The organism is Streptomyces sp. ISL-1 (genome assembly GCF_018614585.1).
In the GTDB taxonomy this organism is placed as follows: Bacteria; Actinomycetota; Actinomycetes; order Streptomycetales; family Streptomycetaceae; genus Streptomyces; species Streptomyces maoxianensis.
Genome location: NZ_JAGGOI010000060.1, coordinates 1 through 55,444, shown reverse-complemented (window position 1 = coordinate 55,444; position 55,444 = coordinate 1). Strand labels below are relative to the sequence as shown.

Here is a 55,444-nt window from a genome sequence, read left to right as displayed (position 1 = left end):
CGTCGCGCCGCTGTGGCGTACGGCATTGGTCACCGCCTCCCTGACCACCCAGCCCAGCAGGGCAGCCGTCTGCGGCTCCGGCGGGGGGCCCGACCGGCGGACGACGGGCTCGATTTCGGCGGCGGTGAGCGCCGAGCGCGCCCGGTCGAGTTCCGTGGCGAGGCTGCCATCGCGGTAGCCCGTCACCGCTTCCCGGATCTCGGTCAGGGCCTGGCGGCCCACCGACTCGATATCGGTGATCTGGGCCAGCGCGGCGTCCATGTCGCGCGGGGCGAGGCGGCGCGCCGCCTCCGACTTGACCACGATGACCGAGAGGGTGTGGCCGAGCAGATCGTGCAGATCACGGGAGAAGCGCAGCCGCTCCTGCTCCACCGCTGAGCGGGCCAACTCCTCGCGAGTCTCGCGGAGTTCCTTGACGGTCTCCGACAGGGCGAGGATCGCGGCGGTCACCATGCAGGAGATGAAGGTCCCGTACGCGACATTGACGGCACCCCAGCCGTCCCGCAGCCCTGCGACGACACCCGCGAGGGCGCCCAGGCCGAGCGCGATCGGGCCGAGCCACCTGCCCCGCACGATCGATCCGGTGGCCAGGCCGAGCAGCATGAAGAAGAGCAGCCAGCTGCCCCCGTACGTGATGGCCAGTCCGCAGGTGATCACGGCCAGCGCGAGAAGCGCCCGGCGGGTGGAGGGGGCCTGGCGCGCCTTCTTGTCGAAGGCGCGGAACACCACATGGATGTAGAGGGAGTTGAAGGCCAGCAGACCTATCCCGCCGATCCAGGGATTGGGGGTCTTGCCCTGGAGGAGGTTGGAGAAGGCGCCCATGCCCATCAGCAGCCAGGGCAGCAGGGCGAAGCCGTTGGGCGGGCCCATCTGCTCGGGACCGGTCCTCCCGGGTCTCTTCCGCTCCCGCCACTTGGCCTTTTGTGCCTGCCAGTCGCCCTTCCACGCGCAGCCGCCCTTCCACGCGCAGTGGCCCTTCCTCGCGCCCATCGGCCTGATGTGGCGTTCGAACTTCCAGCGCATGGTCGCTCGCCCCCGTTACGCGGTCCGCCCGGCGCGGCGGTACGAGACCACAGCGTACGAGCCGAATATTCCCAGCCAGCCCAGCACCACAGCGACGGTGGTGAGCCCGGGCGCCGCGCCATGCGTGACCGACCAGCCGAGGTCGGCGAACCGGTTGGCCGGCGTGAACCGGGAGACCGAGCGCAGCCAGTCGGGGAAGGCGTCGATGGGGAACCACAGCCCGCCGACCACCGCGAGACCCATCAACGTAGCCACATTCACCACGCCCGTGGCCTGGGCGGTGAGCCGGTAGCCATTGCCGATGCCGAGCAGGGTGAAGGGGGTTGCGCCGGCCCAGAGCAGCAGGGTGAGCGCCGCCCACTGCCAGAGGTCCAGCCGCACGCCGTTGACCAGCCCGCCCGCTACGAGCACGGACAGGATCGCGGGGAGCACGGTCACCGAGCCGGTCAGCGCGCGGCCCACCACCACCTGGCGAGGGCTCATCGGGGTGATCCGCAACTGTCGCAGCCAGCCCAGCGTCCTGTCCTCGGCGATCCCGGTGCCCACGCTCATCGCCGCGCCGAGCGCGCCGTACGCGGCCATGCCGACCATGGACATGGCCTTCCAGCCGTCCACCTGGCCGGCTCCGCCGAGGTTGGTGAACAACAAATACATCAGTACGGGCATCCCGGCGCTGAAGATGACGAAGCCGGGGTCGCGCAAGGTCCGGCGCGTTTCGAGCTTGACGTACTCGGCGATCTTCGGCATCACATGGTCTCCTTGGCGCGGTCACGACTGTCGGTCAGGGCGAGGAACGCGTCCTCGAGCGTCGCTGGGGTGACTTCGAGGCCGCGGATCGCACCGAGTCCGGCGAGTGCGACGACCGTGGCGTCGGAGTCGGCCGTACGCAGCCGGGCCCGGTCCCCGCGGATCTCGACCGAGACGACGCCCGGAAGCAGGCCGAGACCCTCCCCGTCCCCTCCCGCCAGGTCGAAGGCGACGAGGCTGCTGCCGACCGACCGCTTGATCCGCTCGCCGCTGCCGTCGGCCACGATCCGGCCGTGGTCGACGACGACGATCCGGTCGGCGTTGCTGTCGGCCTCCTCCAGGTAGTGGGTGGAGAACAGGACCGTGTTGCCGCGCGAGGCGTACGCCCGCATCGACTTCCAGAAGGCGTGCCGCGCCTCGACGTCCAGCGCGGCGGTCGGCTCGTCGAGGACGATCAGCTCCGGGTTGCCGGCCAGCGCGACGGCGAAGCGGAGGCGCTGCACCTGGCCGCCGGAGAGCCTGTCGCCGCGGCGGTCCGCCGGCTCGGTGAGCCCGGCCAGCTCCAGAGCCTCGGCGACCGGCAGCGGTCGCGGGTAGGTGCGGGCCACGAAGGTGACCAGTTCGCGCACGGTCACCCGGGGGATCGGACGGCCGTCCTGGAGCATCGCGCCGACCAGACCGGCGGCGACGGCCTGCCCGGGGGCACGGCCGAAGATCCGGACCCGTCCGGCGTCGGGGTCGTTCAGGCCGAGCATCAGGCTGATGGCGGTGGACTTGCCCGCGCCGTTGCGGCCGAGCAGAGCGACCGTCTCGCCGCGCCGGATGCCGAGGTCTATGCCGTCGACGGCACGTACCGCGCCGAAGGCCTTGGCCGCCCCGGCGAAGCTCACCGCCGCCGACTCGCTCCCAGTTGTCTGCGTCTGCGTCATACGGATCACGCTATGGAGCGGGCGCAGGGCTCCGGCAGATGCGCACGTACGCACTCGGCGGTGACAAATGTCCCGGTGGCGCATGCCGTCGGCGGCCAGTGCTGACATGGAGTCAGCAGTCTTCACAAGTAATGGGGGCTGCGTTATACATAGGGGCCACCGACTCCTAGAACGCGTTCTAGAACTGGCCTGGGGCCGGTCCCGTACGACCTCGGTGCGGCCGACGGTGCGGACGGCCGCGCCGAGGTCTTCCACTCATCAAGGAGCAGCATCCTCATGCCCATCGATGCCGCCAAGGCCGTCGCCGCCGAGTCCCGCAGCGCCAGGATCAGCTGGGGCCACAAGGACGTCCAGCTCTACCACCTCGGCCTCGGCGCGGGCGTCCCCGCCACCGACCCCGACGAGCTCCGCTACACCCTCGAGTCGAAGCTCCATGTGCTGCCGAGCTTCGCCACCGTCGCGGGCTCGGGCCTGGGCGTCGTCAGCGGGCTCTTCGGACCCGGCCTCGACGTCGACCTGGCAGCCGTGCTGCACGGCGGGCAGAGCATTCGGCTGCACCGGCCGATCCCGGTCGAGGGCAGCGCCGTATCGACCTCCAAGGTCGCGGCCGTCTACGACAAGGGCAAGGCCGCGGTCCTCGTCCTGCGTACCGAAGCGGCCGACGACGAAGGCCCGTTGTGGACGAGCGACGCCCAGCTCTTCGTACGCGGAGAAGGCGGCTTCGGCGGCGACCGCGGGCCCTCGCCGCGCATCGAACTCCCCTCCCGCGAACCGGACAAGACCGTGGAGAAGACCGTCCGGGAGGACCAGGCACTCCTCTACCGGCTCTCCGGCGACTGGAACCCGCTGCACGCCGACCCCGAGTTCGCCGCGCTCGCCGGCTTCGACCGGCCCATCCTGCACGGGCTGTGCTCGTACGGCATGACGCTCAAGGCGGTCGTCGACACGCTGCTCGGCGGGAACGTCGGCCGTGTCCGTTCGTACACGACGCGCTTCGCCGGGGTCGCCTTCCCCGGCGAGAGCCTGCGTATCCGGATGTGGGCCGGCTCGCCGGAGTCCGACCGCGTCCAGGTGGCGGTGACCGCCGTCGAGAGGGACGACGCGCCGGTCCTCGCCGACACCATCGTTGAACACGCCTAGCCATCCGTACGAGAGGAGCCGCGCCGTGCGCGCAGCCGTACTGCACGAGACAGGGCAGGACAAGCTCGAGATCCTCGACGACGTCGAGGCGGTGGGCTTCGGCCCCGGCAAGGTCAGGATCCGGGTCCGGGCCACCGGACTGTGCCACTCCGACGTATCCGCGATGAACGGCGTGCTGCCGCAGCCCGCGCCCTTCGTCCCCGGGCACGAGGGCGCCGGCGAGATCATCGACGTCGGCGACGGCGTGAGTGGTCTCCAGCAGGGCGACCGGGTACTGCTGTGCTGGCTGCCCGCGTGCCGCGCCTGCCCGGCCTGCAAGCGCGGCCAGACCCAGCTGTGTCTGGCCGGCTTCATGAACGCCGGCACCCCCAACTTCAGGCGGCACGGCGCCGGCCCCTCTGATGTATTCGGCTTCGCAGGCACCGGCACCTTCACCGAGGAGGTCGTCGTCGACGCCGGGTGCGCCGTGCCGATCCCCGACGACGTGCCGTTCGACATCGCCGCGCTCATCGGCTGCGGAGTGACCACGGGTCTCGGCGCGGCCATCAACACCGCCGACGTGGCGGCCGGTTCGTCGGTCGCCGTCATAGGCTGCGGCGGCGTCGGGATCTCCGCGATCCAGGGCGCGCGGCTCAAGGGCGCGGCCCAGATCGTCGCCGTCGACCCGGTCGTCACCCGGCGCGAAGCCGCGCTCAGGTTCGGAGCCACCGAAGCCGTCTCGCCCGACGAACTGGCCGACGCCAAACAGCGCGTCACCGCGGGTGAGGGATTCGACTACGTCTTCGAGGTCGTCGGCAAGTCAGCCACCGCGCGCACGGCGTACGAGACGACCCGGCGCGGCGGCACCCTGTGCATCGTCGGCGCGGGCGCCATGGACGACTTCCTCCAGCTCAACATGTTCGAGCTGTTCTTCGACGAGAAGCGGATCCTGCCGTCGATGTACGGGGGCGGCGACGTGCTCACCTCGTACGAACGGGCCATCGCCCTGTGGCGGGCGGGCCGTATCGACCTCGAAGGGCTGATCACCCACCGGGTCCGGCTCGCGGAGGTCAACGACGCCCTGGCCCAGATGCGTACGGGCGAGGCGCTGCGCACCTGCATCGAGATCTGAAAGGGCCTTTGATGTCACTGCCACTTGAGGGCCTGTCCGCGATCGTCACCGGGGCGGGCCGTGGCCTCGGGCGCGCCGAAGCACTCGAACTCGCCCGTCTCGGCGCGGGCGTCGTCGTCAACGACTACGGCCTGCCCGGCCGGGACGGCTCGGGCGAGGCGTCCGCGACCCCGGCGGAGGAGGTCGCCGAGGAGATCCGCTCGACGGGCGGCTCCGCCACCGCCCACCACGGCGACGTCTCCGACTTCGCCCAGGCCCGCGACCTGGTCGAGCTGGCCGTCTCCACATACGGAAAGCTGGACATCCTGGTCAACAACGCGGGCATCCTGCGCGACCGGATGGTCTTCTCGATGAGCGAGAGCGAGTGGGACTCGGTGATCCGCGTCCACCTCAAGGGGCACTTCAACACCACCCACTTCGCGTCGGTGCACTGGCGCGAGCGCTCCAAGGCATCCGGAGCACCGGTCTACGGCCGGATCGTCAACACCTCCTCGGAGGCGTTCCTCGCGGGCTCGGCGGGCCAGCCGAACTACGCGGCGGCCAAGGGCGGCATCGTCGGCCTGACCACCTCCACGGCGCTGGCACTCGCCAAGTACGGGGTCACGGCCAATGTGATCTGCCCGCGCGCCAGGACGCGGATGACGCAGGATGTGTTCGCCGGCTTCGGGGAGCCGGCGGACGGCGGGCTGGACCCGTTGGCGCCGGAGCATGTCTCCCCGCTGGTGGGCTATCTGGCCTCGCCCGCGGCGGCGAAGGTCAACGGGCAGTTGCTGGTCGTGCACGGCGGGATGGTGGCGATCGTCGAACGCCCGAGGGTGGCCGCGAAGTTCGACACCTCGAAGGAGGCGTTCTCGTACGACGAACTGGATGCGGTGCTGACCCCGCACTACGCGGCCCGCCCGGCGAACGAGACGTTCGCGGCGGCGGAGGTACTGGGCCTGAAGCGGGGCTGACCGGGGCCGTCCGGCAGCCGGTCTGTTCTCGATCGCCGGACGGGCTGGAAGGTGACGCCCGGCGGGCTTGAGGATGAACGCTGGGCGGGCTTGGAAGTCAGCACCGGGGCAGGCTCGAGGGGCGCCGGGCCCTTGGAAGTGAGCGCCTGGGCGATTGAGGGAGAGCGCCGGACGGGCTTGAGGATGACCGTCCGGCGGGCGGGAAACCCCAGCCTCTTGGGGGTCCCCCGCCCGAAGTCCGGGGGTTTGAGGAGCCGGGGGTCCGGGGCGGGGCCGCAGCCCCCCGCGTCGGGCGCCCCAGCCCCCCGCGTCAGGCGCCGCGAACCCCATGCGGCCGCCGGTGGCGGCCGTGCGCCGGCGTCGCGGAGTCCTCCGTGGTCGCCGGACCGCCCCGGTGCTTTCCGACGCCGCCGGCTGCGCCCCGGTCCGCGGCCGCAGGATGCGGACGCTGCTGGGTCGTGTCGGTTCGGGCTTCAGGCATGTGGGAAGTCACCCCGTGGTTGATCGCTGATTACGTGTCGCAGGGCACCCCGGCACACCTGCGAACCCCGTCACCGTCGGTGTCCGGTCGGTGTGGTCGCGGGGCCCCGGCCCGAGAGTTCAACCAGTGGCCCCGCCGCCGGTGAGAGGCGCCTGCTGCAAAGGAACCGGCTTGTACACGACATGAGTTCCGGTACCCCAGCACGCTTCCCCACCAGGCCATTTCGATGGTGCCGGTTCTGTGATCACCTTCGCATCCGTGATCACATCCGGTACGAGCGAGTCCGCCGGCCCGTCGATCCGCGCCACCCCGCACGGCACGGCCCTTGTCGCGTACGGGAGTTGCAGCACGCCCTCCCGGCTCCACAGGCCGGCCCCCGCCAACCACCCGTCCGGAGCCGCCAGTTGATGCAGCTGCCGGCCCGAAGGCCGCCACACCCCGAGCCAGCTCCCCGCCGCGCCGTCGATCCGCAGCGCCACCGCGCAGCTCTCCGGCATCAGCACCTGCCCCGGCTGTACGGCGAACGGCGTCACCGCGCAGTCCGCCAGCCGTAGGCACTCGGGAAAGCGGACCGGCCGCAGGCTCCCGAGCACGCCCCAGCCGAGCCGGTCGTGGCCCGGCGCGTTCGAGCGGATCAGCAGCAGACCGCTGTCCAGGTCGGCCAGCAGCAGCCGGTCGTCGCTGTCATCCGTGATCTGCAGCAGCGGCGTCGCCTCGCCGCCCCGCCCCAGATCGACCGCCACGGCCTTCACCGGGCCGCCGCCCAGCTGTCGGTCGAGGGCCAGTATCTGCCCGGCACGGTCCAGCCAGACCCCGCCGGAGCAGTGGCCCGGCACCTCGGCGACAACCTCGGGGCCGAACGCCCCGCCCGCCACCAGCCAGACCGCGGTCGACTGCGCGCCGGGCGCCAGGGCGTACGCGCTCCTGCCGTCCGGCGCGGGCGGAAGCAGCCGCAGCTCCGCCGACTCGACGGCGCCGAGCGGCAGTTCACCCGTCCCCGGTCCGGTCGGATACAGCAGCGACAGTGCGTGCAGTCCCGCCACCCGCCGCCGGATCAGCACCCGCCCGTCTGCCAGCGGCAGCACCTCGGTCTCGCGCTCCTCGGGCTGATCCAGCGGCAGCGGCACGGCGTAGGGCTCGGGCCCGAGCGTCCACCGCTCCGGAAACAGGGCATCACGACCTCCCGCAAGCCGGGCCGCGTATGCGCCGTCCGCGGTGATCGTGATTCCCGTACGCCCCACCGCCCCGTCCTCCGCTGCGGTCTCGATGGCACAGGCTGTCATCGGATCCTCACCTCCGGCCACCGAAGCTAGGTATCGCACTTCCTGCCGAACAACATGTGACTCACCACTTCACACATATGGGTGGCCATGCCCGGATTCTCCTGATGGGGAGGGGGCGGCTGTGCTCAGCGAGAAGCCGGTGGATAAAGTTAGGTCTCCCTAAGTACCGGATCAGGAGCACGCCATGTCCCTATGCCGCCGCGGCACCGCCGCCGCGCTCGCCCTCACCGCCGCACTGGCCCTCACCGCCTGCGGCAGCCAGGACGGCGGGGACAAGAACTCCGGCAGCAAGGCCGACGACGGCGGCAAGAAGGCCGTCGCGCAGGGCGGCAAGGGCTTCGGCGACGCGGCCGCGAAGACCGCGGCGATGGGCACCGACGCCAAGCCCGGCCGGTTCCCGCGCACCGTCACCCACGCGCTGGGCAAGACCGAGATCAAGACCGCGCCCAAGCGGGTCGTGGTCCTCGACGTCGGTGAGCTGGACAACGTCGCATCGCTGGGCGTCAAGCCCGTCGGCTACGCCCCCACCGAGGGGGATGAGGGCATCCCCGGCTATCTGCGGAAGGAAGCCGGCAATCCCAAGAACGTCGGCACGATCAACAACCTCAACCTCGAGGCGATCGCCGCCCTCAAGCCCGACCTGATCCTCGGCAGCCAACTGCGTGCCGCCGACAAGTACAAGGAGCTGTCCACGATCGCTCCGACCGTCTTCTCCATCCGGCCGGGCTTCACCTGGAAGGAGAACTACCTCCTCAACGCCGCGGCCCTGGACAAGACCGCCGAGGCGAAGGCGAAGCTCGACGCGTACAAGAAGAAGGCCGGGCAGCTCGGCACGGACATCGGCGCCAGGAACGCCAAGAAGCCGACCGTCTCGATGGTCCGCTACATGCCGGGCAAGATCCGTCTCTACGCCCAGGCCTCCTTCATCGGCACCATCCTCAAGGACTCCGGCCTGCCGCGGCCCGCGAACCAGCAGGTCGAGGACCTCGCAGTGGAGATCAGCCCCGAGAAGATCGACTCCGCGGACGCCGACTGGATCTTCACCGGCGTCTACGGCGACCCCGGGGCCACCAAGCGGGACAGCGCGCGGTCCAACCCGCTGTGGAAGAACCTCAAGGCGGTCCAGGCCGGTCAGGCCGAAGACGTCCCGGACGAGACCTGGTACCTCGGCCTCGGCGTCACCGCGGCGGACAAGGTCCTCGACGACCTCCGGGGCTTCCTGACCAAGTGACCGGCGCAGGCCGCGGGGGCACGCAGGACAGGTAGCCTTTCCCTCGTGCCCCGTCTGTCTGAAGTCCTCACCGCGCTCGACGTCCTCTGGCCCGCCGAGCGGGCCGAGGAGTGGGACGCGGTCGGCACGGTCTGCGGCGACCCGGACGCCGGGATCAGCCGTGTGCTGTTCGCCGTCGACCCCGTCCAGGAGATCGCCGACGAGGCGATCGAACTGGGCGCCCAGCTGATCGTCACGCACCACCCGCTCTATCTGCGCGGTACGACGACGGTCGCGGCCTCCACCTTCAAGGGCCGCGTCGTGCACACCCTGATCAAGCACGACATCGCCCTGCATGTCGCGCACACCAACGCCGACACCGCCGACCCCGGAGTCTCCGACGCCCTCGCGGGCGCGCTCGACCTGCGGGTCGTACGCCCCCTGGTGCCGGATGCGACGGACCCGCACGGCCGCCGCGGCCTGGGCCGCGTCTGTGAGCTGGACCACCCCGAGACGCTCGGCGAGTTCGCCGCACGCGCCGCCAAGCGCCTGCCCCCCACCGCGCAGGGCGTCCGCATCGCGGGCGACCCGGACGCCCTGGTGCGTACGGTCGCGCTCAGCGGCGGCTCCGGCGACAGCCTTCTCGACGTCGTACGGGCCGCCGGCGTGGACGCGTACCTCACCGCCGATCTGCGCCACCACCCGGCGTCCGAGGCGGTGCAGCAGTCACCACTGGGGCTGGTCGACGCCGCCCACTGGGCCACCGAGTGGCCCTGGTGCGAGCAGGCCGCGGCCCAGCTCGACGAGATTTCCGACCGGCACGGCTGGGGCCTTCGGGTCCACGTCTCGCCCACGGTCACCGACCCCTGGTCCTCCCACCACACTTCTGGAGCCCCCAACTGAACGCCGATCCCGCCGACCAGATCCGACTTCTCGACGTGCAGGCCCTCGACGTACGTCTGTCGCAGCTCGCCCACAAGCGGAATTCGCTGCCCGAGCACGCCGAGATCGATTCGCTCACCAAGGACCTCACGCAGCTGCGCGACCTGCTGGTCGCCGCGCAGACCGAGGAGAGCGACACCGCCCGCGAACAGACCAAGGCGGAGCAGGACGTCGACCAGGTGCGCCAGCGCTCCGTCCGGGACCAGCAGCGTCTCGACTCCGGCGCGGTCACCTCGCCCAAGGACCTGGAGAACCTGCAGCACGAGATCGTCTCGCTCGCCAAGCGCCAGGGCGACCTGGAGGACGTCGTCCTCGAGGTCATGGAGCGCCGTGAGTCCGTGCAGGAACGTGCCGCCGAGCTGACCGGACGGGTCTCCTCGGTCCAGGCCAAGCTCGACGACGCCACCGCGCGCCGGGACGCCACGCAGGAGGAGATCGAGGGCCAGGTCGCCTCGGTCACCAAGGAGCGCGAGCTCGTGTCCGGCTCCGTGCCGGCGGATCTGCTCAAGCTGTACGAGAAGCTGCGCGTCCAGCAGGGCGGGGTGGGCGCGGCCCGCCTCTTCCAGCGCCGCTGTGAGGGCTGCCAGCTGGAGCTGAACATCACCGAGGTGAACGAGGTCAAGGCGGCGTCCCCGGACACGGTGCTGCGCTGCGAGAACTGCCGCCGGATCCTGGTCCGTACGTCCGAGTCGGGGCTGTAATGCGGGAGTTCGTCGTCGAGGCGGACGGCGGCTCCCGGGGTAATCCGGGCCCCGCCGGATACGGTGCGGTCGTGCTCGACGCGAAGACGGGGGAGCCGCTCGCCGAGGTCGCGGAGTACATCGGCGTCGCTACGAACAACGTCGCCGAGTACAAGGGCCTGGTGGCGGGGCTGAAGGCGGCGAAGGCCCTCGACCCCGAGGCGCGGGTCCGGGTCCGGATGGACTCCAAGCTGGTCGTCGAGCAGATGTCGGGCCGCTGGAAGATCAAGCACCCGGACATGAAGCCGCTGGCGGCACAGGCGGCGAGCATCCTTCCCGCTTCTCAGGTCACCTACGAGTGGATCCCGCGCGAGAAGAACAAGCACGCGGACCGGCTGGCCAACGAGGCGATGGACGCGGCCAAGAAGGGCAAGCAGTGGGAGGCCTCGCGCTCCACGGCGGAGCTCGACGCACGCGACGCGAAGGCGGCGAGAGTGGTCGGCGACGCGACGGCGGGCGCGGCGAGGGCGAGGGCGGCGCTGAGCGGCGCGACGGACGACACGGGCGGCGCGGGCACGGTCCGCGCCGAGCCCCTGGCCGAAGGGGCCGGCGAAGCAGCGCCGAGCGCGCCTTCCGTCGGGTGGGGCCCCGCCGACCTCGGCCCACCCGCCACCTTTGTGCTGCTCCGACACGGCGAGACGGCCCTGACCCCCGACAAGCGCTTCTCGGGCAGCGGCGACCACTCACTCTCCCCCGCGGGCCTGCGCCAGGCCGAGGCGACCGCGGCCGTCCTCGCGGCGCGCGGCACCGTCCAGGAGATCGTCAGCTCCCCGCTGAAGCGCTGCCGTGAGACCGCGGAGGCCGTCGCGGCCCGCCTGAACCTTGAAGTCCGCATCGAGGACGGCCTGCGCGAGACGGACTTCGGCGCCTGGGAGGGCCTGACGTTCGCGGAGGTCCGCGAGCGGTACGGCGACGACCTCACCGCCTGGCTCGCCTCGGCGAAGGTCGCCCCGACGGGCGGCGGAGAGAGCTTCGCTGCGGTGGCGCGCCGGGTCTCGGCGACCCGCGACAAGCTGATCGCCCGATACCCGGGCCGCACGGTCCTGCTGGTCACCCATGTCACGCCGATCAAGACCCTGGTCCGGCTGGCGCTGGGAGCCCCGCCGGAGTCGCTGTTCCGGATGGAGCTCTCCGCGGCATCGATCTCGGCGGTGGCGTACTACGCGGACGGCAACGCGTCGCTGCGTCTGCTGAACGACACATCGCACCTGCGCGGATAGGAGCACCGGGCGGGGGAGCCCATCGGGCGGGGAAGTTCATCGGGCGGGGAAGTTCATCGGGGCGGGGGCGAAGGAGCCCCCGCCCCGACTGGTCACCGTCGCCGTGAGCCGCGACGCGCTCGACGCCGGGGGCCGAACAAGTCCTGTTCTTCGCGGACTTGGCCAACCCCACCAGCAACGCCCTCTATCAGCGCCTCGGTTACCGACCGCTCGCTCCCTTCGTGGACCTCGACTTCAGCCGACCCGGTCGCGCAGCGCGGCGGCCTCGGCCGCCAGAGTCTCCACCCGCGCCCACTCCTTGGCCGCGATCGCGTCCGCCGGCAGCATCCACGTACCGCCGACGCAGCCCACATTCCGCAGCGCCAGATACGAGCCCGCGGAGGCGAGCGAGATTCCGCCCGTCGGGCAGAAGCGGGCCTGAGGCAGCGGACCCGCAAGGGACTTGAGGTACGCCGTGCCGCCCGCCGCCTGGGCCGGGAAGAACTTCATCTCGCTCACCCCGCGCTCCAGCAGCGCCACGACCTCCGAGGTCGTCGAGACCCCGGGCAGGAACGGCACACCCGACGCCTGCATCGCGTCCAGCAGCCGGTCCGTCCACCCGGGGCTCACCAGGAACCGCGCCCCGGCCGCCACCGCGGCGTCGACACCGTCCGCCGAGATCACCGTGCCCGCGCCGACCACAGCGCCCGGCACCTCGGCCGCGATCGCGCGGATCGCGTCGAGCGCGGCCGGCGTCCGCAGCGTCACCTCGATCGCGGGCAGACCGCCCGCGACCAGGGCACGCGCGAGCGGTACGGCATCGGCGGCGTCGTCGATGACGACGACGGGGACGACCGGCGCTAGGTCGAGCACGGTGGGCAGGGCAGAGGCGGTCATGCCGTCATCCTGCCCGCCGTTTGCATCATGCGCAAAGAGCGTTGCGCATGATGCAACGCTCAATGGATCTGGTTCACCACAACATCCAGCTCCCATGCCTTCTGGGGCCTGCCCGGCGCCTGCGCCTCGACCACGTACCCCAGATCCCGCAGCGCCTCCACCAGCTCGCCAGGACCCGTCGGCTTCGCGCCCGCCGTCAGCAGGTCCCGTACCAGCCGGCCCTTCGTCGCCTTGTTGAAGTGGCTGACCACGGACCGCTTCTCCACCCCGTCGACGATTTGCGAGTGCAGCACCCGCACCGTCGCCGTACGCCCCGCCACCTCGCCCTTCGGCTTCCACGCCGCCGCATACGCGGAGGACCGCAGATCGAGTACGAGCCCGTCACCGGCGGCCTCCGGCACGGCGGACGCCATGGGCTCGCGCCAGTGCGCCCCGAGCGCGCCCAGCCCCGGCAGCTTCACCCCCATCGAGCAGCGGTACGACGGAATCCGGTCGCCGACCCGCACCGCGCCCCACAGCCCCGAGAAGACCAGCAGCGACCGCCGGGCCCGGCGCCTCGCGTCCGGTTGAAGTGTCGCCAGGCCGAGCGCGTCGTAGAGCACACCCGTGTAGATCTCCCCGGCCGGCCGGGTCCCCGCGGTCCGCAGCTCCACGTTCTTCGCGATCTCGCCGCGCAGGCCCTCGCTCAGCCCGAGTACTTGCCGCGCCTTCTCTTCGTCGGCGGCGCACAGTTCCACCAGTTCGTCGAGCACCGCGGCGCGCGCCCCGGCAAGGCCCGGCAGCGACAGCGACTCCGGCTTCAGCGGAGCCCCGCGCCCGGAAGCGGCCTTACCCTCCGACGGCGGCAACAGCACGAGCACGGCAAGTCTCCTTCGTACGTACGGGGACGGGGGGTGCGGCCCCCCGCGCCAGCCTACGGTCACCCGGGGTGCCGTCCGTCCGGGACCGCCATACGCTCGGTCCATGCCCCGCCGCCATATGCGTGTGACCGGCACAGCCCAGGCTCCGCTGGGGGCCGCCCTGCGGAAGCTGCGTACGACGCTCGGCGTGCCGGACGATTTCCCGGCGGAGGTCCTCGCGGAGGCGGAGTCGGCCGCCAGAGCCCCGCGTCTGCCGGAGCGCGACGCCACCGGCATCCCGTTCTTCACGATCGATCCGCCGGGCTCCGCCGACCTCGACCAGGCGATGTTCCTCGCCCGCCGCGAGCCCGGGGGCTTCAGAGTCCACTACGCGATCGCCGACGTCGCCGCCTTCGTCACGCCCGGCGGCGGGCTCGACGCCGAGACCCACCGCCGGGTGCAGACTCTCTACTTCCCGGACGAGAGGGTTCCGCTCCATCCGGCGCTGCTCTCCGAGGGCGCGGCCAGCCTGCTGCCCGGCCAGAACGCGCCCGCGCTGGTCTGGCAGATCGACCTCGACGCCGAGGGCCGAACCGTCTCGGCCGAGGTGCGGCGGGCGCTCGTACGCAGCCGGGCCAAGCTCGACTACGAGGGCGCGCAGCGGCAGATCGACGCGGGCACCGCCGAGGAGCCGTTGGCGCTGCTCAGGGAGATCGGGCAGCTGCGCGAGAGGCTGGAGAGCGAACGCGGCGGGATCTCCTTGAACGTCCCCGAGCAGGAAGTCGTCGAGCGGAACCATTCCTACTTCCTCGAATACCGCGCCATGCTTCCGGTCGACGGCTGGAACGCCCAGATTTCCCTGCTCACCGGCATGGCCGCGGCCGACCTCATGATCGCGGCGGGCACCGGCATCCTGCGCACCCTGCCCACCGCCCCGGACGGCGCGGTGGCGCGGCTGCGCCTCTCGGCGAAGGCGCTGCGCGTCGACTGGCCGCACCATGTCTCGTACGCCGAACTGGTCCGCTCCCTCGACCCCCACAACGCCCACCACGCCGCCTTCCTCCAGGAGTGCACGACCCTGCTGCGCGGCGCGGGCTACACCGCGTTCACCGGGGGTGCGGTGCCCTCGCCCTCGGTCCACGCGGCGGTGGCAGACGAGTACACGCACTGCACCGCGCCGCTGCGGCGTCTGGTCGACCGGTACACGGGCGAGCTGTGCGTGGCCTCGGTGGCGGGAGCGGAGCCGCCGGAGTGGGTCGCCGCCGCGCTGGAGTCCCTGCCGAAGGAGATGGCGGAGGGCTCCCGGCGTGCCAACACAGTGGAGCGGGAGTGCGTCGACATCGTCGAGGCGGCGCTGCTGAAGGATCGGGTCGGGGAGGTCTTCGACGCGATCGTGGTGGATGTGCAGGAGCGCGAACCGGCTGTCGGCACGGTCCAGTTGGAGTACCCGGCGGTGGTGGCGAGGATCAAGGGCGGCGAGGCGGGACTTCCGCTGGGGGAGCGGCTGCGGGTCCGGCTCACACAGGCGGACCCGGGGAGGGCGAAGGTGCTGTTCGCGCCTGCGTAAGGGCTCCCGTGCGCGTTCGGCGGCGACGAGAACGAAGAGAACACTGCCCGCGCGGCCTGGGCCCTCGTCCGCGGCACGACCATCCGCGAAGTGAGCAGCGGCTTCCTTCCCCCAGGCGCCGACCCTCGCGGCGTCCTGGGCGACCGGCTCCGCGGGCTTTGTCCTTGCAACACGCCAGGTAACATGGCGTGCACGGCAGACGAGCCGGGCGGACGGCCGCGTGGAGATCCTCTGGATTTCCCCGAGGAACGTCCGGGCTCCACAGGGCAAGGTGGTGGGTAACGCCCACCCGGGGTGACCCGCGGGACAGTGCCACAGAAAACAGACCGCCGGGGACTTCGGTCCCCGGTAAGGGTGAAACGGTGGTGTAAGAGACCACCAGCGCCTGAGGTGACTCAGGCGGCTAGGTAAACCCCACCTGGAGCAAGGTCAAGAGGGGCCGCTGTAAAAGGCGGCCCTGCGCGGACGATCGAGGGCTGCCCGCCCGAGTCCGCGGGTAGACCGCACGAGGCCGACGGCAACGTCGGTCCTAGATGGATGGCCGTCTCCCCGGCCGCCGCGAGGCGACCGGGTGACAGAACCCGGCGTACAGCCCGACTCGTCTGCCGCCACCTGCGGCTATGCCTTGGAAAGGGCCTCTGATCTGTGATGGAGGCCCTTTCCGATCTTTCAGGAGCTTGCTGTGTTGGGCGGCAAAAAATCCCTCGGAAGTCCCTCAGACAGCGCTGAAAGTCCCTGAAAAGTCCCTGGAGCGGAGGGGCGGGCGAGGCCTCTGGGCTGGGCGTTCGCGACAGCCGTCGGAGCATGACGTTGGAGTCGCAGCCCTCGGGATGGCCTTTGGACCGGCGGGATTACGCTGCCTCGGCGTTGGTGGTCGTATCGGTCCGCGCGGCCCATTCGGCGCGGGCTGCGGTGAGCCGGGGGTGCATCGCGCGAAGCACTTCCAGCTGCCCGGCCACCGTCTCGATGAACCCGGCCAGCTGGTCCGGATCCATCGGGCGGGTGTACATGTCGGCGGCCACTTCGACGAGAACGTGCGGGACTCGGTAGGCCGGGCTCCCGTCGTCCGTCAGGACTCGCCGGTTGATGGTGTCCGTGTCCATGTGCACCGGTTCGACGATGTCGGCGACCAGCCCATACCGGTCTTCCAACACGTCAGCGGCCAACGTCCCGACCTCCGTGTGCGGAGGGACGGCGTGCCGTGAGGACGGTGAAGGCGCCGTCGCCCGCTCTCCGTTGCTCGCCGATGAAGTCCTGGGCGGCCTCTCGGGCGGCCTGCTGCCAGGGATTGTCGGCGGTCCACAGACTCCGGTCGCTGAAGACCGCGACCACTCCCTCGGGGGCCATGTACTCGCTGAGCCGGTCGAGGAAACGCGGCTGGTTCAGCCAGTGGAAGACACGACCACAGGTGACGAGATGCGGCTGCCATCCCTCCGGCGGCAGGAAGTCCTCCGCGAGCGCGTGACGTAGTTGCAGTCGGTGGGCGCCGTCGAGCGCGGGGCGGAGCGTGGCTTCGGCCTCCGTGAGCATCCCTGGCTCGGCATCGACCGCGAGCAGATCGTCGAAGTACGGCAAGAGCGCCTGGACCACGAGTCCCGGGCCGGTGCCGATGTCCAGGAGGCGCCGCGGACTGTCTGTGGGCGCTGCCCGGTCGTGAAGGGCCGCGAGGGCAACGGGGATGCCTGGGCGGAAGCGTCGGTAGTAGGCGGAGGTTCCGGCGAAGGTGTTCACGCACGCCACCCGCCCCACACGTTCTTTCCGGTCTCCAGGCGCAGGTTCTCCAGCATGGTGTGCGCCTCGTCGACCAGGCCGATGTCGCGGTGCTTGATACCCCAGTCCATCGTCAGCCTCTGCTCGCAGTCGCCGCTTCGCATAGCCGGAAGTTGCGTCCAGTTGATATGGATTTATAGCGATGCGTTCAGGTTGCGAGACCTTCACGAGTGGCGCGCTGACCTGCTGCTTCAGTCGGGAGGGTCGCCCGATTCAGGTACGTGAGCAGTCGCCTTTCAGTAGTTGCACATCTTTGCCCGTTGGTGGCTCGTACGTTTCCTCCGCCAGGTTGTTATCGAACTGTCAACTCGCGGTGTACAACCCTGGTCAAACCATGTCGAGCATCACGTCCTCATTGGCGGGGTTACCCAATTGGCCGACTTTATCCGGTGGTTCATTCGACAGGGAACGCATAGAAATGCCTGCGGCGGCACCGATTGTGCGTCGCCATTCGCAAATCGACCGACCCTGCTCAGGGAACGTGAGTGGGTCAAGAGGAGCGTTCAAGTTGTCCCGATTAGTAAGAAGAAGACGCGCCTTATCCCGCATAGCCGTGGGCGCGGCACTGCTTACCGCGGCTCCAATCGCCATCACGGGAACCACCGGAGCCACGGCCGCGGACGGATCCACACCGGTCGCCGCCACCGAGGCGAAACAACCGAGTGCCGCGGAGATCGCCGAGGCGGACCTCGCATGGGCGACGGAGCACAGCAAGGGCGGCATCCCCTGGGCCCTCGCCCGGGCGAAGAAAACGGGGAAGAGGGTTCTCGTCCCGAACGAGACCACGGCCACCACCCTCACCCACGCCAACCCGGACGGATCGCTCACCTCGGAGCTGACCTCGGGCCCCGCGCGGATGCAGCGTGACGGCAAGTGGGTGGACGTGGACGCCACGCTCACCACGACCGCCGACGGTCAGGTGGTTTCCAAGGCCCACCCCGGCGGTCTCAGGCTCGCCTCCGGCGGCGGCACCCCCGCCAGGTCACTCAAGGCGGCCGAGGACGCGGCCGGCCGGGACCTGGTGACCCTCGGCAGCGGCGACGGGCAGGTCACGCTGCAGTGGAAGGGCGGCCTGCCCACACCGCGGCTCGACGGCACCCGCGCCACGTACAAGGACGCCGTCCCCGGCGCCGATGTGGTGGTGGAGGCGACCCGGACGGGGTTCGAGCAGTTCGTCGACATCAACCGGCGGCCCGCCACCGGCGACTACAGCTACACCCTGCCGCTGAAGACCGAGGGCCTCGAAGCCCGGCCGCAGAAGGACGGGTCGGTGACTTTCATCGACCCGAAGACCGGCGAGAAGCGGGCCGTGATGCCCGCCCCGGTGATGTGGGACGCGGCGGTCGACAAGGTCTCCGGGGAGCACACCAACCGACACCCGGTGGACATGAAGGTCGTGGACAAGGGCGACGGCGCGTTCGACCTCGTGATCACCCCGGACGCCGACTTCCTCGCCGACCCGGACACCAAGTACCCGGTGACCGTCGACCCCTCGACGTCGAACCTGTCGAACGTCTTCGACACCTACGTCCAGCAGGGCGAGACCGGTGACCTGTCCACGGACGTCGAACTCGACTTCGGCAACCCCGGCACCACCAACAGCGACGGCACTCCGCGCACCGCCCGGTCGTTCGTCACCTGGAACACCGCGGCGTTCAAGGACGCGATCGTCACGAACGCCGACGTCTCCCTGTGGAACTTCCACTCCGGGAACACCGACTGCCTGCCGCAGGAATGGACGATCTGGGACACCAACGCCTCGTCCACCGCCTCACGTTGGACGAAGCAGCCCACCTGGAACCAGCAGTTCCATTCCTCCACCCAGACCAAGGGCAACCCGTCCTGCACGGCGGCCCCCGACGGGTGGATCACCGCGGACGTCACCACGCTCGTGCAGAGCTGGTCCTCCGCCCTGGACGGCAAGGGCTACATGGGCCTGCGTGCCGCCACGGACGACGTCAAGGACTGGAAGCGCGTCAACAGCGCGAACGCCACCAGCAACCCGCCGAAGCTGACGGTCACTTGGAACTACCGTCCCGGTGACGGCACCGCGCAGCAGGCCGGCGCCCCGTTCAAGTCCTACGCCGGTGTCTGGGCGGTGAACACCACCACGCCGACCCTGCGGGACAAGTTCACCGACACCGACGGTGACAAGGTCAACGGAACCTTCCAGATCTACGACGCGGCCACGAACAAGCCCATCACCACCCCGGCCGGGGAAGGCTTGATCGTCTCCAGCTACGTCACCCCGGGCTCCTGGGCCTCGGTGAAGGTCCCGGCCGGGCAGCTCGTGAACGGCAAGACATACAAGTTCCGCACCAACGCCTACGACGGCACCCACTACAACCTGAACTGGTCCCCGTGGCGTGAGTTCGTCGTGGACACCACCGCGCCGGGCGAGCCCAAGAGCGTGTCGTCCGCGACCTACCCCGAAAACTGGGGCGGCGGCGGAGCAGGCGTCCAGGGCACCTTCAACGTCGACACCGGCGTCACCGACGCCCGTGACGTGCAGTACCGCCTCGACCCGTTCGAGGACGATGCGGCGGAGTCCGGCTGGTCCACCACCCCCACGACCACCACCGCCACGACCACCAAGGCCGTCGCCGCGACGAACACCGCCGCGTACATCGCGACACCCGCCGAGAACGGCAACCACGTGGTGCAGACCCGCAGCGTGGACCGCGCGGACAACGTCGGCCCGATCCGTGACTACGGCTTCACCGCCGGAAACCGGGACTACAACCGCAAGCAGAAGATCGACATCAAGCTGCCGAAGACGGACCCGGACGCCACGCCCCCCGCGCTCACGGACGATCCACTGCCTGCGCCGGGATGGAAGCAGGGTTCGGCCAGCCGCACCTTCAACAAGGGCGGCATGGAGGTGACCATCACCCCGAAGGCGCAGCGGTCCCTCGAAGGCACCCGGAAGGCAGCCAAGGAGGCTGCGAAGCGGGCGCCCAGCTACCCCGACCCGGTCGTAAAGGACTCCTGGTGCCAGCCGAGCCTTGCCGGTGAGGCACAGAAGTCGCTGATGACCCGCAACAAAGCCTGCCTCTTCTTCGACCTCAGCTTCACCGCCAGGAGCAAGACCCTGCCCGGCGTCGACGACATCGAATACCAGGCCACCTTCGAGACCGCCTTCCAGATCAAGACCGACCCGCACGCCAGCGACGTCAAGACCTGGATCCAGCTGAACCCCATCTCCAACACGTTCCCCGCCCAGGACCGCGCCGTCCTGCTCGGCTCCGGTGACCCGGACGCCTGGATCTCCTCCATGTGCTACAGCGACGGCTGCAACGACGGGGCAGGCGGGAAGGACATCGACTTCTACGGAGAAACCAACTGGAAAGGCGGTATGAACGGCAACCAGCCCAACGACCCGCACATGATCACCGGCACCGCCGACCACAAGTGGAACGGCAAGGTCGACAACGCCTCCGGCGCCCGCGACATCGACCTCTCCAAGAGCATGCCGGTGTACTTCGCCGGCATGCCCGACACCGACGTGGAGCCGCCGCCTGCCCCAGACGGCAGGAAGCGTGAATGGCAGGACGCGAGCGGCCCGTGGCGGTCCCCGGATCTCGTCGTGCGCTGCGACAAGGTCGACTCCAACGGTGTCCCCGGTTGTGTGATGCCGCAGTACGCACCTGAGTACAAGTTCAACACCGCCAAGTACACCGCCGCTGCGGCTCACGTCTGGATGGTGCAGAACAAGAGCAAGCCGTCCAAGGGGCTCGGCGCCACTCCGGAGAAGCCGCTGCACTACCACCCGTCTGCGAGCCGGGCGGAGAGCGGTTGGAACGCCGAGAAGGACTCCCGCAAGGTGATGTGCACCAAGTACCGGGGCAAGCGCGCCGCCGATGGTTGGGTGCCGACGAAGAACTTCGTCAACCACCCGAAGACGATGATGCACCAGGAACTCGTGAACAGCCCGTACCCGGATACGATCTCGTGTGACGAGTTCCCGTTCGCCTCGACCTACGAGTCCCCGGGGCTGCCCGCCAACAAGGGCGGCAAGATGCCTGCCGGGGCGGACGGCGGTGGTGAGTGCATCCAGACCGTGTCGGCCAAGACCGATGACGGCAGTGAACACCTGCTGGACGACACCCGCTACGACCCACCGACCTGGGACGAGAACTGCGGTCGCTCGTCGATGTCGACGTACATGAACTCGGGCGCGATGAGCCGCCTGGGCAACGAGTTCGCCCCGCAGTTCCGGCTGCTCGACAAGGACCCGTACACCGTGGATGTCGGCGACGCATGGTTCAAGGCATGTGACACCTCCAAGGCCGACCTCATCTGCGAGATGAAGAAGCCCTGACAGGCTGATCTCGCTCCCAGCCCCAGCCTCGAACAGGCTGGGGCTGGGAGCCCGCCGTCCTCAAGAAACCGGGTGGAACGACTCCCAGCCGTCCACAGCAGGAGAGTCAGGGTGTTCCCACACCAGACATCCCTTCACCACCCCAGGCAGCTCTGGCCATCTCTGACTCACGAACGGAGCACTGCCTGACTCCAGCGCCTCGGCAACCCCCTCGAGATAGGAACCGACAGAAGAAAACTCGGGCGCGGCCATCTCGGGCCCGGAGTGCGCGGACCACTGCCCCTCACCGCCGCCTCCAGGCCCCCCGGATGCGTCGACGTAGCGGCCCATCAGGGCCCCTTCCTGATCCTCACCCAGCCAGGCAACCCACGCCCTCCCCCAGTCGACATCAGGCCAATTGAACGACAGGCGAATCGCGGCGGCCTGCCTCGGACTGAGGAAAACCCCACCGGGCAGGAACATGTCCGACCGAAGCTCGCCCTCCTCGTCCGCTTCAACCTCGACGCACTCCACGCCGCCACACACCCGCCACAGGACTTTCAACTCATCGGGGAATCCATGTCCCAGCCACTGCCGCAGCTGCTCCTCATCGGTGCGGACCTCCTCGTCGGTAGCCGGCGGCAGCAGGCTCTGGTGGGAGACCGGCGCGTTCTTCTCCAGCCAGCAGGTAATACGCGCCCACACAGGTTCAACGTTCGGGTATTCGGTCATGCCCCCGAGCCTACGAAACCTACGAAAGGCGAACCCGTGTCCCGCACAAAGGTCCAGGCGACCACGCGCTCCGCGATGCTGCTCGCCACGGTCACCGTCGTCACCGCCATCGTGGCCGCGCTGTCGTGAAGGCTCTGGCAGCGTTACTGGTCGCCCTTGTCCTGGCGGCTGGGATCCTCGCCGGTGTCGGCCGTCCCGGCGTACCCGAAGGCCCGCGTGAGCCGCCGCCCGCCGAGACGCACCAGCCCGGGCCCGCTTCGGGCGGCGGTGAGGTGGACTGCGTCAAGCTCGCCGCCGAGCTGAAGGCCGAGCAGGCCGCGACGACCGACGAGCCGGAGAAGGACGGCAGGGCGACGTTCGAGATGGTGGCTGTGCCGGAGGAGTGCAAGGACGAGCTCGGCACAGCAGGCGTCAACCGCCGCTGAGGGCTCTGGTCGAGGATCTGGTCGCCGCCCTCGACCAGATCGACACCAAGGCTGAGCCATCTTCCGACAGTGATCGATGACTATTGCTCCAGAGCATTCAGCAGGCTGCGACAGCCGGGCTTACCGACAACGGCCATGGGAACTGCTTCTCACGGGAGTCGGGTCAGCGGTTGCGGGAGAACGCGACGCGCGGGTCTACCGGGCGGGCCGCCGGAGCGGAGGCGCCGGGTGTGGGAACCGAGGCCTTACCGGGCAGGCCGACGCGGGGCGGGACTGGCGGCGAGCGCGGCGGCGCTGATGGGGAACTTGAGGGTGGTGAAGCCTGCTGCGCTCGTGGCGCGCTGCCGTCGTGGGTACAGGTGATCGGCGCGCGGTTACGTCCTGGGCGAGGAGGGGCTGCACAGCCACCAGGAGGTCGGCGCGGTTCATCGACACCGTGGTTTGGGCGACTTTACCGAGCGAGTCGCGGCGGTCGGTGGTGATGGGCAGCGTGTAGATGTCCAGGCTCGGATTATGCCGCCAGCCGTGTTCTTCCAGGATGCGTCGGGTGCCGAGAGTGGAGGAACCGTCGGCGGTGGCGGCGACCACGCCGAGCTGCGGATGCTCGGCGAGCGCGACGTCCGGCTCAACGCGCGGGGGCCGGTCGCGGGCGGCGGCTGTGTCGGAGGCCAGCGAAGGATCGAATGCCGCGTCCGCGTCCACTCGGTAACCGGCCTTGCGCAACAGCGCGACGGCCCGGGTTGCGCGGTCCTGCCCGTCACGCTGCTGGTTGGCCAGCGCGTCACCCCTGATCATTAGCCGGCAATGACGCGCTCAACTGCTCCCGCTTTCGTACTCGTCGTGTGGGGCCGGGACCCGTCTGGCCTCGCTGACGTTGATGAACGGGATGACGCCGTCGTTGACAGGGTCTTTGGTCTGTTTGCCGCTGTAGGTGCCGATGACTTCGAGCCAGGCGTCGGGCGGCAGGACAGCGGGGATCTGTCCGGACAGGCCGATCTTGACGGGTTGGGCGTCGGCGGCGCAGCAGTTGAGGGCCATGCGGACGAGGTACGGTTCGCCGCTGCGGTCGAGGGCGATGAAGCCGGTGATTTTGAGCCGCCGGCCGCTGAGGGAGCGCCCGTGGTCGTAGACCGCGCGGCCGGCGTAGTCGCCGACGCTGAGCTTCAGGGGGTCGCCGGCCGGGAGGGTGGGGAAGCCCCAGGGGGGTTGCAGGGCTGTGCCGGTGCGCATGGCGCTGTAGGAGCCCAGTGCGGGTGGGGCGACCAGGATGAGGGCGAGCAGGGGCAGGATGAGGAGCCAGGAGATGCGTGGCTCGCGGTGCGCATGGCCGACCTGCGCATGGCCGACCTCATGGTCGCGCCGTTCGTGGTGCTCGGGCTGGGTCTGCTCGGTCTCCTGGGTCTCCTGGGCCGCGCGCGGCCGCAGTTCGTAGCAGACGGTGGCGATGGCGGCGACGATCAGGACGATGCCGGCCGCGAGCAGCAACGGGCGCAACCCGGCCTTGACGTAGCGGAGATGGAGATCGGTGAAGCCGGCGTGCAGCACCGCCGCGCCGACGAGGAACATCACGGCCGCTTGCGCCTGCCGGTTCACAGCAGGACCGCCCCGACCAGGGCCGATATGAGGACGGCCAGGGTGAATGTGGCGGGGGCGAACCGCAGCGCGAACCCGCGGCCGAACGTGGCGGCCTGCATGGCGAACAGTTTCAGGTCGATCATCGGTCCGACGACGAGGAATGCCAGCCGGGCGGTGAGCGAGAACTGGGACAGGGACGCGGCCACGAACGCGTCGGCCTCGGAGCAGATCGACAACAGCACCGCGAGGATCGCCAGGGCGAGGATCGACACCACGGGGTTGTCGGCCGCGGCGTGCAGCCAGTCGGCCGGTACCACCGCTTTGAGGGTGGCCGCGGCCATCGCGCCGACGACGAGGAACCCGCCGGCGTGCATCACGTCGTGTCGTACGGATCCCCAGAACGCCGCCGCCTTGCTGAGGTTGTCGGACGACGGGCGGTCCGGCGGGCGCAGCCAGTCGGCGCGGCCCAGCCGTTGCCACAACCAGCCCATCGCGCACGCCACGAGCAGACTCGCCACGAATCGGGCGAGGACCATCTGCGGGTGGCGGGGAAACGCGACGGCGGTGGCGGTCAGCACGATCGGGTTGATCGCCGGGGCGGACAGCAGGAACGTCAACGCCGCCGCGGGGGTGACGCCCCGGCGCACCAGCGCCCCGGCCACCGGCACGGAGGCGCACTCGCAGCCGGGGAGGACCGCTCCGGCCATCCCGGCCACCGGGACCGCCAGGGCGGGCTTTCCGGGCAGCGCGCGGGCGAAAAACGATGGCGGGACGAACACCGCGATGATCGCCGACAGCAGCACGCCGAGGACGAGGAAGGGCAGGGCCTGGACGAACACCGCGACGAACACGGTCATCCAGCTCTGCATCACCGGCGCCGACAACGCCCTGCGGATCGGCCCCTGCAGCGCGACCACCACGAGCAGCACCATGGTCAGGACGAGGGATGAGTTGAACTGCCAGCCCTGCGGATCATCCGCGTCGCGGCGCTCGGCCCGGGCCGGGGCTGCTTTGGTGGTGGTCACGGGTGAGGTACCTCCGGTACGGAAGGGCTTCGTGAGTTGGTTCCCCTCCACCTTCAGTACGCCGGTTCAGGCACGGCTTCTCATTTCGAGGGGCGACCCGAGTCGCATCATCAGCGGCGGCTCGCACATGCACAGCACCAGTTCGTCAGTTCTCCGCGGAGCCGAGCGAGCGCGCGGCCACGCGCCGTACGTGAGTGTCGAAGACCCCGGCCGCGTCCGGCGTGAGCGTACGCAGCGCCACCATCGCCGTGATGATCACGTCGCACAGCTCCGACTCGACGTCCCGCCAACTGTGCGTACGGCCCTTCCGCGGGTTCTGGCCAGTCGCGCCGATGACGGCCTGGGCGACCTCGCCGACCTCCTCGGACAGCTTCAACATCCGCAGCAGCACCTCCTGTTGGGGCGGCAGGTCGCTCTCCGCGTCGAGCCAGGCGTGCAGGCGGCCTACCTTGTCCCAGATGGGGTCCATGGTGGTGTCCAGGGTGTGTTCCATGCGGGAAGCCTGCCACGTGCGGTGTAGGGATGAGGGGCCTCTTTTCGGTACCGAATGCTCCGTACCGAGCCCCGTACCGAATGCTCCGTACCGACTGCTCTGGACTGCCTGTACCGAAAGACCGTGGAGACCACCATGACCATTCCTGTGGACCGGCTCACCGAACCCGCCGTACGCGCCTTCGTCGACGCGCTCAACGCCAATGACCGCGAACGCTTCCTGGCCGCCCTCGCGCCCGGCGCCACCATGTCCGACGACGGCAGCGATCGGGACCTCGACGACTGGACCGACCGGGAGATCTTCTCCTCTCGCGGGCACATGGAGGTCGAGTCGCAGTCCGCCGACGGGCTGAGCCTGGTCGCCCGGTACCGCAACGACACCTGGGGCGAGATGCGTACCGCCTGGAAGTTCGTCGTCGACGGCGGGAAGGTCGGCCGCTTCGAGACCGGGCAGGCATAGGCACGGCGGCCGGTGGCGCACCTCGCCTTGGCGCAGCGCCGGGCGCGATGGTCGGCGGCCTCGGCGATTGTGCGCTCCAACGTGCAGCGCGCGCACGGGCGCCATCAGCGCCCCGCGCCCCCGACCTCACCCCCGGCCGATGTACGGCATCCCCGTCGCCATCACGGTTACGAACTGCACATTCGCCTCCAGCGGCAGCTCCGCCATATGGAGCACCGTCCGCGCCACGTCCGCCGCGTCCATCACCGGCTCCACCACCACCTCTCCGTTCGCCTGCGGGATCCCCCTGCGCATGCGCTGCGTCATTTCCGTCGCCGCGTTGCCGATGTCGATCTGGCCGCAGGCGATTCCGTACGCCCTCCCGTCCAGTGACAGCGACTTCGTCAGGCCCGTCATCGCGTGCTTCGTCGACGTGTACGGAGCCGAGTTCGGGCGGGGCGCATGCGCCGAGATCGAGCCGTTGTTGATGATCCGGCCGCCCTGGGGGGACTGGTCCTTCATGATGCGAAAGGCCGCCTGCGCGCACAGGAATGCGCCTGTCAGATTGACGTCCACCACCGCGCGCCAGTCCTCGTAGGAGAGGTCCTCGAAGCGGGCCCGTGGGCCGGACGTGCCCGCGTTGTTGAACAGCAGGCCAACATTGCCGTGGCGTTCGCGCGCGGTCGCGAACAGCGTGGTGACATCCGCCGGTGACGTCACATCAGTGGGCACGCACAGCACGTCCCCACCCGCCAGCGACGCCGTTTCCTCCAGCGCCTCGGCGCGTCGGCCCGCCACGACCACCGACCAGCCCGCCCCCGCCAGCGTCAGCGCCACGCTCCGGCCGATGCCCGAGCCCGCTCCGGTCACCACGGCAATCTTCGCAACTGCGTTCATGGACGCGCAGCGTAGACCCGTACCTGTACGCGGAACTCATCCGACCGACATACGGATGTTGTGTACTCGACAACGCAGAGTCGTCAGCCCCCACTCCAATGCGAAGGGACAACAGTCGTCAGGGGAGGGGCACATGACACCCGCACCGCACGCACCCGAACTCCGCGCGGCCGCCCGGCACATCGGCCGCCGCCGGTTTCTCACCGTCACCGGCGCCGCCGCCGCACTCGCCTTCGCCGTCAATCTGCCCGGCTCCGCCCACGCCGCCGAGCTCGACGCCCAGAAGATCACCGAGGATCCCTTCACGCTCGGCGTCGCCTCCGGAGACCCGCAGCCCGGTTCGGTACTGCTGTGGACCCGCCTCGCTACCCGCCCCTACGAGCCCGACAGCGGACTGCCCCGCGCCAAGGTCCCCTTGCGCTGGGAACTCGCCCACGACTCCCGCTTCGCCCGTATCGCCAGGCGCGGATCCGTCACCGCCCACCCGGAGTTCCACCACAGCGTCCACGTCGAGGTCGACGGCCTCGGCAGCGACCGCCCGTACTATTACCGCTTCCGCGCCGGGAACTGGATCAGCCCGACCGGGCGGACCAGGACGGCGCCCGCCCGGGCCGCGCGGATCAGCGAGCTGAAGTTCGCTGCCGTGTCCTGCCAGGCGTACCACGACGGCTACTTCACCGCGTACAAGCACCTCGCCGAAGAGGACCTCGACGCCGTCTTCCACCTCGGCGACTACCTCTACGAGTACGCCGTGAACGCCGTCGGCGGCGCCCGGAAGTACACCGACCGGGTCCTCCCCGCCCACTTCAACCGCGAGACCGTCACGCTCGACGACTACCGGATGCGCTACGGCCTCTACAAGTCGGACCCCGACCTCAAGGCCGCGCACGCCGCGCACCCCTACGTCCTCACCTGGGACGACCACGAGACCGAGAACAACTACGCGGGCGACATCCCCGAGAACAACGTCCCGCCGGAGGAGTTCCTGCTGCGCAGGGCCGCCGCCTACCGCGCGTACTGGGAGAACCAGCCGCTGCGCAGGCCCCAGCAGCCCGAGGGCCCCGACATGCAGCTGTACCGCAGGCTGCACTTCGGGAGGCTCGCGCAGTTCGACATCCTCGACACCCGGCAGTACCGCTCCAACCAGGCGTACGGCGACGGCTGGCAGGTCCCGGGGCCGGAGTCCGACGACCCGTCGCGCACCCTGACCGGCGCCACCCAGGAGCGCTGGCTGATCGATGGCTGGAGGAGCTCCCGGGCCCGCTGGAACGTGGTTCCGCAGCAGGTCACCTTTGCCCAGCGGCGTGATGTCCCGACCACGCCGTACAAGGTGAGCATGGACGCCTGGGACGGGTACGCGGCCTCCCGCGGGCGCGTTGTGGACGGCGCGGCGGCGGCCGGCATCGAGAACCTGATGGTCCTCACCGGCGATGTGCACCGCGGCTACGCGTACGACCTGAGGCGGAACTTCAACGACTCCGCCTCGCCCGTCGTCGGCACCGAGATCGTCGCCACCTCCATCTCGAGCGGCAAGGACGGCGAGGAGCGGCCCGCCAACTACGACACCCTCAGGGCCGCCAATCCGCACATGAAGTTCTACAACGGCCGTCGCGGCTATGTGACCGTCACCCTCGGCGAGCAGCAGGCGCGCGCCGACTTCAAGACGGTCAGCGCCGTCACGACGCCGGGCGCGCCGATCGTCACGGCCGCGTCGTTCGTGACCGAGGCCGGCGACCCGGGGCTCAAGCCCGTGTGACCCCACTCGCCGGGAAGCGGACGCCGATGCGGTCCCGTACCGCGTCGAGCGTCCGCAGCACGGCGAGACTGCCGTTGGGATCCCCCCATGCCGAAGGCCAGGGGCGGAACCGGCGGCGGACTTCGTGTCGCCCGCCCATCCCTCTCATTCCCGGCACCGTCTCAAAAACAGGTCTCGACCACTCCGGACGAGCTGAGAGCATAGGGAGGGATTCAAGGACATGGAGACGCGATGCCGAAGCCGGACAGCGGCCAGACCAGTACAGAAGGACACATACCGGCCGCCGACCCGGCACTCGTGACGTCGGTCGGTCCCGCGCCCGCTGTGGCCGCCGACCCGGCAACTACCGCGGCCGACTCCGTGCCTGTGGCGGCAGCGCGCCGCGTCGGCTTCCTGGTCACCCTCGTCCTGGGCGGACTCACCGCCCTGCCGCCGCTCTCCATGGACATGTATCTCCCGGCGCTGCCCGCGGTCACCGAGTCGTTCGGCTCGCCCGCCGCGACCGTCCAGCTCACGCTGACCGCGTGCCTGGCGGGCATGGCGCTCGGCCAGCTCGTCGTCGGCCCGATGAGCGACCGGTGGGGACGCCGCCGCCCGCTGCTCATCGGCATGATCGTGTACGTCGCCGCCACCGCGATCTGCGCGCTGGCACCCACCGCCGAGCTGCTGATCGGCTTCCGGCTGCTCCAGGGACTCGCGGGCGCGGCCGGCATCGTCATCGCGCGGGCAGTGGTCCGCGATCTGTACGACGGCGTGGAGATGGCCCGGTTCTTCTCCACGCTGATGCTCATCTCCGGCGTCGCGCCGATCATCGCGCCATTGATCGGCGGGCAGGTGCTGCGGATCACCGACTGGCGCGGCATCTTCGTCGTCCTCACGGCCGTCGGCATCGTGCTCACGCTCGTGGTGGCGAAGTGGCTGCACGAGACACTGCCACGGGAGAAGCGGCACAGCGGCGGCGTCGGTGAAGCCCTGCGCACCATGCGGGGGCTGCTGTCCGACCGGGTCTTCACCGGCTACACGCTCACCGGCGGGCTCGCCTTCGCCGCGCTCTTCGCGTACATCGCCGCGTCGCCCTTCGTCGTCCAGGAGATCTATGGCGCGTCGCCGCAGACCTTCAGCCTGCTCTTCGGCGTCAACTCCATCGGCCTGATCGCCGTCGGCCAGATCAACGGCAAGGTCCTGGTGGGCCGGGTCAGCCTGGACAAGGCGCTCGGCTTCGGGCTCGGCGTGATCACGCTGGCCGCGACCGCGCTGCTGCTGATGACGGCAGGGGTGTTCGGGAAGGTGGGCCTGCTTCCCGTCGCGGCCGGTCTCTTCGTGCTGATGTCCGCGATGGGCCTGGCCATGCCGAACACCAACGCCCTGGCCCTGATGCGCACCCCGCACGCCGCGGGCTCCGCGTCCGCGCTGATCGGTACGTCCGCCTTCCTCATAGGGGCGGTCGCCTCACCGCTCGTCGGGATCGCGGGCGAGGCCACGGCCGTACCGATGGCCGTGGTCCAACTGACCTGTGCGCTGGCCGCGATGGGCTGTTTCATCGGGCTGTGCCGCCCCTGGCAGCGGCGCGCCGAAGCCGTCTGACGCGCATGCCTGACGCGCATGCCTGACGCGCAGCCGTCCGACACGGACCTTCTACCTTCTACGTTCCCGGCTACCGCTCGTGGCGCGGGTAACCGATCAGATGCAGCCGGTCCTTCGCGTCCGTCCAGCTGAAGATCCCCACCCCCGCGGTCTCCGCCCCCGGCAGCCGCACACTGGGGGCCAGCGCCTCGGGCACCGCGGTGGCCAGATCCAGCTCGATCGGGGCGCCGCCGCCGGCCAGCGCGTCCGCCGGGCTGCGGGCGCTCGTCGCTCCGTACGCCGTGCCGGAGTCGGTCACCGTCGTCAGCGTCAGCGGCTTCGATCCGTCCGACTGCTCGAAGCAGTGCGCCTTGCGCTGCTCCAGGTCGAAGGCGAGATTCCCGGCGACCAGATAGCCGCCCTCCGGCGCGAGCACCGCCCGCGGGTACTCGCCCGGCTCGATCGCGGGCTTGTGGCAGCGCACCTGCACCAGCGGCTTTCCGGCGGCGGTGTCGTGCACCGCCCAGATGTCGTACGTACCGGCGTCCTTGCTGCCCCTCGCGGGCTGCCACTTGGCCAGTACGTAGCCGGGGGCGACCGAGGTCGGCACGCCGGACGCGGGGTCCGTACGGGCCGGGGCGACGTTGCGGCTGTACCACCCGCCGCGGACCCAGAAGCCCCGGTCGCCGCTCAGCAGCAGGCCCTTGTCGGTGAGCCCGCGGATCTCGGTGAGGCGGCGGCAGCCCGTACAGCCTCTGGGATGGCCGAGCGCGGTCTCCGGCACCTCGGTCACCTCGCCCGAGACCGGGTCGACCACCGCGCTCCTGGTGCGGCCGTCGCTGATGAGGACGCCCGGGCCGGTGCCCGAGACGGCCGGCGGGGCCGGCCACGGGACCTCTACCCGCTGCCGGGTGCCGTCCGCCACGTCGTACAGATCGAGCGCGACGAAGGTGTCCGCCGTCGTCAGCGCGTCCTCGCCGGCCTTTCCGTACGACCAGGTCACGAAGTACTCGCGGCCGTCCTTGGCGACGGACAGCAGCCGCGGGAACTGGTCGGCCAGGGCGGGCGGACGCCAGGGCAGTGAAGTCCAGCCGGGCCTGCCGGTCGCGGCGTCCAGGGTGCGCAGCCGGAACCGCTCGTCGCCGACCCGCTCCAGATAGCCGATGCGGCCGCTGTCCTGCGCGATGGCGTATTCGGGCGATGCGTTGGAGATCTCCCAGCCCTGCGAGGTGTCGTACGCGGACGGGACGGTGAGCCGGGTCAGGGGCGCCGCGCTGTGCCGGGCCGGCTTGCGGGGCTTGTCGTCGGCTGCCCTGCCGCCCTCGCCGCCCCCGCACATGGTCAGCAGGAGCAGCAGCGCCAGCACGATCACCCCGGCCACCAGGGACCCGCGCACGACCCTCTGTCTCATCGTCCCCCCGTGAGCGGTGCGCCACGTACTGTGAGCGGCGACGGCCGTCAGCGTAGCAACAGCCCCCGCGCCACCAGGAGTTCGGATCCGTCGCTGTTCTGTCCCGATTCCGTGCCTAGAATTTGTCGGTGAACGCCACCCTCCCCACCGCGGAAGCCCTGCGCGACGCCCTGGCCGAACTCCTGGCCGAGCAGCCGCCCACGCAGACGGCCCAGGCCGTCGAGCGGCTGATCGCCAACTACCGGGGGACCACCCCGACCGACGCGCCCGTGCTGCGGGACCGCTCCGACGTCGCCGCGTACGCGGCGTACCGGATGCCCGCGACCTTCGAGGCGGTACGGTCCGCGCTCGCCGCGCTGCGGGCCGCGGCCCCCGAGTGGTCCCCGGCCACCCACACGGACATCGGCGGCGGGACGGGCTCGGCGAGCTGGGCGGTCGCCGAGGCCTGGGAGGAGGACGCCCCGCGCACCACCGTCCTCGACTGGGCCGAGCCCGCGCTGGCACTGGGCCGCGAACTGGCCGTCGCCTCCGGGGTGCCCGCGCTGCTCGCCGCCGAGTGGCGGCGAGCGCGGATCAGCGACGCGCTCCGGATGGCGAGCACGGACCTCGTCACGGTCTCCTATGTCCTGAAGGAACTCACTCCGAAGGACCGGGCCGCTGTCGTCATCGAGGCGGCCCGCGCCGCCCAGGCCGTCGTGATCGTCGAACCCGGCACCCCCGACGGCTATGCCCGTGTGATCGAGGCCCGCGACCGGCTGATCGCGGCGGGCCTGACGGTCGCCGCGCCCTGCCCGCACAGCGACGCGTGCCCCATCGAGCCGGGCTCGGACTGGTGCCACTTCGCGGCCCGGGTCAGCCGCTCCTCGCTGCACCGTCAGGTGAAGGGCGGTTCACTGCCGTACGAGGACGAGAAGTTCAGCTACGTCGCCGCGGTCCGCTTCCCGGCCACACCCGCCCCCGCCCGGGTCACCCGCAAACCCCAGATCCGCAAGGGCCTGGTCCTGCTCGAACTGTGTACGCAGCCGGGGGAACTCCGCCGCGAAACGGTGACCAAGCGCCAGGGTCCGCTGTACAAGGCGGCCCGCGACGCGGAATGGGGCGACGCCTGGCCGCCGGACGCCTCCGACGGCTGACCAGCCAGGTCATCACGTACGAGACGAAACGTATCGGCTCCTCCCGTTGGTAGATTGACGCCATGAGCGAGACCAAGGCCCCCGACTCCTCCCGCCGCAGCGAACGCTCCCGTCGCGCCATCTACGACGCCGCCCTCGCCCTCGTCGGCGAGGCCGGCTACGCCAAGACCACCATCGAGGGCATCGCCGCCCGCGCCGGCGTCGGCAAGCAGACGATCTACCGCTGGTGGCCCTCCAAGGCCGCCGTCCTGCTGGAGGCCTTCCTCGACCTCGCCGAGCGGGCGTCCGAGGGCGAGAGTGAGATCCCCGACACGGGCGACCTCGAAGCCGACCTCAAACTGGTGCTGCGGGCCACCGTCGACGAGCTGAACAGCCCCGCCTACGACGGCCCCGCCCGCGCGCTCGCCGCCGAGAGCGTGGTCAACCCCGAGCTCGCCGCGCAGTTCGTCGAGAAACTGCTCGAACCCCAGCTCCAGCTGTACGTGAAGCGGCTGCGGGCCGCCCAGGACACCGGGGGCGTACGCGTCGGCATCGAACTCCGTACCGCCCTGGAACTGTTCACCGGACCCCTCACCCATCGCTGGCTGCTGCATACGCTCCCGCTCACCCACGACTACGCGGACGCGATCGTCGAGTACGCGCTGTACGGCCTCGCACCGCGGTCCTGATCGCCGGATCGGGGGGTGCGGCCACCTGGCGCCCGGGAAGGTGGGACCATGGCAGAGTCCGCCGGTGGCGAACGTGAGGTGTGAGGGGATAGATGGGCGACGGTATCGGCCGCTACCGCGGCACGGAGAACAGGCTGTCCCGGGAGAGCCGGCTGCCCCAGTGGCTGCGCCGACGCCCCAAGAACACCGACGCCGACGACTCCCGCCGTGTGACTCTGCTGCTGGCTGCCGGCGCCGCGGGACTGCCGCTCGCGCCCGCCGCGTACCCCGTCTCGTACCGCTGTTCCTGTGAGCGCATGGGCTGTCCGACGCCCGGCAGGCACCCCGTCTCCTTCGCCTGGCAGACGCAGTCCACGACCGACCCCGCGCAGATCGAGCGCTGGGCCGAGGGGCAGCCGGAGGCGAACTTCATCACGGCGACCGGCATGGTCCACGACGTACTCGACGTCCCGCTGGAAGCCGGCCGCAGCGCGCTGGCCCGGCTGCTGGAACGGGGCATCGAGGTCGGCCCCGTCGCCGAGTCCGGCGCCGACCGGATGCTGTTCTTCACCGCCACCCGCGGCACGCCCGAGGACGAGGACGAGTGGTGGCCCTGCGAGTTGGACTGCCACCCCGAGACGATGGACGAGCATCCGGGGCTGCGCTGGCACTGCCGGGGCAGCTATGTACTCGTACCGCCGGCGCGGTTGCCCGGTGAGCTGGAGGTGGCCTGGGTGCGCGGGCCGGAGCATCCGCTGCCGGATCCGCTGACGCTGCTCGAGACGCTGACGGATGCGTGCGCGAAGTGGGCGGGCGGGGTGGAGGGCGGCGTGGACCGCCACGAGGTGGCCTGGCCGCTGAGCCGCTAGGCCCGCCCGTGGCCGGAGCTCGGCCGCGGGCCCCGCGCCTCAATCCCCCAGGCTGCGTCCGGGGGACCCCCACGGGCTGGTTTGCGGGGCTCCGCCCCGGACCCCGCGCCTCAATCTCCCCCAGACTCCGTCGGGGGGAACCCCACGGGGCTGGTTTGCGGGCTCGGCCCCGGGACCCGCGCCTCAATCTCCCCCAGGCTTCGTCGGGGGCCCACGGGCTCGATTTCGGGGCTCGGCTCCGGGGGGCCCTGCGCCTCAATCTCGCCCGGACTTCGTCCGGGGGACCCCACGGGGCTTGATTTTCGCCCGGGCTGCCTTGAAGTTCTGCCGACGGGGCTCGAACTTCCGCCCGGCGGGCGGGAATTCAGCCCGTCCGGCGATTGAGAACAACGCCCGAAGGGCGTGCGGGGGCTCGGGGCGGAACCCCGGTTCGGGAAGCGCGCTGCGGTCAACTGGCGTACCGCTACGACCCCTTCGCCGCCGTCAGACCCGTCAGCCGGCCCAGCACATCGACGTCCCCGCCCCCCGCGCCAACCGTCGGCACCGTCACCGCCTGGCTGGAGACCCGCTCCTTGGTGACCGTGGACTTCACGTCGCCCGTCAGCAGCGCCTTCACATCCGGGTGGACCTTCAGCCGTACACCCTTCGCGGCGGTCTGCCGCTCGTAGTTGCGCATGGCGAAGAAGACCAGCGCGTCGCCGTCCGCGGTGACAAGACCGAGTGGCGCGAAGTCGTCGGAGTCCAGCGGCTGGTCGATGTACTGCGTGGACATCCCCGGCAGATTCGAGTCCTTCTTGCGGGACTCGCGCCAACCCGAGGTGTGCGGACCGTCCTTGAAGTGCTCCGGCTTGCCGTTCTGCAAGTACGAGGAGTACTCCTCGCTCAGATCGCGCGGAGCGACCGCCAGCGCGGCGCTGTCCGGCGCGACCGGCTCGGCCCACCCGTCCTCGTCGGTCTTCAGGGCGGGTATCCGGCCGGGAGACAGGATCGTCAGATACGCGGCCTCCCACAGCTGGTCCACGTCGCTGCGTACGAAGACCAGCACCCAGCGGTTGTCCAGCGCGCCCTTGTCCTGGTCGCGGTTGGAGTCGACGTCCGCGAGGAAGAACCGCGGCCAGCCCGCCTTCTTCGGGATTGCGAACTTCGCGTCCGTCAGCTCCAGCGGCACATGCTGCGGGTTGCCGTTTGGGTAGTTGACGCTGCGCGCCTTGAGGCCGGCCTGGTTGATCGCGCCGAGCGCACCGGTGACATGGGCCGCGTCCAGAGCCGGATCGTAGGCCTTGTCCGCCTTGTTGTACGCGTCGGTGAAGTCCTTGAGCGCCTGCGCGGCCTCAGACTTCGTCGCCGACGGTACGATCTCCCGCTCCCCGTGCACCGTCACGCACCCGCTCGCCGTCAGGCACAACACCGTCATCGCCGCGAGCCCTGTCGCTGCCCGACTCAGCCTTCTCATCGGTTGCCTTCTGCTCCTTGACCCCCACTGACCGTCCGAACCCTACCGGGGCCAGGAACAGCCCGAGCGTCGGGACCAGATACAGCACCCACACCGTGACCTGGAGGACCGTCGGGTCGGGCTGGAAGTTGAAGACGCCCTTCAGCAGCGTGCCGTACCAGGTGTCCGGCGGGATCGTCGTGCTGATGTTGAACGCCTTGTCCACCAGACCGCCCAGGAAGCGGGCCTCCTGCAGGTCATGGACGCCGTACGCCAGCACACCGGCCGCCACGACGACCAGCATGCCGCCGGTCCAGGTGAAGAACTTGGCCAGGTTGATCCGCAGCGCGCCCCGGTAGAACAGCCAGCCCAGCAGGATCGCGGTGGCGATGCCGAGCAGGACGCCCAGCAGCGGCGCCTGCGTGCTGTGGCTCTCGTCCGTGGCCGCCCGGACCGACGCCCAGACGAACAGCGCCGTCTCCAGGCCCTCGCGGCCCACCGCCAGGAAGGCGGTCGCGACGAGTGCGCCCGTACCCATCTGCAGCGCGGCGTCCAGCTTGCCGTGCAGTTCGGACTTCAGATGCCGCGCGGTGCGCCGCATCCAGAAGACCATCCAGGTCACCAGGCACACCGCGAGGATGGACAGGGTGCCGCCGAGCAGTTCCTGCGCCTCGAACGTCAGCTCCTGCGAGCCGTATTCGAGCGCGAAGCCGAAGCCGAGCGAGATGGCGACCGCGACCCCGATGCCGATCCAGATCGGACGCAGCGCGTCCCGTCGCCCGGTCTTGACCAGATACGCGATGAGGATGCAGACGACCAGGCTGGCTTCGAGGCCCTCGCGCAGGCCGATGAGATAGTTGCCGAACACGTCGGGTCCTTTCCTACGAGCGGGTCAGGAGAACAGCGCCCGGCCCCACCAGTCGTCCTTGTCCCGGACGCCCGGCGGGATCGCGAACAGCGCCGAACCCACGTGCTGGATGTACTCGTTGAGGTCGTCGCTCGCCGCGAGGGAGCGCTGCACCGGGATGAAGCCCTTGTGGACGTCGCGCTGGTACGCGAGGAAGAACAGCCCCGCGTCCAGGCGGCCCAGGCCGTCCGTGCCGTCGGTGAAGGAGTAGCCGCGGCGCAGCAGCTTCGCGCCGCCGTTGGTGTCCGGGTGCGCGAGCCGCACATGCGCGGTCGGCAGCATCGCCGGCAGGAACGGCTCGTCGCGCTCCTTGGCCTTGCCGACCGGGGCGCCCTCGCCCTTGTCCCGGCCGAAGATGTCCTCCTGCTCCGTCAGCGACGTACGGTCCCAGGTCTCGATGTTCATCCGGATCCGGCGCGCGACGAGGTAGGAGCCGCCCGTCATCCAGGCCGGACCGTCCTTCTGGGACACCCAGACATGCTTCTCGAGCCCCGCCGTGTCCGTCCCGGCGATGTTCCGGGTGCCGTCCTTGAAGCCCATCATGTTGCGCGGGGTCTGCGCGTCGGGCGTCGTCGACGAGGTCTTGCCGAAGCCGAGTTGCGACCAGCGGACCGCGACCTTGCCGAAGCCGATCCGGGCGAGGTTGCGGATCGCGTGCACCGCGACCTGCGGGTCGTCCGCGCAGGCCTGTACACACAAGTCGCCGTCGCTGCGCGCCGGATCGAGGTTGTCGCCGGGGAACTTCGGCAGATCGACCAGGGCGCCCGGGCGCTTGCCCTCAAGGCCGAAGCGGCCCTTGGCGAACAGGGACGGGCCGAAGCCGATGGTCAGCGTCAGCCGGGACGGCTTGAGGCCGAGTGCCTCGCCGGTGTCGTCCGGCGGGGCCTCTCCCGGACCGCCGTACGCGCCCTCGCCGACAGCCTGCCCGGCCGTCATCCGCTCGGCCGCCCGCGTCCAGTCCTTGAGCAGCTGAATCAGCTCGGAGCGGTCCTTCGTCTTCACGTCGAAGGTCGCGAAGTGCAGCCGGTCCTGAACGGCGGTGGCGATGCCGGCCTGGTGCGCGCCGTGGAAGGGAACGGCCGCGCCGCTCGAGGCGGCGGGCACTGCGGTGTCCTCGCGGCCCACGGCGAGCGCCGCGCCGCCGGCAGCGGCGGCGCCGAGCGCGAGGCCCGCACCGCCCCAGCCGAGCAGCGCACGACGGGACGGAGCCGTGCCGCCCATCTCCTCGGACCTGCCGGTTTCGTCGGACGCGCCTGCGCTCTCCGCGGGCACGTTTGCGGCCTCCGCGGGCACGTCCGCGGCCTTCTCGGACATGTCTTTGGTCTGCTCGGACATGTGGTGCCCCCCTCTACTTCACAACCGCGGCGGCGAGCTTGGACAGCGGCTCGGCGAGCGCGTTGACCGCGTCGCTGAGCTCCTTGCGCTCCGCCTTGCCGACCTTGTCGTACGACGTGAACTCGTACGAGGTGGTGTCCTTGCGGTACTTGTCGAGCAGCTTGTTCAGCGCCGCGAACTGCCTGTCCAGCTCGGCGACGAGCTTCGGGTCGTTCTTCGAGGCGACCGGCTTGAGCAGCTCGTGCGACTTCTGCGCACCCTCGACATTCGCCTTGAAGTCGACGAGGTCGGTGTGGCTGTAGCGCTCCTCCTCACCGGTGACCTTGCCGGTGGCGACCTCGTCCAGCAGCTCCTTGGCGCCGTTGGCCATGGAGGTCGGGGAGATCTCGGCCGTGCCGACCTTCTTCTGCCAGTCCGTCAGGTCCTTGATGAGGGTGTCGGCGAGGGCCTTCTCCGCGGGGCCGACCTTCTTCGTCTGCCACAGCGCCTTCTCGAGGGTGTGCCAGCCGGTCCACTTCTGGTCCTTCTCCAGACCGTCCTCGCGCAGGTCGACCTTCGGGTCGATGTCCCCGAAGGACTCGGCGACCGGCTCGGTGCGCTCCCAGCCGATGCGGGAGTCGGCGTATGCCTTCTTGGCGGCCTCGATGTCGCCGGCCTTCACGGCGTCCGCGAAGACCTTCGCCTTCGGCAGCGTCTCGTCGGCCTGCGTCTGCACGTACTTGCGGTACGCGGCGACGGCTGCGTCCATCTCGGGGCTGCGCCGGGCGGCCTTGCCTTCGCCGGTGGCGGTAACCTGTCGGCGGATGCCGTCGCCCTTCATACCGGGCTTGCAGGCGACCTCGTAAGTACCGGCCTTCACCTCGGCGGTGAGCTTCTGCTTCGTGCCGGGGCCGATGTTCTCGCGCTCGGCGACGATGCGGTCGTCGGGGAAGAGAAGGTAGACCTCGGTGACCTTGGAGCCCTTGTTCTCGATGGCCAGCTCGACATGGCCGGCCGGGAACTCCTTCTTCGACACCTCGCAGGAGTCGTCCTTCGCCGTGACGACGATGCCACCGTCGCCGCCCTTGGCGTCGCTCTTGTCGGCGCAGCCCGTGACGGCGGTCAGGGCGGCGGCGGTTGCGGCGGCGGTGACGACGGACAGACGGACGGCTCGCATACGGGCTCCACAGAGGACGGGTACGGGTGAGGCGGACCTAACTTAACCGAGGCTTACCTGAGCAATACCCGCGGGTCCAGTGATGTAGCTCTCAAATCCGGGCCTCGGCCACGGCGCTGTCACGGGAGGGTCAAGCGAGCGTCAAATTGCCCTCCTCGGCAGGACCAGTGGCGCTCCGGTCCGCGGGTGCGCCAGCACCTCGACCGGCCGGCGGTAGACCCGCCTCAGCAGTTCGTCGTCGAACACCCCGGCGGGCGGACCGTCGGCAGCGATCCGTCCGCGGTGCAGTACGGCGACCCGGTCCGCGTACGCGGCAGCGAGGTCGAGGTCGTGCAGTACGACGACGACCGCGTCCCCGGCCGCGGCGCGGGCCCGACGAGGGCGCGGGCCCGACGAGCGCGAGCACTTCGCCGGCCCGGGCGGCGAGATCGATGCCGCTGAGGAACTCGCGCTGCCCGAGCCGCACATACAGTGCGCGCGCCTCGACGAGTGGGCTGCCCAGGGCGGTGGGAGCGGGCAGCTCGCGCCCGCGCGCCGCGAAGAGGCTCCTTGAGGGCCCTCACGCCCAACCTCCTTGCCTACGACGTCTCCTGCGCAGCAGCCAGAAGAAGGACGGGCTGCCGAAGAGCGCGGTGAGCACGCCGAGGGGAAGCTCGGCGGGCTGGGCGACGGTCCGCGCGGCGAGGTCCCCCGCGACGAGCATCAGCGCGCCGCCGAGCGCGCTGCCCGGGACGAGGTACCGGTGGCCCGGTCCGTGCGCCATACGCAGCAGATGCGGGTTAGCCCTACCTTGCTCGCCAGGCCGCGAAGCGGTTGCTTGAATGGTTGGGTGAACGAACTGGACGTACTGAGCGTCTTCTGCGGGCCCGACGGCCGGCACGGGAACGCGCTCGGAGTCGTACGCGACGGCCGCACCTGTCCCGACCTGGCGTCCCGGCAGGCCACAGCCGCCCAACTCGGGTTCAGCGAGACCGTCTTCGTCGACGACCCCGAGCGCGGCGTCGTCGACATCTACACCCCCGGCCGCCGGCTTCCCTTCGCCGGGCACCCCCTTGTCGGCGCGGCCTGGCTGCTGGATCTGGAGACGCTTCAGCCTTCCCCTGTCCTGGGTGGGGAGGCATCCGCCGCGGAAGAGGTGTGGGCCCGGCAGGACGGGGAGTTCACCTGGATCACCGCGCGCCCCGAGTGGGCGCCACCGTGGCGGCTGGAGCGGTACGCATCCGCGGCCGAGGTCGACGCGCTGTCCGCGCCGCCATCCGGGGAGGGCCGGCTCTACGCCTGGGCCTGGCAGGACGAGGCCGCCGGACGCGTACGCGTCCGCGCCTTCCCGCGGCGCGACGACGGCATCGTCGAGGACGAGGCGACCGGCGCCGCCGCGCTGCTGCTCACTGCCGAACTGGGGCGGGCCCTGAACATCACCCAGGGCCGCGGGTCGCAGATCCTGACCGCACCCGGCCCCGACGGCACCATCGAGATCGGCGGCCGCGTACGCCTCGCGGCCTCCGTTCCCCTTCCCGTACCGGCTACGCGCTGAGCGGGAACTCCGCCCCGAGCTCCCGGAACACCGCCCCGTTGTACTCGAATGCCCGCTTGCACTCGTCGACGATCCGCTGCTTCTCCAGGTCGTCCACGTCCACCGCGTCCAGCAGTTCCCGGTAACCCCGCTTGAACGCCGACGGGTTCGGGATCCGCTCGAATACGTAGAACCGCACCCCGTCGCCCTTGCGCGCGAAGCCCCATGTCCGCTCCGCCTTGTCGCGGATGATCTGGCCGCCGGACAGGTCCCCGAGGTATCGCGTGTAGTGGTGCGCCACATACCCCGCCGGCCAGTCGCGCGCGCACTGCGCGACCCGCGCTGCGTACGCGGCGGTCGCGGGCAGCGGCGCGAGGCCCGTGCGCCAGTCCGGACCCCGCAGGTGCGCGAGATCGCGCTCCAGCTCGGCGGTACGCATCAGCTCGGGCCGGATGAACGGCCCCGCCACCGGGTCCTCCCGCAGCGACTGGGCACCCTCCTCCAGCGCCCGGTACACGAACCACAACTGCTCGGTGTAGCGCGCGTACGCCCGCACACCGAGTCGGCCGCCGAGCATATTGCTCATGAAGGCCGAGGTCTCCGCCTCGGTGTGCTGCTCGTGCGACGCGACACGGATGAGAGTCGAGAAGGGGGTGCCGGGGGGCGTGCCGGTGGCGTCCAAGGCGGGCCTCCAGGGACCGATGGGAGGGGGAAAGGAAGCGGCAGCGGCAGCAGCACTGGCGATTGCCACTACCGAGCTTCCTACTTAGGCTTACCTAAGTCAACGTGTTCCCGACGTCCTGTCGGTAAAAATTCTACGCCTTCCGGCGATCACGGCAACGTGAGGATCTCCGCGCCCGTCTCTGTCACGACCAGGGTGTGCTCGAACTGCGCCGTCCGCCTGCGGTCCTTGGTCAGCACGGTCCAGCCGTCGTCCCACATGTCGTACTCATGCGTGCCGAGCGTCAGCATCGGCTCGATCGTGAACGTCATGCCCGGCTGAATGACGGTGGTCGCGTGCGGGGCGTCGTAGTGCGGGATGATCAGCCCGGAGTGGAACGAGGAGTTGATCCCGTGCCCGGTGAAGTCGCGGACCACTCCATAGCCGAAGCGCTTGGCGTACGACTCGATGACCCGCCCGATGATATTGACCTGGCGGCCGGGCTTGACCGCCTTGATGGCGCGATTGAGGGACTCCCGGGTCCGCTCCACCAGCAGGCGCGACTCCTCGTCGACGTCGCCGCAGAGGTAGGTGGCGTTGTTGTCGCCGTGGACGCCGTTGATGTACGCGGTGACGTCGAGGTTCACGATGTCACCGTCGCTCAGGACGGTGGAGTCCGGGATTCCGTGGCAGATGACCTCGTTGACCGAGGAGCAGAGTGATTTGGGGAAGCCGCGATAGCCGAGGGTGGAGGGGTACGCGCCGTGGTCGCACATGAACTCGTGCGCGACCCGGTCGAGTTCGTCGGTGGTCACGCCGGGTGAGATGTGCTTGGCGGCCTCCTCCATCGCCTGCGCGGCGATGCGACCCGCGATGCGCATCCGCTCGACGGTGTCGGAGTCCTGGACCTCCGGCCCGGTGTACGGGGTGGGCGCGGGCTTCCCGACGTACTCGGGGCGCGGAATGTTTCCGGGGACGGAGCGGATGGGAGAGAGCTCCCCTGGGACGAGCAGCGACTGGCCAGACATGCCAGCGAGTCTAACCAGGGGGCCATGGGGCAGCATGGCCACAGAGGAAGGAGCCGACGATGGCCCTGTTCAAGAAGCGCACGGTCGGAAAGCCGGGCGAGTGGTACTACTGCCTGGAGCACAAGAAGGTCGAAGAGGGCCCGGAGTGCCCGGCGAAGAACCGCTTCGGTCCGTACGCGTCTCGCGAGGAGGCGGCACACGCGATGGAGATCGCGCGGGAGCGGAACCTCGAGTGGGAGAACGACCCCCGCTGGCACGACGCGAACCGCCCGGCGGGCGACGACCCCGCGTAGCCACGGGGGCGGGGGAGGACGACGAGGTCGGCGCAGGGGTGCGGGGCGCGGCGGTGCGGGGTTGCCCGCGGCGCTTCCCCCACCCCGCCCCTTCCGGTAACCGGGGGCGGCGCCCGCGCACCGCCCCTGGTAGGCCCTTCGGGCGTTGTCCTCAATCGCCGGACAGGCTCGAATTGAGCCTCGTGGCCGCAGGCGGTCAGGCCCGCACCGCCGCCGCCTCCTCCTTCTGCGCCCGCCTCCGCACCGCGTCCTCGTCCGTCTCGGCGTCGTACGTCAGCAGCTTCGGCAGCGCAGCCGCCAGCAGCCCCACCGACGCCACGCACGCCACGCCCCCGCTCCAGATCGCCGGGCGGGTCCCCGTCCAGCCCGCCAGTGCGCCCGCGCGGACCTGGCCCAGCTGCGGACCGACGCTGTACGAGAGCACCTCGATGCCTGCCAGGCGGCCGCGCAGCTCCTCCGGAATCGTCTGGTTCCAGATCGTCGAGCGGCCCAGTCCGCTCAGCATGTCGCCCGCCCCCGCGAACGCCAGGCACAGCAGCACCAGCCACACGTTCGAGAGCCGGCCGGCCGCCACGATCGCCAGCCCCCAGCCCGCAGCGCCGAAGACCACGAGCAGTCCGTGCCGTCGCACCCGGGACGTCCAGCCGCTGGTCAGGCTCAGCACCACCGAGCCGACAGAGCCTGCCGCGTACATCAGGCCCAGCGCCCACTCCGCGTCCAGGTCGTCCGCCAAGAAGGGGAAGATCGTGTTCGGGAAGGCGAAGAACATCGCCGCCAGGTCGATCGCGTACGTGCCGAGCAGCACCGGGCGCGACCATGCATAGCGCGCCCCCTCCGCGATCCCGCGCAGTGACGGCTTCTCCGCGTCGTGCGCGGGCGGCGCCTCGGCGAGGCGCAGACACAGCAGTACGGACGCGATGAAGCCGAGAATCGTGATCGCGTACGCCGGCGCATGACCCGCGTATGCCACGACCAGACCCGCCAGCGCAGGTCCCGCGATCGCGCCGAGCTGCCAGCGCAGGGCATTGAGCGCGGCCGCCGCAGTCAACTGGTCGTGCGGGACGATGCGGGCCATCAGGGAGTCCAGCGCCGGGCGTTGCAGACCTGCGAGCGCCGAGACCCCGGCCGCGACCACATACAGCGGCCACAGCATCGGATCCGGGAGCAGCGCGTTCACCAGCAGGATCACGGCCAGCAGACCAAGGCCCGCCTCGGTGCCCAGGATCAGTTTGCGGCGGTCGACCGCGTCGGCCAGCGCCCCGCCGTACAGGCCGAAGACCACCAGCGGCACCAGCTCCACCGCGCCCATCGCGCCGACCGCGAGCGGGGATCCGGTGAGGTCCTTGATCTGCAGCGGCAGCGCGATCATCGCCATGAAACTGCCGAAGTAGGTGACCAGACCCTGGACCCACAGCAGCCGGAAATCGCGAGAGGACCGCCAGGGCGACAGGTCGGGGAGGATGGCGGAGAGCCTGGAGGCCATGGTCGCGGTCACAAGGCGCCATGGTCCGTGGCTGTGGTGACCCCGAGCAACCGATTTACCGGCATGGCTGGGTCTACCAGCGCGACGGTGGCGGCGACGTCAGCTGGTCCGCCAGCCGCGACAGACGGTCCCGGAAGCTCCGCCTGCCCCGGGCCACCGGCAGGCTGTTCTCCCCCGCCGCCGCGCTGACCAGATGCTGCACCGTGTCGATGTCCACCTCGTCCGCCCGCTCCGCCACCGTCAGCGCCTCGTGCGCCAGACCGTGCACCTCCGGGTCCCCGCCGTCCAGCGCCAGAACCGTCGCCCCGGCCCGCCGCGCGTCGTGCACCCGCTCGAGCAGACCCGCGTCCGGCCGCGCGGGCGCCACCACCAGCAGGGTCTCGCCCCGCCGTGCCGCCTCCAGCCTGCCGAGGCCGACCGCCAGCTGGGCGGGGCCGCCGGGCCGCACCCGGTGGCGTACGAGGGTCGGCGTCAGCTCCGGCTGCCCGGACCAGGCCGCCTCGTCAACGAGATGCGCGGCCAGATGCCACGGCTCGTACTCCTCGGTGCCCACCAGCAGCAGTCCGCCGCCCTGCGGCACGACGGACGACCGCAGCACCCCCGCGAACCGCCGGGTCGCCGCGGGCCACGCCGTGCCGGCCAGGACTTCGCGCAGCAGCGCGACGCGTACCGCATCCATGGCCCCGCATCCTGCACCACCTACGCGCCGGGCGGGGCGGGGTTGCGAGCAGCTCACCCGTTCGGGCGCCGATACTACGAAGTAAGGTCGGCCTCATGACTTCTAGTGACAGTGCAGGCACCGCGCCGAAGGCCCCGGCCAAGGATCCCTGGGACCTCCCCGACGTGTCCGGCCTGGTTGTCGGCGTCCTCGGCGGCACCGGCGACCAGGGCCGCGGGCTCGCGTACCGGCTGGCCAGGGCCGGGCAGAAGGTGATCATCGGATCCCGGGTCGCGGAGCGCGCCGAGACCGCGGCCGCCGAGCTCGGTCTCGGCATCGAGGGCGCCGACAACGCGGAGTGCTCGCGGCGCAGCGACGTGGTGATCGTGGCCGTGCCGTGGGAGGGGCACGCCAAGACCCTCGAAACGCTGCAGAAGGAGCTCGCGGGCAAGCTCGTCGTGGACTGCGTCAACCCGCTCGGCTTCGACAAGAAGGGCGCGTACGCACTCAAGCCGGAGGAAGGCAGCGCCGCCGAGCAGGCCGCCGTCCTGCTGCCCGACTCACGGGTGACCGCCGCCTTCCACCACCTCTCCGCCGTGCTGCTGCAGGACCCCTCGGTCGAGGAGATCGACACCGATGTGATGGTGCTGGGCGAGGCGCGCGCGGACACCGACATCGTGCAGGCGCTGGCGGGCCGCATCCCCGGTATGCGCGGAATCTTCGCGGGCCGGCTGCGCGGCGCCCACCAGGTCGAGTCGCTGGTCGCCAACCTGATCTCGGTGAACCGCCGCTACAAGGCGCACGCGGGTCTGCGCGTCACCGACGTGTAGGCGGTGCGGCCGCGAGAGGGGCGTGGGGGACACTGGGCGGGACGTACAACACCCGACAGGAGCCGCACCCCATGCCCCGCCTCGCTCTTTACACCCTGATCGTCTGCACGCTCGCCGTCGTCGCGGCCGTGATCTCCTTCGCGCGGGGCAGCTTGCTCGGCATCGTCTGGGTGGCGCTCGCGGGGCTGGCCTCCAACATGGCCTGGTACTACCTGCGCCGGGCGAAGGCCGAGCGCCAGGCCGGCGGCGGGGCCACGGGCTGACCGCTGCTTGGGTCGGCCGCGCCGGCTGACGGCTACCGGCGGGCCCCCGCCTGACCGCTACCGGCTGACCGCTACCGGTTGGCGACCGCCTCACAGCCGGGGTTCCGGTCGCTCCAGAACTGGTAGAAGTCCTGGCCGCAGTAGCTGTAGTCCTCCTGCACGCCGAGCCCGCTCAGCACCGTGTCGATCACGCCGAAGAACGCGATGTTCACCTCGGGGATGAACAGGAGGGCGAAGACGGCGAGCAGCCCGAACGGTGCGTACGGCTCGACCTGGCGGCGGATCTTGTACGAGAGCCAGGGCTCGATCATGCCGTAGCCGTCAAGACCCGGCACCGGCAGGGAGTTCAAAATCGCGGCCGTGATCTGGAGCAGCGCGAGGAACGCGAGCGCGAACCGGAACACCATCGGCACCCCGTCCAGCGCATCCAGCCAGAACGGCGCGGTGCACACGACCGCGAACAGCAGGTTCGTCAGGGGCCCTGCCGCCGAGATCAGGCTGTGCTTCCAGCGTCCCGTGATGCGGCCGCGCTCGATGAAGACCGCGCCGCCGGGCAGGCCGATGCCGCCCAGGATCACGAACAGCACGGGCAGCACGATGCTGAGCATCGCATGCGTGTAGGCGAGGGGGTTGAGCGTCAAGTACCCCTTGGTGCCGATCGAGATGTCGCCGCTGTGCAACGCGGTGCGTGCGTGCGCGTACTCGTGCAGACAGAGCGAGACGATCCATGCCGAGGTGACGAACAGGAACACGGCGATCCCCGGGCTTGCCGCGAAGTTCGTCCACACCGCCCAGCCGGTCACCGCCATCACGGCGGCGATTCCGAGGAAGACCGGGCTGATCCTCCGGTCGCTGTGGCGTCTTGTGGCGGTGGTCATGGGTGCGGCTCCTGGAGATATGCGGGGTGTGCGGTCGACCGTACCGGTGGCGTGGAGTGAACGTCCCACGGATGCGGCGAGGTTCCTGCTGCCCTCGTTCGCGCCGGTTATTGCTGCGCGGTTCCGGCTGCGTACCGGTGACAATGGGTGGGTGCGCTATCGGGTACTCGGCACCACTCAGGTTTTCCACGACGACGGCACGCCCGTCGCGCTCGGCGGTGCGCGGCTGCGCGCGCTGCTGGCGGTACTGGCCCTGCGACCGGGGCGTACGGTCCCGGTCGGCGTCCTCGTCGACGAGGTGTGGGCCGGCGACCCGCCGGCGGACGCGGTGGGCGCGGTCCAGGCGCTCGTCGGACGGCTGCGGCGGGCGCTCGGGCATGCGGCGGTGGCGTCGGCGCCCGGCGGCGGATACCGGCTGTGCGCCGACGGCGACGACGTGGACCTGCACCGTTTCGACCGGCGCGCGGGGGAGGGGGCGCGGGCGCTGGACGAGGGCGACGCGGTGAAGGCGGCGGCGCTCTTGGACGACGCGCTCGGGCTGTGGCAGGGGCCGGTGCTGGCCGATCTGCCCGACCGTACGGCAGAGGCCGCGCGCTGGGAGGCCCGTCGGCTGGACGCCCGCCGCGCACGCCTCGCGGCGGCGCTGGCGCTCGGCCGCGCGGACGAGGCGCTGTCGGAACTCGCCGCGCTGTGCGAGGAACACCCGATGGACGAGCGCCTGCAGGTGCTGAGGCTGCGAGCGATGCGGGACGCGGGGCGTACGGCGGAGGCGCTGGCGGCGTACGAGGGGGTACGCACCGTCCTCGCGGACCGCCTGGGCGCGGACCCGGGCCGTGAACTGCGCGCACTGCACGCGGAGTTGCTTGCCCCCGCCTCGCTACTGGAGGCAAGCCCCCAGACCCCACGCTTTTCGGGCGTTGTTCCCGATCTCGCCCAGTCTTCGTCCGGGTGGACCCCCACGGGATCGAGTTTCCGCCCGGCCGGCGGAAACTCGAGCCCCGCCGACGAGACTTCCAAGCCCCTCCGGCGATTGAGGAGCGGGGCCCCGGGCGGAGACCCGAATCCAGCCACGCCGACGATTGAGGCGCGGGGTCCGGGGAGGAGCCCCGGGCCCGCTCCGGGCAACCTCCGCGCCCGGCTCACCTCCTTCGTCGGGCGGGACGCCGACATCCACGCCATCCACGACGACCTCCGTCGCGCCCGGCTCGTCACTCTGCTCGGTCCCGGCGGGGCCGGGAAGACCCGGTTGTCGCAGGAGGCCGCCGAGCGGGCCGTCGACGGGACTGGGGCACAAGAGAGCCCCTGGCCGGACGGCGTCTGGCTGGCCGAACTCGCCCCCGTGGACGCCCCCGAGACCGTGCCCGAGGCCGTCCTCACCGCGCTCGGCGCCCGTGAGACCGTGCTGCGCGGCGCCGGCGCGGAGGAACTGCGGGCCGCCGAGCGGCACAGCGACGACCCTCTCGTACGGCTGGCCGAGCACTGCTCACGCCGTCGCATGCTGCTGCTCCTCGACAACTGCGAGCATGTCGTCGACGCCGCCGCCACGCTCGCCGAGCGGCTGCTGGAGAGCTGCCCGGACGTCACGGTGCTGGCGACCAGCCGTGAACCACTGGGCGTGCCGGGCGAGTTGGTGCGCCCGGTCGGTCCGCTGCCCGACCCGATGGCGCTGCAGCTGCTCGCCGACCGCGGCGCCGCCGCCCGGCCCGGATTCCGTATCGACGCCGACGAGGCCACCGCCGCCGCGTCCGCCGAGATCTGTCACCGCCTCGACGGACTGCCGCTCGCGATCGAACTCGCCGCCGCCCGCCTGCGGATGCTCACCCCGCGCCAGATCGCCGACCGTCTCGACGACCGCTTCCGCCTGCTGACCAGCGGAAGCCGTACCGTACTGCCCCGTCAGCAGACACTGCGTGCCGTCGTCGACTGGTCCTGGGACCTGCTCGACGACGCCGAACGCGCCGTCCTGCGGCGGCTGTCCGTCTTCGCGGGCGGCTGCGACCTCCCCGCCGCTGAGGCGGTCTGCGCGGACTCCGGAACGGACCGCGGCAGCCTGGACGTCGCCGACGCGCTCGGCTCGCTCATCGACAAGTCCCTCGTCGTCGCCGCCCCGACGTCCGACGGGCAGATGCGCTACCGCCTCCTCGAAACGGTCGGCGAGTACGCGGCCGAGCGGCTCGACGAGGCCGCCGAACGCGCCGCCGTCGAGTGGCAGCACCTGCTCCACTACCGGGAGTTGGCGCGCACCACCGATCCCCTGCTGCGCGGCCCCGGCCAGCGCGCCGCCATCGGCCTGCTGCAACTGGAGTACGAGAATCTGCGCACCGCGCTCCGCCGTGCCGTCGCCGCCCGCGACGAGCAGGAGGCACTCCACCTCCTCCTCTCGCTGGCCTGGTACTGGCAGATGAAGGACCTGCGCACCGAGGCCAGGCACTGGACCACCGTCGTGGGCGAGCTCGGCCCCGACCCGTTCGCGTCGCCCGTCGAGCCCGCGCAGCCGGTCTTCGAGCGCTTCACGGACGCGCCGCCGCCCATGTCGCCCGAGCTGCTGCAGGAGGCCAGGCGTGGCGCGGCGCTGATCCGGATGGTCTTCATGGACTACGACATGGACGAGTGGACCTCGCCGGAGAGGCTGGAGCGGCTGGGCAGGGTCACCCAGGTCTACCGGCCCGGGCTGCCGCAGACCTGCCGGCCTCCGGGATCGCTCTGGTTCTTCGCCGTCGTGGTCACCGGAGACAACGAGCGGCTCAGGGAGTTGCTGAACGAGACCGTCGACGCCTGCCGCGCGTACGGATACGAGTGGGAGCTCGCCGCATCCCTCCAGGCGCGGGCCAATGTCCTCGCCAACCGCAGTCAGTGGGCCGGCGACGCGGCCGGCGACGCCGACGAGGCGCTGGAAATCTTCACCCGGCTCGGCGACGCCTGGGGCGCCGCCGAGGCATTGTCCGCGCGAGGCGAGGCGCACGAGCGGCGCGGTGAATACCCGCTGGCCGCAGAGGACTTCACGGCCGCCATCCGGTACGCGGAGCGGATCGGGGCCCAGGCCCAGGCGGCCGTGCTGCGCACGCGCCTCGGCGGCAATCTGATGGAGACGGGTGAGGGCGAGCGCGGCGAGGCGCTCATCCGCGAGGTGCTGGCCACGGGCACGAACCTGGGGAACGAGTCGACGGCCATCGCCCGGCTGCTGCTGGGCCTGTGGCTGGGCCGCACCGGCCGCACCCAGGAGGCGCGCGTCGAGATCGAGCGGCTGCTCGAGCAGTTCAGGTCCAACACCTTCGCGATCTTCGAGGGCATTGTGTTCGGCTACCTCGCCTGGCTGGATCTCCTCGACGGCGAGTACGAGCCGGCTCTGGAGCGGGCGCGTACGGCACTGGCTAAGGCGAAGGATCCGCTGACCCGGATGGTCGCCCCGCAGATGCCGTCCGTGTACATGGTCACCGCCGCCGGCGCGCTGGCCCGGGGACGCCCGGAGCGCGCGCCGGACGCGGCCCGGTTGCTCGGCGCGTCCGACGCCATGCTGCCGCACGGCCACTTCGCGCCCCATTACGAGCGGGAGAACAGGGCCTCTTCCGAGGCCGCGGTGCGCACGGCGCTCGGTGACGACGCCGCCTACGAGGCCGCCTACGCCGAGGGCGGCGTCCTCTCACCCGATGAGGCCGCCGCCCTGGTGTGACTTTGCGTCAGGATCAGGTCTTCTTACGGAACTTGGCGACCGCGAGTGGCGCCGTGACCGCCGTAATGACCGCGGCCCAGCCGAGCGTCATCCACACGGAGTCGGCGACCGGGCCGCCGTTGATCAGATTCCGTGCCGCGTCCGCGAGGTTGGAGAGCGGGTTGTAGTCGGTGAAGCTCTGCAACCAGCCGGGCATCGTGGTCGGTGGCGCGAAGATCGACGACCCGAACTGCAACGGCATGAGTACCAGCATGGCCACCCCCTGGACGGCCTGGGCCGTCTTCATGGTGAGACCGAGCAGAATGAAGATCCACATCAGCGAGGCGCCGAAGACCACGGACAGGCCGATAGCCGCGGCCAGTTCGAGGACCGAGGTGTGGATCTGCAGGCCGAGCAGGAAGCCCATGCCGAGCAGGACGGCGGTGGCGACCAGCATCCGGCCGATCTCGACCACGATCTTCGCGATGAGAACGGAGGACCGGGCGATCGGCATGGACCGGAAGCGGTCCATCACGCCTTTCTTGAAGTCGTCGTTGACGCCGGTGCCCACCGCCATGGCGATGTTCATGCCCATCATCGCCATCAGGCCGGGGATCACATAGTTCACGTACGCCTGCTGGTTGCCCTTGCCGGAGATCGCGCCGCCGAAGACGTACACGAACAGCAGCGTGAAGACGATCGGCATCAGCACGGCGTCGAACATCGACTCCGGGTCCTGCTTGATCTGCAGGGCGTTGCGGCGCACCAGCGCGCCGATGTGCCGCACATTGGCCCGCAGACCGATCCGGCCCTCGCCGGGAAGCGCCTTCGCCGGCGCGGCAGTGATCGTTACCGCGCTCATGCGGCGACCTCCTCAGCAATCGTGTCGGAGATCTCCGACGACAGGGTCTTCTCACCGGTGATCGCCAGGAACACCTCGTCCAGGCTGGGCAGATGGGTGCCGATGTGCGCGATGCCGAAGCCGCGAACGCCCAGCAGACCGACCACCGCGGTCAGTTGCTCATCGCTCAGGATCGGCACGTACAGCAGTCCCTCGTCCAGGACGGCCTGCGCCCCCGCGAGCCCGTCCAGACCGGCGTCGGCGACCGCCGCCGCCATCGCGGGCAGCTGCGCCGGATCGCTCGGCCGGATCTGCAGGGTGCGGCCGCCCACCTTCGCCTTGAGCTCGTCCACCCGGCCGTTGGCGATGACCCGCCCGCGGTCGATGACCGTGAGCTCGCTCGCCAGCTGCTCGGCCTCCTCCATGTACTGGGTGGTCAGCAGTACGGTCGCCCCGTCCGCGACCATCCGCCGCACCTCGTCCCAGACCTCGTTACGGGTCCGCGGGTCCAGGCCGGTCGTCGGCTCGTCCAGAAAGAGCACCGCCGGGCTGCCGATCATCGAGGCGGCCAGGTCGAGCCGTCGGCGCATGCCGCCGGAGTACTGCATCGCGGGGCGCTTCGCGGCCTCGGTGAGCGAGAAGCGCTCCAGCATCTCGTCGGCCCGTAGCCGGGCGTCCTTGCGCGACAGGTCGAGCAGCCGCCCGATCATGTAGAGGTTCTCCCAGCCGGACAGCTTCTCGTCGACCGAGGCGTACTGCCCGGTGAGGCCGATGACGCGGCGCAGCTGGCGCGGCTGTCTCAGCACGTCGTAGCCGGCGACGACGGCGTGGCCGGCGTCCGGGGAGACGAGGGTGGAGAGGCAGCGCACAAGTGTCGTCTTGCCGGCGCCGTTGGGACCGAGGACACCGAGGACCGTGCCCTCGCGCACGTCAAGGTCCACCCCGTCCAGTGCCTTCGTCTCGCCGTAGTGCTTTACGAGGCCTCGTACCTCGACGGCGTTCTTGTCGATTCGTGTCATGCCGTACACGATTGCAGCCGCCACCGACAGCCTGCCGACAGATCACCGACAAGCCGGTGACAGCCGCACCGACAACGGGGGGAGGGGCAGGTCGGGCCCCGTGGAGGGTCAGTACTAGGCAGGCTTGGCGTAGTCCCCGAAGCCGGCCCAGTCGATCATGACGCAACTCTCGTCCCCCAGCACCCATGCGTCATGGCCGGGTGTGACGGAGATGAAGTCGCCGGGTCCCGTGTCCACGGACTCACCGTCGTCCATGACGATCTTCATCCGTCCGCTGATGATGTATCCGACGTGAGCGGCCTGACAACTCTCGGTGCCCGCAAGGGGTTTGACGTGCTTGGACCACTGCCAGCCCGGCTCGAACACGGCCTTGCCCACCGGACCCTGGTCGGTGTTGAGAAGGGCGACGTTTCCCTTGCCTTCCACGAAGGGCCGGGTCTCATCGGCCGAATCGAAGTTCTTGGCAACGATTCCCGTCATGGTCATCCGCCTCCCGGGCGGAGAGTGCCTCCCGAGTCCAGTTCCAGGCTACGCCGAGGCCTCCCGGGGGTCGCGCGAACCCCGACAGCCCGCCGATGGGGGATGTCGGCGGGCTGTCGTCTGTACCGGGGGTGGCTGTTGGGCGGTGCTCAGTGGAAGGTGTGCTCCTCCTGCGGGAACGCACCGCCGACGACGTCGTCGGCGAAGGCCTTCGCGGCGTCGCCGAGCGTCTGGCGCAGGTTGGCGTACTGCTTGGTGAAGCGCGGCACCTTGCCGCCCGTCAGGCCCGCCATGTCGGTCCAGACGAGGACCTGGGCGTCCGTGTCGGGGCCCGCGCCGATGCCGATGGTCGGGATCTGCAGGCTGCGGGTGACCTCGGCGGCGACCTCGGCCGGGACGAGCTCCAGGACGACGGCGAACGCACCCGCGTCCTGCGCCGCCTTGGCGTCGCGGACCAGCCGGTGGGCGGCCTCGTCGCCGCGGCCCTGGACGCGGTAGCCCATGGTGTTGACGGACTGCGGGGTCAGGCCGAGGTGCGACATGACCGGGATGCCCGCCTGGACGAGCAGTTCGGTCTGTCCGAGCGAGCGCTCGCCGCCCTCCAGCTTGATCGCGCCGACGCCCGCGTCCTTGACCAGCCGGGTGGCGTTGCGCAGGGCCTGGACGGGGCCTTCCTGGTACGAGCCGAACGGGAGGTCGCCGACGATGAGGGCTCGCTTGGTGCCCCGTACTACGGCGGCGGACAGCAGCGTCATCTCGTCCATCGTGACCGGGACGGTGGTCTCGTAGCCGAGGTGACAGTTGCCCATGGAGTCGCCGACGAGCATGACCGGGATTCCGGCCTCGTCGAAGACGGACGCGGTCATCGCGTCGTATGCGGTGAGCATCGGCCACTTCTCGCCGCGCTCCTTGGCGGCGGCGATGTCGTGGACGGTGATGCGGCGAGTGCCCTTACCGCCGTACAGCGCCTTGCTGCTGTCGGTGGGCTTCTGGGCAGCCTGAAGCGTCATGGTCAACGGCTCCTTCGTCATCTCGAGGCGCCCTCACGGCGTCCCCGGATCACCCCCATGGTGGCACCTCGTGCCGCTCCGGCGGAAGAGGACCGGTACATTCGGTAAAGTGCCCTATACGAGACGGTCTCGTATCGGAAATAGGTAACGCAGGGGATCATGTCGACTCTGTCCGGCGCACCTGCTCCACCCCGCATACCCGAGGCCGTCCACCGGCGGCGCTGGGCGATCCTGGCCGTCCTGATGTTCGGCCTGCTCATCGTCGTGCTGGACAACTCGATCCTGAACGTGGCGGTCAAGACGATCGCCAGCCCCGAGCCCACGGGCATCGGCGCGACCCAGAGCGAGCTGGAGTGGGCCATGAACTCCTACACGCTCGTATTCGCGGGGCTGCTGTTCACCGCGGGCCTGTTCGGCGACCGCATCGGCCGCAAGAAGGTGCTGGTTTTCGGCGTCGCCGTCTTCGGCGTCGGCTCGGCCCTGGCGGCGTTCTCCGGCTCGCCCGGCGAGCTGATCGCGTACCGCGCGGTGATGGGCTTCGGCGGGGCCTTCGTGATGCCGGCGACGCTCGCCGTAGTGATGGACGTGTTCGAGCGCCACGAGCAGCCCAGGGCGATCGGCATCTGGGCGGGCAGCGTCGGCGTCGGCATGGCCATCGGCCCGATCACCGGCGGGCTGCTCATCGAGCACTTCTGGTGGGGCTCGATCTTCCTCATCAACGTGCCGGTCGTGGTCGTCGCGCTGATCGCGATGGCGCTGCTCCTGCCGGACTCCAGGGACCCCAACCCCGGTCGTATGGACCCACTCGGCGTAATGCTGTCCATCATCGGGCTGATCCTGCTGGTGTACGGAATCATCCGCGGCGGCGAGCTGGCGGACTTCTCGGCGCCGTCCGTGCTGCTGCCGATGGTGGGCGGTCTGGTGGTACTCGTCTGCTTCGTCCTCCACGAGTGGCGCACCGACCATCCGGCCGTCGACATCACGTACTTCAAGAGGCCCGCCTTCGCGGCGGCGGTCACCGCGATCGCGCTGGTCTTCTTCGCGCTGACGGGCGTGACCTTCTTCTCCGCGTTCTATCTGCAGAGCGTGCGCGGCTACGGCGCGCTGGAAGCGGGCCTGCTCATTCTGCCGCTGGCCGTGGCGCAGATGGTCGTCGCGCTGCGCGCGCGGCTGATCGTCGACCGGTTCGGGGCGCGGTCGGTGTGCACGGTCGGCATGCTGCTGGTCGCAATGGTGCTGGCGGCTTTCGTGATGTTCGATGTCTCGACCCCGCTGTGGGTGATCGAACTGGTTCTGTTGATGCAGGGCGTGGCGATGGCGCTCATCACGCCCCCGGTGACGGTCTCGGTGATGCAGTCGCTGCCCCGCGAGAAGGCGGGGTCCGGCTCGGCGGTCAGCAACACCTTCCGCCAGGTCGGCGGGGCACTGGGTATCGCGGTGCTCGGGTCGCTGCTGTCCACGCAGTACCGGGGGGCGATCGAGGGGCACCTCTCAGTGGTCCCGAGCGGCGCCCGCCAGGCCGCGGGCGAATCGATCGAGGCGACGCTCGCGGCCGCGGAGAAACTCGGCCCGGCGGGCAGGGCGCTGATCGGCCCGGCGAACGAGGCGTTCCTGCACGCGATGCATCTGACGGCGCTGGTCTCGACGGGTGTGGCGCTGATCGGCGCGCTGGTGGTGGCGGTCTTCCTGCCGGACGGAGACCCCGAGCCGGAACGGGAGAGCGCCGAAGGCGCTCCGGGGCGGGCGCTGCCCGTCAGCGGGCGATGACGATGACGAGAGGCGGACCGGACGTGCCGGTGAGCGACCACCAGGACAACCGCGGCCACGACGCGGATCCTCCCGCCCGCCGCAACCGCCCTCCCCGCGACGCGGGGCCTGCCACCGCGGGGCGTGCCACCGCGGGGCGTGCCACC

51 protein-coding genes, 1 other RNA gene and 2 pseudogenes (1 of these 54 cut by a window edge) are annotated in these 55,444 nt (G+C 70.5%); 23 read left to right on the top strand and 31 right to left on the bottom strand.

Annotation, left to right across the window (positions count from 1 at the left end):
* The 3 genes in view from J7E87_RS32535 to J7E87_RS32525 are tightly spaced (at most 15 nt apart) and all read right to left on the bottom strand, a layout consistent with a single transcriptional unit that may run on beyond the window.
* Positions 1 to 1,023 carry the 5' portion of a sensor histidine kinase gene (locus tag J7E87_RS32535; RefSeq protein ID WP_374195250.1) on the bottom strand. The gene continues 264 nt to the left of window position 1, outside the view, so only the first 1,023 of its 1,287 coding nucleotides appear in the window; its start codon is at positions 1,021 to 1,023; the stop codon falls past the left edge of the window.
* Positions 1,024 to 1,038: 15 nt separating this feature from the next.
* Entirely contained in the window at positions 1,039 to 1,770 is a 732-nt protein-coding gene (locus J7E87_RS32530) for an ABC transporter permease (protein ID WP_251018333.1), read from the bottom strand.
* Positions 1,770 to 2,660 carry an ABC transporter ATP-binding protein gene (locus tag J7E87_RS32525; RefSeq protein ID WP_374195251.1) on the bottom strand — a complete coding sequence of 297 codons (891 nt, stop codon included), beginning with the start codon at positions 2,658 to 2,660 and terminating at the stop codon, positions 1,770 to 1,772. Before J7E87_RS32525 ends, J7E87_RS32530 begins: the two co-directional genes overlap by 1 nt.
* A gap of 315 nt (positions 2,661 to 2,975) precedes the next feature.
* On the opposite strand from J7E87_RS32525, the gene J7E87_RS32520 reads away from it, so the two are divergent.
* The 3 genes from J7E87_RS32520 to J7E87_RS32510 are packed head-to-tail and all read left to right on the top strand — an operon-like array spanning position 2,976 to position 5,903.
* Positions 2,976 to 3,839: a MaoC/PaaZ C-terminal domain-containing protein gene (locus tag J7E87_RS32520; protein ID WP_215098216.1), complete on the top strand. Its 864-nt coding sequence runs from the start codon at positions 2,976 to 2,978 to the stop codon at positions 3,837 to 3,839.
* 25 nt (positions 3,840 to 3,864) lie between these two features.
* A complete protein-coding gene (locus tag J7E87_RS32515) occupies positions 3,865 to 4,950 on the top strand; it encodes a Zn-dependent alcohol dehydrogenase (RefSeq protein WP_215098215.1) in 1,086 nt (361 codons plus the stop codon).
* Between the two features lie 11 nt (positions 4,951 to 4,961).
* On the top strand, positions 4,962 to 5,903 hold the full coding sequence (locus tag J7E87_RS32510; protein WP_215098214.1) for a 3-oxoacyl-ACP reductase: 942 nt from the start codon (positions 4,962 to 4,964) through the stop codon (positions 5,901 to 5,903).
* Positions 5,904 to 6,503: 600 nt separating this feature from the next.
* Here J7E87_RS32510 and J7E87_RS32505 read toward each other — a convergent pair.
* Positions 6,504 to 7,667, bottom strand: coding sequence for a hypothetical protein (locus J7E87_RS32505; protein WP_215098213.1), 1,164 nt, complete (start codon positions 7,665 to 7,667; stop codon positions 6,504 to 6,506).
* A gap of 184 nt (positions 7,668 to 7,851) precedes the next feature.
* Between J7E87_RS32505 and J7E87_RS32500 the strand changes: the two genes are divergently transcribed.
* The 4 genes from J7E87_RS32500 to J7E87_RS32485 are packed head-to-tail and all read left to right on the top strand — an operon-like array spanning position 7,852 to position 11,779.
* Positions 7,852 to 8,898 (top strand): ABC transporter substrate-binding protein, encoded by a 1,047-nt coding sequence (locus J7E87_RS32500; RefSeq protein ID WP_215098212.1) that lies wholly within the window; start codon positions 7,852 to 7,854, stop codon positions 8,896 to 8,898.
* A gap of 45 nt (positions 8,899 to 8,943) precedes the next feature.
* The gene (locus J7E87_RS32495; RefSeq protein ID WP_215098211.1) at positions 8,944 to 9,780 is read left to right on the top strand and encodes a Nif3-like dinuclear metal center hexameric protein; all 837 of its coding nucleotides are present in this window, start codon (positions 8,944 to 8,946) and stop codon (positions 9,778 to 9,780) included.
* Positions 9,777 to 10,520 (top strand): zinc ribbon domain-containing protein, encoded by a 744-nt coding sequence (locus J7E87_RS32490; protein WP_215098230.1) that lies wholly within the window; start codon positions 9,777 to 9,779, stop codon positions 10,518 to 10,520. The genes J7E87_RS32495 and J7E87_RS32490 overlap by 4 nt, the downstream gene beginning before the upstream one ends.
* Positions 10,520 to 11,779 carry a bifunctional RNase H/acid phosphatase gene (locus J7E87_RS32485; RefSeq protein ID WP_215098210.1) on the top strand — a complete coding sequence of 420 codons (1,260 nt, stop codon included), beginning with the start codon at positions 10,520 to 10,522 and terminating at the stop codon, positions 11,777 to 11,779. The genes J7E87_RS32490 and J7E87_RS32485 overlap by 1 nt, the downstream gene beginning before the upstream one ends.
* A gap of 234 nt (positions 11,780 to 12,013) precedes the next feature.
* Here the strand turns inward: J7E87_RS32485 and eda are convergent, their stop codons facing one another.
* Together eda and yaaA are read right to left on the bottom strand one after the other, a co-directional pair.
* Positions 12,014 to 12,655: a bifunctional 4-hydroxy-2-oxoglutarate aldolase/2-dehydro-3-deoxy-phosphogluconate aldolase gene (gene eda, locus J7E87_RS32480; RefSeq protein WP_215098209.1), complete on the bottom strand. Its 642-nt coding sequence runs from the start codon at positions 12,653 to 12,655 to the stop codon at positions 12,014 to 12,016.
* 59 nt (positions 12,656 to 12,714) lie between these two features.
* Complete coding sequence (yaaA, locus tag J7E87_RS32475; protein WP_215098208.1) at positions 12,715 to 13,515, bottom strand: peroxide stress protein YaaA; 801 nt, start codon at positions 13,513 to 13,515, stop codon at positions 12,715 to 12,717.
* 103 nt (positions 13,516 to 13,618) lie between these two features.
* Between yaaA and J7E87_RS32470 the strand changes: the two genes are divergently transcribed.
* Both J7E87_RS32470 and rnpB read left to right on the top strand, forming a co-directional pair.
* Positions 13,619 to 15,061, top strand: coding sequence for an RNB domain-containing ribonuclease (locus J7E87_RS32470; protein WP_215098207.1), 1,443 nt, complete (start codon positions 13,619 to 13,621; stop codon positions 15,059 to 15,061).
* A gap of 200 nt (positions 15,062 to 15,261) precedes the next feature.
* Positions 15,262 to 15,666: RNase P RNA component class A (gene rnpB / locus J7E87_RS32465), an RNA gene on the top strand.
* A 246-nt stretch (positions 15,667 to 15,912) separates the two neighbouring features.
* Here the strand turns inward: rnpB and J7E87_RS35695 are convergent.
* Genes J7E87_RS35695 through J7E87_RS32450 form a run of 3 tightly spaced genes read right to left on the bottom strand, consistent with a single transcriptional unit; the run spans position 15,913 to position 16,935 of the window.
* Entirely contained in the window at positions 15,913 to 16,227 is a 315-nt protein-coding gene (locus tag J7E87_RS35695) for a hypothetical protein (protein WP_251018332.1), read from the bottom strand.
* The gene (locus J7E87_RS32455) at positions 16,217 to 16,792 is read right to left on the bottom strand and encodes a trans-aconitate 2-methyltransferase (RefSeq protein WP_215098206.1); all 576 of its coding nucleotides are present in this window, start codon (positions 16,790 to 16,792) and stop codon (positions 16,217 to 16,219) included. Before J7E87_RS32455 ends, J7E87_RS35695 begins: the two co-directional genes overlap by 11 nt.
* Positions 16,789 to 16,935: a hypothetical protein gene (locus tag J7E87_RS32450; RefSeq protein WP_215098205.1), complete on the bottom strand. Its 147-nt coding sequence runs from the start codon at positions 16,933 to 16,935 to the stop codon at positions 16,789 to 16,791. The genes J7E87_RS32455 and J7E87_RS32450 overlap by 4 nt, the downstream gene beginning before the upstream one ends.
* Before the next feature lie 449 nt (positions 16,936 to 17,384).
* Between J7E87_RS32450 and J7E87_RS32445 the strand changes: the two genes are divergently transcribed.
* Positions 17,385 to 21,152 (top strand): DNRLRE domain-containing protein, encoded by a 3,768-nt coding sequence (locus J7E87_RS32445; protein ID WP_308313164.1) that lies wholly within the window; start codon positions 17,385 to 17,387, stop codon positions 21,150 to 21,152.
* Positions 21,153 to 21,212: 60 nt separating this feature from the next.
* On the opposite strand, the gene J7E87_RS32440 is transcribed toward J7E87_RS32445, so the two are convergent.
* Complete coding sequence (locus J7E87_RS32440) at positions 21,213 to 21,863, bottom strand: hypothetical protein (protein WP_215098203.1); 651 nt, start codon at positions 21,861 to 21,863, stop codon at positions 21,213 to 21,215.
* A 125-nt stretch (positions 21,864 to 21,988) separates the two neighbouring features.
* Between J7E87_RS32440 and J7E87_RS32435 the strand changes: the two genes are divergently transcribed.
* The gene (locus tag J7E87_RS32435; protein WP_215098202.1) at positions 21,989 to 22,288 is read left to right on the top strand and encodes a hypothetical protein; all 300 of its coding nucleotides are present in this window, start codon (positions 21,989 to 21,991) and stop codon (positions 22,286 to 22,288) included.
* A 195-nt stretch (positions 22,289 to 22,483) separates the two neighbouring features.
* On the opposite strand, the gene J7E87_RS32430 is transcribed toward J7E87_RS32435, so the two are convergent.
* The 4 genes from J7E87_RS32430 to J7E87_RS32415 form a co-directional block, all read right to left on the bottom strand.
* A complete protein-coding gene (locus tag J7E87_RS32430; RefSeq protein WP_251018331.1) occupies positions 22,484 to 23,083 on the bottom strand; it encodes a hypothetical protein in 600 nt (199 codons plus the stop codon).
* A gap of 18 nt (positions 23,084 to 23,101) precedes the next feature.
* Positions 23,102 to 23,881: a TIGR03943 family protein gene (locus J7E87_RS32425; protein WP_215098201.1), complete on the bottom strand. Its 780-nt coding sequence runs from the start codon at positions 23,879 to 23,881 to the stop codon at positions 23,102 to 23,104.
* Positions 23,878 to 24,888: a permease gene (locus J7E87_RS32420; RefSeq protein ID WP_215098200.1), complete on the bottom strand. Its 1,011-nt coding sequence runs from the start codon at positions 24,886 to 24,888 to the stop codon at positions 23,878 to 23,880. The genes J7E87_RS32425 and J7E87_RS32420 overlap by 4 nt, the downstream gene beginning before the upstream one ends.
* A 145-nt stretch (positions 24,889 to 25,033) precedes the next feature.
* Entirely contained in the window at positions 25,034 to 25,381 is a 348-nt protein-coding gene (locus J7E87_RS32415; protein WP_215098199.1) for a MazG-like family protein, read from the bottom strand.
* A 135-nt stretch (positions 25,382 to 25,516) separates the two neighbouring features.
* Here J7E87_RS32415 and J7E87_RS32410 point away from each other — a divergent pair, with 135 nt between their 5' ends.
* Complete coding sequence (locus tag J7E87_RS32410) at positions 25,517 to 25,840, top strand: nuclear transport factor 2 family protein (protein ID WP_215098198.1); 324 nt, start codon at positions 25,517 to 25,519, stop codon at positions 25,838 to 25,840.
* Positions 25,841 to 25,966: 126 nt separating this feature from the next.
* On the opposite strand, the gene J7E87_RS32405 is transcribed toward J7E87_RS32410, so the two are convergent.
* On the bottom strand, positions 25,967 to 26,716 hold the full coding sequence (locus J7E87_RS32405; protein WP_215098197.1) for an SDR family oxidoreductase: 750 nt from the start codon (positions 26,714 to 26,716) through the stop codon (positions 25,967 to 25,969).
* Between the two features lie 133 nt (positions 26,717 to 26,849).
* Here J7E87_RS32405 and J7E87_RS32400 point away from each other — a divergent pair, with 133 nt between their 5' ends.
* Together J7E87_RS32400 and J7E87_RS32395 are read left to right on the top strand one after the other, a co-directional pair.
* On the top strand, positions 26,850 to 28,472 hold the full coding sequence (locus J7E87_RS32400) for an alkaline phosphatase (RefSeq protein WP_215098196.1): 1,623 nt from the start codon (positions 26,850 to 26,852) through the stop codon (positions 28,470 to 28,472).
* Between the two features lie 231 nt (positions 28,473 to 28,703).
* The gene (locus J7E87_RS32395) at positions 28,704 to 30,056 is read left to right on the top strand and encodes a multidrug effflux MFS transporter (RefSeq protein WP_215098195.1); all 1,353 of its coding nucleotides are present in this window, start codon (positions 28,704 to 28,706) and stop codon (positions 30,054 to 30,056) included.
* Between the two features lie 70 nt (positions 30,057 to 30,126).
* On the opposite strand, the gene J7E87_RS32390 is transcribed toward J7E87_RS32395, so the two are convergent.
* Entirely contained in the window at positions 30,127 to 31,446 is a 1,320-nt protein-coding gene (locus J7E87_RS32390; protein ID WP_215098194.1) for a hypothetical protein, read from the bottom strand.
* 128 nt (positions 31,447 to 31,574) lie between these two features.
* On the opposite strand from J7E87_RS32390, the gene J7E87_RS32385 reads away from it, so the two are divergent.
* The 3 genes from J7E87_RS32385 (at position 31,575) to J7E87_RS32375 (ending at position 34,095) form a co-directional block, all read left to right on the top strand.
* Positions 31,575 to 32,579 (top strand): small ribosomal subunit Rsm22 family protein, encoded by a 1,005-nt coding sequence (locus tag J7E87_RS32385; RefSeq protein ID WP_215098193.1) that lies wholly within the window; start codon positions 31,575 to 31,577, stop codon positions 32,577 to 32,579.
* Positions 32,580 to 32,641: 62 nt separating this feature from the next.
* The gene (locus J7E87_RS32380; RefSeq protein WP_215098192.1) at positions 32,642 to 33,247 is read left to right on the top strand and encodes a TetR/AcrR family transcriptional regulator; all 606 of its coding nucleotides are present in this window, start codon (positions 32,642 to 32,644) and stop codon (positions 33,245 to 33,247) included.
* Positions 33,248 to 33,339: 92 nt separating this feature from the next.
* Complete coding sequence (locus J7E87_RS32375; protein WP_215098191.1) at positions 33,340 to 34,095, top strand: bifunctional DNA primase/polymerase; 756 nt, start codon at positions 33,340 to 33,342, stop codon at positions 34,093 to 34,095.
* 463 nt (positions 34,096 to 34,558) lie between these two features.
* On the opposite strand, the gene J7E87_RS32370 is transcribed toward J7E87_RS32375, so the two are convergent.
* The 6 genes and pseudogenes from J7E87_RS32370 to J7E87_RS32345 all read right to left on the bottom strand — a co-directional run.
* The gene (locus tag J7E87_RS32370; protein ID WP_215098229.1) at positions 34,559 to 35,509 is read right to left on the bottom strand and encodes a hypothetical protein; all 951 of its coding nucleotides are present in this window, start codon (positions 35,507 to 35,509) and stop codon (positions 34,559 to 34,561) included.
* The gene (gene efeU / locus J7E87_RS32365) at positions 35,427 to 36,395 is read right to left on the bottom strand and encodes an iron uptake transporter permease EfeU (protein ID WP_215098190.1); all 969 of its coding nucleotides are present in this window, start codon (positions 36,393 to 36,395) and stop codon (positions 35,427 to 35,429) included. Before efeU ends, J7E87_RS32370 begins: the two co-directional genes overlap by 83 nt.
* Before the next feature lie 24 nt (positions 36,396 to 36,419).
* On the bottom strand, positions 36,420 to 37,655 hold the full coding sequence (efeB, locus tag J7E87_RS32360; RefSeq protein ID WP_215098228.1) for an iron uptake transporter deferrochelatase/peroxidase subunit: 1,236 nt from the start codon (positions 37,653 to 37,655) through the stop codon (positions 36,420 to 36,422).
* A gap of 127 nt (positions 37,656 to 37,782) precedes the next feature.
* Entirely contained in the window at positions 37,783 to 38,925 is a 1,143-nt protein-coding gene (efeO, locus tag J7E87_RS32355; protein ID WP_215098189.1) for an iron uptake system protein EfeO, read from the bottom strand.
* Positions 38,926 to 39,066: 141 nt separating this feature from the next.
* Positions 39,067 to 39,300: pseudogene (locus tag J7E87_RS35690) on the bottom strand (hemin ABC transporter ATP-binding protein); the annotation flags it as partial.
* A gap of 184 nt (positions 39,301 to 39,484) precedes the next feature.
* Positions 39,485 to 39,703, bottom strand: a pseudogene (locus tag J7E87_RS32345) (iron chelate uptake ABC transporter family permease subunit); the annotation flags it as partial.
* A gap of 51 nt (positions 39,704 to 39,754) precedes the next feature.
* Here J7E87_RS32345 and J7E87_RS32340 point away from each other — a divergent pair.
* Positions 39,755 to 40,459, top strand: coding sequence for a PhzF family phenazine biosynthesis protein (locus J7E87_RS32340; RefSeq protein WP_308313162.1), 705 nt, complete (start codon positions 39,755 to 39,757; stop codon positions 40,457 to 40,459).
* Here J7E87_RS32340 and J7E87_RS32335 read toward each other — a convergent pair.
* A complete protein-coding gene (locus tag J7E87_RS32335) occupies positions 40,449 to 41,120 on the bottom strand; it encodes a heme oxygenase (biliverdin-producing) (RefSeq protein ID WP_215098187.1) in 672 nt (223 codons plus the stop codon). The genes J7E87_RS32340 and J7E87_RS32335 overlap by 11 nt on opposite strands.
* Positions 41,121 to 41,269: 149 nt before the next feature.
* Positions 41,270 to 42,127, bottom strand: a complete 858-nt coding sequence (gene map, locus J7E87_RS32330) for a type I methionyl aminopeptidase (protein WP_215098186.1) — start codon at positions 42,125 to 42,127, stop codon at positions 41,270 to 41,272.
* Between the two features lie 59 nt (positions 42,128 to 42,186).
* On the opposite strand from map, the gene J7E87_RS32325 reads away from it, so the two are divergent.
* Positions 42,187 to 42,420 (top strand): hypothetical protein, encoded by a 234-nt coding sequence (locus J7E87_RS32325; RefSeq protein WP_215098185.1) that lies wholly within the window; start codon positions 42,187 to 42,189, stop codon positions 42,418 to 42,420.
* A gap of 196 nt (positions 42,421 to 42,616) precedes the next feature.
* Here J7E87_RS32325 and J7E87_RS32320 read toward each other — a convergent pair whose 3' ends face one another.
* Both J7E87_RS32320 and J7E87_RS32315 read right to left on the bottom strand, forming a co-directional pair.
* Positions 42,617 to 43,903 (bottom strand): MFS transporter, encoded by a 1,287-nt coding sequence (locus tag J7E87_RS32320; RefSeq protein WP_215098227.1) that lies wholly within the window; start codon positions 43,901 to 43,903, stop codon positions 42,617 to 42,619.
* A gap of 73 nt (positions 43,904 to 43,976) precedes the next feature.
* The gene (locus J7E87_RS32315) at positions 43,977 to 44,582 is read right to left on the bottom strand and encodes a hypothetical protein (RefSeq protein WP_215098184.1); all 606 of its coding nucleotides are present in this window, start codon (positions 44,580 to 44,582) and stop codon (positions 43,977 to 43,979) included.
* Positions 44,583 to 44,677: 95 nt separating this feature from the next.
* On the opposite strand from J7E87_RS32315, the gene npdG reads away from it, so the two are divergent.
* Both npdG and J7E87_RS32305 read left to right on the top strand, forming a co-directional pair.
* The gene (npdG, locus tag J7E87_RS32310; protein ID WP_215098183.1) at positions 44,678 to 45,391 is read left to right on the top strand and encodes an NADPH-dependent F420 reductase; all 714 of its coding nucleotides are present in this window, start codon (positions 44,678 to 44,680) and stop codon (positions 45,389 to 45,391) included.
* Between the two features lie 71 nt (positions 45,392 to 45,462).
* Entirely contained in the window at positions 45,463 to 45,654 is a 192-nt protein-coding gene (locus J7E87_RS32305; RefSeq protein WP_215098182.1) for a hypothetical protein, read from the top strand.
* 71 nt (positions 45,655 to 45,725) lie between these two features.
* Here the strand turns inward: J7E87_RS32305 and J7E87_RS32300 are convergent, their stop codons facing one another.
* Positions 45,726 to 46,532 carry a site-2 protease family protein gene (locus tag J7E87_RS32300; RefSeq protein WP_215098181.1) on the bottom strand — a complete coding sequence of 269 codons (807 nt, stop codon included), beginning with the start codon at positions 46,530 to 46,532 and terminating at the stop codon, positions 45,726 to 45,728.
* 151 nt (positions 46,533 to 46,683) lie between these two features.
* Here J7E87_RS32300 and J7E87_RS32295 point away from each other — a divergent pair, with 151 nt between their 5' ends.
* Positions 46,684 to 50,202, top strand: a complete 3,519-nt coding sequence (locus J7E87_RS32295; RefSeq protein WP_308313160.1) for a BTAD domain-containing putative transcriptional regulator — start codon at positions 46,684 to 46,686, stop codon at positions 50,200 to 50,202.
* A 13-nt stretch (positions 50,203 to 50,215) separates the two neighbouring features.
* On the opposite strand, the gene J7E87_RS32290 is transcribed toward J7E87_RS32295, so the two are convergent.
* From J7E87_RS32290 to panB, 4 genes are all read right to left on the bottom strand, one after another.
* A complete protein-coding gene (locus J7E87_RS32290) occupies positions 50,216 to 51,043 on the bottom strand; it encodes an ABC transporter permease (protein WP_215098179.1) in 828 nt (275 codons plus the stop codon).
* Positions 51,040 to 52,041, bottom strand: coding sequence for an ATP-binding cassette domain-containing protein (locus J7E87_RS32285; RefSeq protein WP_215098178.1), 1,002 nt, complete (start codon positions 52,039 to 52,041; stop codon positions 51,040 to 51,042). Before J7E87_RS32285 ends, J7E87_RS32290 begins: the two co-directional genes overlap by 4 nt.
* 114 nt (positions 52,042 to 52,155) lie before the next feature.
* Positions 52,156 to 52,521, bottom strand: a complete 366-nt coding sequence (locus tag J7E87_RS32280) for a cupin domain-containing protein (protein ID WP_215098177.1) — start codon at positions 52,519 to 52,521, stop codon at positions 52,156 to 52,158.
* A 149-nt stretch (positions 52,522 to 52,670) separates the two neighbouring features.
* Complete coding sequence (gene panB / locus J7E87_RS32275) at positions 52,671 to 53,531, bottom strand: 3-methyl-2-oxobutanoate hydroxymethyltransferase (RefSeq protein WP_215098176.1); 861 nt, start codon at positions 53,529 to 53,531, stop codon at positions 52,671 to 52,673.
* 159 nt (positions 53,532 to 53,690) lie between these two features.
* On the opposite strand from panB, the gene J7E87_RS32270 reads away from it, so the two are divergent.
* On the top strand, positions 53,691 to 55,298 hold the full coding sequence (locus tag J7E87_RS32270; RefSeq protein ID WP_215098175.1) for a DHA2 family efflux MFS transporter permease subunit: 1,608 nt from the start codon (positions 53,691 to 53,693) through the stop codon (positions 55,296 to 55,298).
* The last annotated feature ends 146 nt before the right edge of the window (positions 55,299 to 55,444 follow it).

What these genes read in the sequence shown, in the direction of transcription:
- J7E87_RS32530 (WP_251018333.1), bottom strand. Translation starts at nt 1,770, where the DNA reads ATGCCGAAGATCGCCGAGTACGTCAAGCTCGAAACGCGCCGGACCTTG.
- J7E87_RS32520 (WP_215098216.1), top strand. Translation starts at nt 2,976, where the DNA reads ATGCCCATCGATGCCGCCAAGGCCGTCGCCGCCGAGTCCCGCAGCGCC.
- J7E87_RS32510 (WP_215098214.1), top strand. Translation starts at nt 4,962, where the DNA reads ATGTCACTGCCACTTGAGGGCCTGTCCGCGATCGTCACCGGGGCGGGC.
- J7E87_RS32505 (WP_215098213.1), bottom strand. Translation starts at nt 7,667, where the DNA reads ATGACAGCCTGTGCCATCGAGACCGCAGCGGAGGACGGGGCGGTGGGG.
- J7E87_RS32500 (WP_215098212.1), top strand. Translation starts at nt 7,852, where the DNA reads ATGTCCCTATGCCGCCGCGGCACCGCCGCCGCGCTCGCCCTCACCGCC.
- J7E87_RS32485 (WP_215098210.1), top strand. Translation starts at nt 10,520, where the DNA reads ATGCGGGAGTTCGTCGTCGAGGCGGACGGCGGCTCCCGGGGTAATCCG.
- eda (WP_215098209.1), bottom strand. Translation starts at nt 12,655, where the DNA reads ATGACCGCCTCTGCCCTGCCCACCGTGCTCGACCTAGCGCCGGTCGTC.
- J7E87_RS32470 (WP_215098207.1), top strand. Translation starts at nt 13,619, where the DNA reads ATGCCCCGCCGCCATATGCGTGTGACCGGCACAGCCCAGGCTCCGCTG.
- J7E87_RS32450 (WP_215098205.1), bottom strand. Translation starts at nt 16,935, where the DNA reads ATGCGAAGCGGCGACTGCGAGCAGAGGCTGACGATGGACTGGGGTATC.
- J7E87_RS32440 (WP_215098203.1), bottom strand. Translation starts at nt 21,863, where the DNA reads ATGACCGAATACCCGAACGTTGAACCTGTGTGGGCGCGTATTACCTGC.
- J7E87_RS32430 (WP_251018331.1), bottom strand. Translation starts at nt 23,083, where the DNA reads ATGATCAGGGGTGACGCGCTGGCCAACCAGCAGCGTGACGGGCAGGAC.
- J7E87_RS32415 (WP_215098199.1), bottom strand. Translation starts at nt 25,381, where the DNA reads ATGGAACACACCCTGGACACCACCATGGACCCCATCTGGGACAAGGTA.
- J7E87_RS32410 (WP_215098198.1), top strand. Translation starts at nt 25,517, where the DNA reads ATGACCATTCCTGTGGACCGGCTCACCGAACCCGCCGTACGCGCCTTC.
- J7E87_RS32405 (WP_215098197.1), bottom strand. Translation starts at nt 26,716, where the DNA reads ATGAACGCAGTTGCGAAGATTGCCGTGGTGACCGGAGCGGGCTCGGGC.
- J7E87_RS32400 (WP_215098196.1), top strand. Translation starts at nt 26,850, where the DNA reads ATGACACCCGCACCGCACGCACCCGAACTCCGCGCGGCCGCCCGGCAC.
- J7E87_RS32395 (WP_215098195.1), top strand. Translation starts at nt 28,704, where the DNA reads ATGCCGAAGCCGGACAGCGGCCAGACCAGTACAGAAGGACACATACCG.
- J7E87_RS32390 (WP_215098194.1), bottom strand. Translation starts at nt 31,446, where the DNA reads ATGAGACAGAGGGTCGTGCGCGGGTCCCTGGTGGCCGGGGTGATCGTG.
- J7E87_RS32380 (WP_215098192.1), top strand. Translation starts at nt 32,642, where the DNA reads ATGAGCGAGACCAAGGCCCCCGACTCCTCCCGCCGCAGCGAACGCTCC.
- J7E87_RS32375 (WP_215098191.1), top strand. Translation starts at nt 33,340, where the DNA reads ATGGGCGACGGTATCGGCCGCTACCGCGGCACGGAGAACAGGCTGTCC.
- J7E87_RS32370 (WP_215098229.1), bottom strand. Translation starts at nt 35,509, where the DNA reads ATGACGGTGTTGTGCCTGACGGCGAGCGGGTGCGTGACGGTGCACGGG.
- efeB (WP_215098228.1), bottom strand. Translation starts at nt 37,655, where the DNA reads ATGGGCGGCACGGCTCCGTCCCGTCGTGCGCTGCTCGGCTGGGGCGGT.
- efeO (WP_215098189.1), bottom strand. Translation starts at nt 38,925, where the DNA reads ATGCGAGCCGTCCGTCTGTCCGTCGTCACCGCCGCCGCAACCGCCGCC.
- map (WP_215098186.1), bottom strand. Translation starts at nt 42,127, where the DNA reads ATGTCTGGCCAGTCGCTGCTCGTCCCAGGGGAGCTCTCTCCCATCCGC.
- J7E87_RS32325 (WP_215098185.1), top strand. Translation starts at nt 42,187, where the DNA reads ATGGCCCTGTTCAAGAAGCGCACGGTCGGAAAGCCGGGCGAGTGGTAC.
- J7E87_RS32320 (WP_215098227.1), bottom strand. Translation starts at nt 43,903, where the DNA reads ATGGCCTCCAGGCTCTCCGCCATCCTCCCCGACCTGTCGCCCTGGCGG.
- J7E87_RS32315 (WP_215098184.1), bottom strand. Translation starts at nt 44,582, where the DNA reads ATGGATGCGGTACGCGTCGCGCTGCTGCGCGAAGTCCTGGCCGGCACG.
- npdG (WP_215098183.1), top strand. Translation starts at nt 44,678, where the DNA reads ATGACTTCTAGTGACAGTGCAGGCACCGCGCCGAAGGCCCCGGCCAAG.
- J7E87_RS32305 (WP_215098182.1), top strand. Translation starts at nt 45,463, where the DNA reads ATGCCCCGCCTCGCTCTTTACACCCTGATCGTCTGCACGCTCGCCGTC.
- J7E87_RS32300 (WP_215098181.1), bottom strand. Translation starts at nt 46,532, where the DNA reads ATGACCACCGCCACAAGACGCCACAGCGACCGGAGGATCAGCCCGGTC.
- J7E87_RS32290 (WP_215098179.1), bottom strand. Translation starts at nt 51,043, where the DNA reads ATGAGCGCGGTAACGATCACTGCCGCGCCGGCGAAGGCGCTTCCCGGC.
- J7E87_RS32285 (WP_215098178.1), bottom strand. Translation starts at nt 52,041, where the DNA reads ATGACACGAATCGACAAGAACGCCGTCGAGGTACGAGGCCTCGTAAAG.
- J7E87_RS32280 (WP_215098177.1), bottom strand. Translation starts at nt 52,521, where the DNA reads ATGACGGGAATCGTTGCCAAGAACTTCGATTCGGCCGATGAGACCCGG.
- panB (WP_215098176.1), bottom strand. Translation starts at nt 53,531, where the DNA reads ATGACGCTTCAGGCTGCCCAGAAGCCCACCGACAGCAGCAAGGCGCTG.
- J7E87_RS32270 (WP_215098175.1), top strand. Translation starts at nt 53,691, where the DNA reads ATGTCGACTCTGTCCGGCGCACCTGCTCCACCCCGCATACCCGAGGCC.